This is a genomic window from Pseudovibrio exalbescens, from assembly GCF_028737195.1.
Lineage (GTDB): Bacteria > Pseudomonadota > Alphaproteobacteria > Rhizobiales > Stappiaceae > Pseudovibrio > Pseudovibrio zosterae.
Window position 1 is genome coordinate 112,678 of sequence record NZ_JAQZAJ010000003.1, and the last position, 57,671, is coordinate 170,348.

Sequence of the window (57,671 nt, forward strand, 5' to 3'; positions counted from 1 at the left end):
AAGATAATTCGGTAGCCTTCTTCTCGCAGCGCCTTACAGGCCTGAGTGCCGGAATAGTCGAACTCACAGGCCTGACCAATCACGATGGGGCCTGCCCCGATGATCAGAATAGATTGGATGTCGTTGCGTTTTGGCATGATTACTCACAGTCGTTCGCACGGAGAGCGTCAGGTACAACAGAGGCGTTGAACCATGCGCTATTTTCCTATTGCAGTTATGTCGGCTGAGCGAGCGTTATAAGAAATATTCCGAGGATGTAAAACCCTTAGAGCGCAAGTTAGCCGAAAATGTCGTCTTTATGATTAGAAATCGTCGGATGGGACTGGGTCGTGATCCAAAGGCAGGATGCGTTCGCCGTTGTAGTCGGCCACGCCTTGTGTCAGAGCAAAGCAGGCCAGCCGGACCGATTTAGGGATCTCGACTGGTCGGCCGTCGCGCTTGCCTTTTTCATAGTACTGGATCATTCGCTTTTTCAGCCCAAGATACTCTGCGGCCTCTTTTTGTTTGAGGCCGAGGGATCGTCGCCATGCTTTGAACTGTTCAGGGCGCATTTCCGGCTCTGTAAGGTTTTGCGTGTCCATTCAAGGTCTTCGCTTAGTTGTATGAAAAAAGGCAACACAAGTTTGCCACATGCCTAGCGAAATACAAATGCATAAATTGACAGATTTGCTCCAAAAGACCTCAGTGTTGGCTGGGGTTCCGCGGTGACGGCGTCCCGAGAGTGGGGTGTTCTGCTACAATTTCGTGCTGGCGGCTCCCTGAATCACCTCAGCAGATGAGCATTTCTGTGAGGCATTCTCAACAAATGCGGAGCGCACACAGAGCGTTTAAAGGACGCGAACTGCGGAATGCGCTCTGCAATTTCTGTGAATTATTTGGAATTTGAGGGGTAAGAAATCCGATAGTGGCTTGGAGTGACGTGAGGAAAAATCTATTTTGACGTAAATGTACGTCGCGTAATTTTGACCGTTTGGGAAAATTAGTATCGAGGAAAACGTTTTCTTTTCAGGAGGAATACTTCGAGCGTGGCTCCTCTCATCCTGCGGAAAGGGTTAGAGTTAACATGAACGACTGTCTCTGATTACTTGGTAGGTATCTAGGTTCTGCGGTCGGTTGATTTTTAACTAATTTCTTCTTTGTCGTATTGTGTGACTGCACGCTGCCGTTGTGTATACGTTACGCAGGGGAAGTAAAAAAACTTGACCGTCGGGTGTATTTTTTCGAGCGCATTGTGTAAATTATCAATAATTTCGCGCTCAGAAAATAACGACAGAGCGCGGAAGCGGATTGCAATGCTGTTTTCTGGCGCATCACGAGTGTCTCTGCGGGTACATTCGAGTTCAATCAGAAGTGGCAGCTGGTCTTAGAGCTATTACATAGTAACGAGCTGAAGAGTGGTATTACGGGGGGTAATGACGAGGTCACGCCGACTTAGGTGGGAAGTGGTGCGATCGAGTCTTTATAGCTCTTCAAAAATGGTGAATTAAGAAACCACCGGGCAAAATGGAAATGAACACAATTCCGACCAAGCTTGATGTAGTTCCTGATATTGCAGGGCCAATTCGCGATGATGATGGTGACGGTCAGCTGCTGGCTATCTCCGAAATGTCCGAGTTGTTCGGCGTTACCCTTCGCACACTCCGTTTCTACGAGGAAAAGGGTCTTTTGAACCCAGTGCGTCGTGGTGCTCGTCGTTTCTACCGTGCACGCGACGTGGGTCGCATGCGGGTCATCCTTCAAGCGAAGAAGATTGGCCTTACTTTGGCAGAAGTTCGCCGCATCATTAAGCTGGTTGAAAGCGGAACAGCCCGCGATAAGCAGCTTGGCGAGCTGAAAGAAATTTGCGCTGCACAGGAGCAGCTGCTGCTGGAGCAAGAGCAGGCGCTGAAAGAGCAGATCGCAGAGGTTCGCGGTGTTGTATCCGCTCTGAGCCAGGTTCTGGAGAGTGAACTGGCTTAATCGTCAGTTCCGACAAGTTTTTATGCAAAAGCCGGCCGCTTGCGCGCGCCGGCTTTTGCATTTTTATCTGCCGACTAAGGGGAGCCGCGTCGGGCTCCCGCTAGCCTTTCAGCTTGCCGCTGCTTCCATAAAGCCGGTGAACTTCTGGAAGAGGTATTGGCTGTCCTGTGGTCCAGGTGAGGCCTCTGGATGGTATTGCACGGAAAACACGGGCTTGTCCTTGAGCTTGATGCCGCAATTCGAGCCATCAAACAAAGATGTATGTGTTTGCTCAATACATTCTGGCAGGCTCTCTGCATCCACTGCAAAGCCATGGTTCATGGAGGTGATCTCAACCTTTCCGGTGGTCAGATCTTTCACAGGGTGGTTTGCGCCGTGATGTCCCTGATGCATCTTTTGCGTCTTGCCACCCAAGGCCAACGCGAGCATCTGGTGACCGAGGCAAATCCCGAAGATGGGCTTTCCGCTGTCGATAAGGCTTTTGATGGTTGGTACAGCATAGGCACCAGTGGCAGCCGGGTCGCCCGGACCATTGGACAGGAAGATGCCGTCCGGATTCAGCTCCAATATTTCTTTGGCTGAAGTCTCAGCCGGGACAACCGTGACCTTGCAGCCTGCTTCGGCAAGCAGACGCAGAATGTTGCGCTTTACGCCATAGTCGATGGCAACGACGTGGTGTTTGGGCGTGCTTTGGTTGCTGTAGCCCTCATCCCACTTCCATGTGGTCTCTTGCCAGTCATAGCGCTGCGCGGTTGTAACCTCTGCGGCCAGATCCATACCCTCCAGGCCCGGGAATGCCTTTGCCTGAGTGACGAGCGCTTCTTTATCGAAGTTCCCTTCCGGGTCGAATGCGATCACGGCATTTGGCATGCCAGTCTCGCGGATGAGGGCCGTCAGGGCTCGTGTGTCTACACCCGCGATCGCGACAATCCCTCGAGCCTTGAGCCATGCATCGAAATTCTTGGCTGCTCGGTAATTGGATGGTTCCGTGATGTCTGCTCGCAAGACCGCGCCTCGGACGCCGGTGTTGGCGGCCATGTTTACGGTTTCGATATCCTCGTCGTTGGTGCCGACGTTACCTATATGTGGAAAGGTAAAGGTTATGATCTGGCCCGCGTAGGAAGGATCAGTCAGGATCTCTTCGTAGCCAGTGATGGCGGTGTTAAAGCACACCTCGCCGGTCGCTGAACCCGTCGCGCCAAGGCCAAAACCTTCGATGACGGTGCCGTCAGCGAGGACTAGGAGGGCTGTTGGCAGGGTTGCGGACCAAGCATCTACAGGTTTCATGTCTTGCTTTCTTGATACGGTTGGTGACATCATGCGGCCATCAACAGCTTGCTACAGGGGTTGACTTTAGCTCACTGCAGTCGCATCAAGGCTGGGAATGTAGGAGATGGCTCCGAACTGGTCAATATCACTTATTGTGAATTAAAGCCGCTTGATTTCAGAGAATTACATCAAAATCTAAAATCGAATTAGACTGTCATTATTAGCCAGTGGACGATTTTTAAACTAGGGTTCCATGTAATGCTGCGTGAAAAACTGGCCGATGCCTTGAAGCAGGCTTTGGAGAGCAATGACAAGAGAAGAGCCGCAACCCTAAGGCTGATCAGCGCTGCCATCAAGGATCGTGAAACGGCGGCGCGTGAGCAAGGCCGTGATGGTGTGTCCGAAGAAGAGGTGCTCAACCTGCTGCGGCACATGGTTGACCAACGCATGCATGAGTGCGTCACATGCGAGAAGACCGGCAACACCGTGCTCGCCTTGCAGGAACAGCAGGAAGCTGACCTGATCCGCGAGTTCCTTCCGCCGCAGCTTTCCGAGTATGAAGTGCGCCTGATCTGCAAGACCGTTGTTGACAACCTGGAAGCCAAAGGGCTTCGCGATATGGGGCGCTGCATGTCGGTGCTGAAGGACAAATACCCCGGCCAGATGGACTTTGCCAAAGCAAGCTGCGTCGTCAAAGAGCTTTTGCGGCCAGCGGCGCAATAGTCCTTCTCTGCCTCTGGATTAGTTTTCTTCACATGTGTAATGCCTAGCTTGACGTTGTTTGGCGTCTTTGGCTTAACTCGTCCATCAATGGCCATCATAGTGGCTCCTCAGAGGTACCTTTACTCGCATGCGCTTTGCTCCGCAGTTGCTCGATGATATTCGCAATCGATTGCCCTTGTCAGAGGTGGTTAGTCGCCGTGTAACTTGGGATCGGCGAAAGTCGCAGCCGGGCAAAGGGGACTATTGGGCGTGCTGTCCGTTCCATCAGGAAAACACACCCAGCTTCCACGTTGATGACCGCCGCAATCGATACAAGTGTTTTGGCTGCGGGGCGTCGGGGGACCACTTTCGCTTTTTGACGGATACGGAAGGGTTGAGCTTTCCGGAGGCTGTGGAGCAGCTTGCGGAAATGGCAGGCGTTGCGCTGCCGGCACCAGATCCGCAAGCGGCCAAGAAGCAGCAGCAGCGTACAAGCCTGACGGATGTATGTGAGCTTGCAGCCAAGTATTTTCGATCTGTCTATCTCAGTCCTCAAGGGGAGCACGTGCGCGCCTATGCCGCGCGGCGCAAACTCTCTGCTGAAGTGCAGGAAGAGTTCGTGTTTGGATTTGCCCCTCCGGGACGCGACAATCTGAAGAAAGCGCTGTTGGAACGGGGCGTGGAAGAGGCCATGCTCGTTGAGGCTGGTCTTGTCATCAAGCCGGATGACGGACGCCCGTCCTACGACCGGTTTCGCAACCGTTTGATGATCCCGATCCACGATGAGCGTGGCCGTGTGGTGGCATTTGGCGGCCGAACCATGGATCCCGAGGGGCAGCCAAAGTACCTCAACTCGCCCGAGACGCCGATCTTCTACAAGGGCACGATGTTGTTCAACGCGCACAGAGCGCGGCAACCTGCCTTTGAGAGCAAGCAGGCCATCGTCGTTGAAGGCTATATGGATGCCATTGCTGTGTGGCAAGCAGGCTTTAAAGGCGTTGTGGCCAGTCTGGGTACGGCGTTTACGGAAGAGCAGTGCGTGCGCCTTTGGAAGTTCGCAGACGAGCCGATCATCTGCTTTGATGGGGACGCCGCCGGCATTTCGGCTGCTCATCGTTCCATTGATCGCATTCTTCCTGTGCTTGCAAGCGGCAAGTCGTTTCAGTTTTCGTTGTTGCCGGATGGCAAAGACCCTGATGACCTGATTTCTGAGAAGGGGCCGCAGGGGTTCAATGAGGAACTTGCCAAGGCGCTGCCGCTTTCTCAGGTTGTTTGGGACCGGGAGACAAGTCAGGCGCGCATAGACACGCCAGAGCGCAAGGCGGCTCTCGAAAAGGCATTTGATGATCTTATCGCGACGATCAAGGATGAGCGCGTTCGCAACCGCTATCAACGCGATTTCCGATTGCGGCTCTCCAATCTGTTTTATGAGGAAAGCCGACGTGCCCGTGGCGCCACTGGCAGTGGAGACAGGAAACAAGGCGGCAGCTGGAACCAGGCCTCTGGAAAGCAAGGTCGCTACGAAGTGCGTGGCTTTCAGAGCCGTGTTGCTGCGCCGGAGACCGCCAAGTTTGGCACCGAGCGCACGCTCTGCGCCATGTGCCTGACCTTTCCGGATTTGTTCGATCGGCATTACGAGCGCATATCGCAGCTTCATTTCACCAATGAACTCCACCAGAGGTTCATGGATGAGTATTGCCGGTTCTCTACTGACCTCAAGCGCGAGTCTGTGGCAGCCTATTTCAGTCAACTTGATGATCGCTTCTATCGAATCCTGTCTGAGGTGCGCGGGTCCGAGCTCGAAGCAGCGGAAGCGCCAATTGCAGCGGGTGTACATAAGTGGGATGAGCTGCGTCATCGCTTGCCCATCTTGAAGATGAATCCGCCAGAAGACTTCATTGAGCAAATGTTTGTGCACTTCATGGATGTGATCGAGCTTGAGCAGTTGGAGCGCGAGCTGAATGAAGAGCTTGAAGCTGTCTCTGAAAACCTTGATGAGGATGGCTGGGTTCGTATCCAGGCTTTGACGCAATCGTTGTCGCGTCGGCGGGAAGAATGCGCAAGAGAAGATCAGGAACTTGCAGAACGTGCAAAGCGCATGCGTTCGGCAAAGCCAACTTATGACCAGGAAGGCGGCGCGGCGGCTTTTTAGGTTGAGGCCCCTGTATCTGACCAAAACTTTGCGCAATTTAGCAAAAATTAGATTGCTCAGTGTCGAATCACACTTGCGAATCACGCAAGGCAAGCTAAATACACAAGACAAACAGCAAATAGGAGCGCCGCAGACCATTGCAGAGGTCACTAAGGCGAATTGAGAATCTGGTTTTATGCTGTTGCAATCCATCTTTTGCCGGAGAACGAGCCACGGGTTCGCGCGTCTATCTTTTGAGAAAGGATAGATAACCGCGAAAAACACGTGCACTGTTTCGCGCCCCGAAGATGGACCTGAGGGTTTAATCACGCAGTTGGATGCAGCTGGCCCTTTGGCGTCAACAGTAGATAGTTTGGTCCGCCCGTACGCGGGGCAGGCCAAGAGTAGAAACGCGATAACCGCGAGGCATTGCCCGCGGCTTTGGAGCAAAATATGGCGACGAAGGCGACGCAAGCTGAAGATACACAGGAACAGGCAGCAGGTGGAGAAGGCCAGGACGGCCCTCTTCTTGATCTGTCTGTCGCCGCCGTCAAGAAGATGATCAAGACCGCGAAAAAGCGCGGTTATGTCACTTACGACGAGCTGAATGAGGTTCTTCCGCCTGAACAAGTAAGCTCCGAGCAGATTGAAGACACGATGTCCCTTCTTTCCGAGATGGGAATTAACGTGATCGAAGCTGAGGAAGCTGAAGAGAGCAAGGAAGAAGAGGTAGAGGGCGGAGATCTTGTCGTCGCGGCCAGCACGGCCGTTGCCAAGACAACCACCACCCGCGAACCTTCTGACCGTACCGACGACCCGGTGCGCATGTACCTGCGTGAAATGGGCTCTGTGGAGCTGCTTTCTCGTGAAGGTGAAATCGCAATTGCAAAGCGCATCGAGGCTGGCCGTGAGGCCATGATCGCTGGTCTTTGCGAAAGCCCGCTGACCTTTCAGGCGATTATCATTTGGCGCGACGAACTGAACGAAGGCAAGGTTCTGCTTCGCGACATCATCGACCTTGATGCGACCTATGCGGGCCCTGACGCCAAGGCTGGCCCTTCTGAAGAAGACTTGGAAGAGCAGGAAGAGGCTGGCGAGGGCGAGGTGCCTGAAGCTGTTCGTCAGCGCGAGCTGGAAGAGCGCAAGAAAAAAGCTGAAGAAGCCAAGCGGGCTGACGGCAATGGCGCGGCCGAAGTTCCTGCACCGGCTGAGGGCGAAGAAGGCGAGGGCACCGGCGAGGACGAGGACGATGACGAATACGAAGCGAACGTCTCTTTGTCTGTCATGGAAGCTGAGCTGAAGCCGAAGGTTGTTGAGACCTTCGACCGCATTGCTGAAGACTACGCAAAGCTGCGCAAGCTTCAGGACCAGCTGGTTGAAAACAAGCTGGCCAACAAGACCCTGTCTCCGTCTCAGGAGCGTCGCTACAAGAAGCTCAAGGAAGACATCATCATCGAGGTGAAGAGCCTCTCCTTGAATGCAAATCGTATCGAAGCGCTGGTTCATCAGCTTTACGACATCAACAAGCGTTTGATGGGGTACGAAGGCCGCCTGCTTCGTATTGCAGATGGACACGGCGTGAACCGCGCTGAGTTCGTGAAGTACTATCAGGGCAACGAGCTCGACCCGAACTGGATTCGCAAGGTTGCCAATCTTTCCGGTCGCGGATGGAAGAAGTTCGTCGCCAATGATGGCGACATGATCCGGGAACTGCGACAGGAGATTCAAACTCTTGCCACTGAAACGGGTCTGGAAATCACCGAGTTCCGCAAGATCGTTTCCATGGTGCAAAAGGGTGAGCGCGAGGCGCGCATCGCCAAAAAGGAAATGGTGGAAGCCAACCTGCGTCTGGTTATCTCCATTGCCAAGAAATACACCAACCGCGGACTTCAGTTCCTTGACCTCATTCAGGAAGGCAACATCGGCCTGATGAAGGCGGTCGACAAGTTCGAATACCGCCGTGGTTACAAGTTCTCGACCTATGCCACATGGTGGATCCGTCAGGCGATTACCCGTTCCATCGCGGACCAGGCTCGCACGATCCGTATCCCGGTTCACATGATCGAGACGATCAACAAGATCGTACGCACTTCCCGTCAGATCCTTCACGAGATTGGCCGTGAGCCAACACCGGAAGAACTGGCCGAGAAGCTGCAGATGCCGCTTGAGAAGGTGCGTAAGGTTCTCAAGATCGCGAAGGAGCCGATCTCCCTTGAGACGCCAATTGGCGATGAGGAAGACAGCCATCTGGGTGATTTCATTGAGGACAAGAACGCGATCTTGCCAATCGATGCGGCCATTCAGGCGAACCTGCGTGAAACCACGACCCGCGTTCTGGCCTCTTTGACGCCGCGCGAAGAGCGCGTTCTGCGTATGCGCTTTGGTATCGGCATGAACACCGACCACACTCTGGAAGAGGTTGGTCAGCAGTTCTCCGTTACTCGTGAACGTATCCGCCAGATTGAAGCCAAGGCTCTGCGTAAGCTGAAGCATCCTTCCCGGTCTCGTAAACTGCGTTCGTTCCTCGACAGCTAGACGACAAGCCAGTTCCAGACTTGAAAAGCCCGCCATTTCGGCGGGCTTTTTTGTTGGAACCGCTCTTGGCAAAACGAGAGGGTTGCCACGTTGTCTGCCTGATCTCAGTTTCCCATAACCCACCTTAAGGGGGATAAGGTTCAACGGGTTTTGCCGAAGTCTTGATGGGCTATTGCATGAGATGCTTTTGCAGGCGGAAGGAGAGCAGGGCGGCGATGGCGGAGAGGATGGCCATGATGCCGAAGACGGTTGGGCCTGCAGATGTCGCCGCTTGTGCTGTGACCAGTTCTTCGGTTGTTGTTGATGACATTCCGAAGATTGCGGCCAGCAAGGAGGCAAGGGCTGCGCCGATTGCAATGCCACCATTGGTGAGCGTCGGCAGGATTCCCGAGGCTCTATCCCTGTCTTCTTGACTTGATGAGAACATGACGGAGCGGGTCAGGAACTGGTTTGAAAGGCCGGAGCCCACGCCTGACAAGATGCAGGCAAAGACGAACAGGGGCAATGAGGCAAGGTGCAGGGAAAGTGCCATGGTGGCGAGGGCCAGTGCGATGAAGCTGATGCCAATGCTGATTAGCCGCGCGCGGGCCTTGGCATCCTGCGTGTTTGCGACAAACCAAGCCGCAATGGTCCAAGCGAAAGCAAGTGTTGCCATGGCGTAAGCCGCTTCGGTGACACCCAGTCCCCACAAGCTTTGCAGAATGGCGTTGCCATACACCATGCGCACCGATGCGGAGACGGCAGTGAGCAGCATGATCCACATGACCAAGCCTACGATGCTGTTGAGCTGAAACGCGGTTTTAGGGATGAAGGGACTCGCTGCCACGCGGTCCCATGCGCGGGCCAGAAACAGCAGGACCATGCCGCCGACCAAATAGAGCGCCCCTTCGGCAACGCTGCGCACCTCGCCGACAAAACTGATGATCAAGATTGCAAGCGCGATCAATCCCAGACGGGGCAGCATGTCCAGATCCTTGCGCGAGGTCTTCTGGCTGCTTGCTTCTTCCTTCGGCATTGCGGTGACGGCAAGGACGAGCAGCACCAGCACCAGGGGCAGGTTGACGTAATATGCCGCACGCCACGACCATGTCTCCGTCAGGGCGCCCGCTGCGATGGGTCCGACACCGGCGGCCATGGCCCACACCAACGCTGTCATGGAAAAGACCGTTGCAACCAAACGCTCCGGGAAGAGCTGGGGAATGACGGCGTAAATGACCGCGACGATCATGCCCTCGCCGAAGCCTTGCAGGAAACGCCCGACAAGCAGCAGCTCCAGATTGGAGGCCGCTCCTGCCAGCAACGAGCCCGCGGCGAGAATGAGACTGGCCAGCACAAACAAAGACCGCGCGCCAAGGCGGCCCTTGAAGGTGCCGGTGACAGTGCCAGACATGATCGAAGCCACCTGAAACAAGCTGAAAATCCAGAAGGCGCGGTCTTGCCCGCCAATGTCGCGGATGATGCTGGGGAGCACGGCGTTGGACACGATGCCATTTACCGCATGGGAGCCTACGCCAAGGCAGATCAGTGTGGAGGACAGCAGATACGGGGAGGACACGAGTTCCAGAAAGGGGTGGGGGCGCTTGACGCTTGCGGTGGAGGACGCGTCCTCGGTCAGCTCAGGGGAGGGAGAGTGAGTCATGTGGATGCCTTTTAGAAAGATTTTTATTTTTATATTCCGAGCCAATTAAAAAAGTAAAGTCTTATTATATTCATCGTGTGCAAAAATACGCCGAGGACCTCCGCGCGGCACGCCGCCGAGAGTATGGTGGGGTTTTTCCGCCGTAGCGGGAGTGGCAAGGCGTACAGGCAATGCCTGCGCTTGAAAATTAAACTTGAGTCTTCGGCATTGGCTGGCGCCTTGCCCAGACATTTTGATGAAGCGTTGATTCCTTCACTTATGGACGCGAATAGGCAGTTGCCTGCCACCGCTGTACGCCCACAGCAAAGGCTCTTCCCCCCCGAACCATGCGGCCTCGCTCGGGTTACGCTTCACTGGCTCCTCTGGAAAGATGCGTTACCCCTTTCCATTGGCCCGTCTGGCCCACGACACGTGGCGGACGGCCCACCACGGCCCGGTTTCGTGGGCACAGATTTGATGGTAGCCGAGCGCCGGATAGGGGGACAAGTTTGAGGGTGCCTCACATTTACGCTCTGCTGCGTTTTTGCGGGAAATGGGGGCGTTTTGCCGGTAAGCTCGGCGAAAACAAGAAAAGTGGAGGCTATTTCATGAAAACCACCTCAGCCGCGTACAGCGGGAACACCGGTCTGTTCGGTCCTGCGATGATTGAGAACCCCTATCCACTCTACCAGGGGCTGAGGGCTCGTGACCCTGTACACTGGGATGAGGGAATGGGCGCTTGGGTTTTAACCAGTTATGAGCACTGCAAGACGGCCCTTAAAGATCCTCGGTTTTCGTCGGATCGCGTTTCCAAGATGCGCCATCGTTACGCTGAAGACTATCAGGAACTCTTTGATATCCTGTCTGTTTTGATGGTTCAAGTGGATGAGCCGCTGCATGGGCGGTTGCGGGATTTGGTCCACCATGCCTTTACCAGAACGGCGGTTGAAACCTACGAAGAGCCTATCAGATCGCGGGGGCGTGCGCTGATAGAAGCGATGCTGGAAAAGCCGGAGGCGGATTTCATTGCGGACTTTGCCATTCCTCTGCCTATTCTTGTGATCTCCGATATAGTTGGTATTCCTGAGGAGGACCGGCATCTGGTGAAGAAGTGGTGCGATGACTACACTGTGGTCGCGCTGAACTACTACACGCACCTGACCAAGCAGCAGCTTGAAGATGGGTTGAGTAGCGTACGGGCTTTCAAGCTTTATCTTTTTGAGCGTGTCGCCGAGATTCGCAGGTCGCCCGGTGACAACCTGTTGAGCGAGTTGGTTCTGGCGGAGCGGGACGGCCATGTCCTTTCCGAAGTCGAGCTGCTGGCGAACACCATTTTGCTGCTGAATGCAGGAAATGAAACGACAACGGCACTCTTGGGAAATGGTCTGAAGCTGCTGATGGACAATCCTGCGCAGTTTCAGGTGTTACGCGAACGGCCCGAGCTGATTCCGAACGCCATCGAGGAGTTTTTGCGTCTCGACAGCCCCGTGCAGTATGTGGGCCGGGTTGCCAAGGAAGACGTGCGTTTGGGTGACACGACGATCGCAAGGGGAGAGTTGGTGCTTGTGATGCTTGGTGCGGCGGGACGCGACCCGGCTTTGCTGGATGAACCGAACAAGCTGGATGTGACGCGCACGCACGACCATCATTTGGCGTTTGGCACGGGGCACCACCTTTGCGCGGGTGTTCAACTGGCCCGTATGGAAAGCCGCATCGCCTTTGAAGAACTGTTGAAGATGACCAGCCGCATAGAGAGTTTGCCGGGGGAGTTGCGGCACAGTGAGAACTTCAGTCTGCGCTGCTACAAATCGCTGCCAGTCCGGCTGGTGGCAAGGTGAGGGACGTACAGGCTCTGGCAGTCAAAGCCTGTACGCAATATCAGCGGCCTCAAGCGGCGGCTTTTCCGTCCTTCACAGCGTCCAAGATGAACTTGGGCAGGGCAAAGGCCGCCTGATGAACCTCAGGCGTGTAGTAACGGGTTTCAATACCCGCTTGCGCAAAGCGCTCCTCCAGCGTGCTCAGCGGCACGCGGCGCAGCGTCTCGTCATCTGTGGCCCAGCCAAGGGTCATGTGACCACCGAAATACGTCGGAATGGCCGCTACGTAGGCGTAGGCATCATTATAGATGCGAGCAAAGCGCGAGATGCTGTCCACCAGCTCCTGACGCTGCAGGAACGGCACGCCGTTCTGGGTGACCAGAACACCGCCCGGCTTCAAGGTTGCATGCACATCGCGGTAGAACTCCTCGGTAAAGAGCACTTCGCCGGGGCCATGGGGATCGGTTGAATCAACCATGACCACATCGAAACGCTCTTCTGTTTCCTTGAAGTAGCGCGCACCATCGGTGATGACGAGATTGAAGCGCTCATCATCGACAACGCCAGTGTTGAACGCGGAGAAGTGTTCAACGGAGAAGTCGACGACGGACTGATCGATCTCGATCTGTGTCAGCTTTTCGATGGTCTTGTGCTTGAGTGCTTCCTCAGCCATGCCGCAGTCGCCGCCGCCAACAATGGCGACGTGCTTGGCGTTGCCATGCGCCAGAATGGGCACGTGGCTCATCATCTCGTGATAGATGAACTCGTCTGAGGTGGTTACCTGTGTAACGCCATCGAGCATGAGCACCCGGCCGAACACCGGATTGTCGAAGAGCACCATGTCCTGATGCTCTGTCTTTTGCTCAAAGATGATGTTGTCGGCCCGAAAGGAGACCTGTACGCCCTCGTAAAGCGTCTCCTCAAAGTACTTCCTGGTCACTTAGTTGACCTCCTTGCCGCGCAGGAGTTCGTTGACTTCGGCTCGCTCGGCCGCGAAGGCCTGCTTGAGAATGTCAACGCAGACTTCTGGCTTTGCATCGCCGCACATGAACACGTCAAAGGCGGCGTAACCACATTCCGGCCAGGTGTGCACTGAGATATGGCTCTCAGCCAACACGGCCACCCCACTTACTCCAGTGGGCTCAAAAGGATGAAGATGAATATGCAGCAGCGTTGCGCCTGCAGCATCAATACAGCGCTTCAAGGTTTCCTCTATGTATGCCTGATCGTTGAGACGCTTGGCATCATAAAGGTCGATAATCAAATGCGCACCAGCGCACTGAACACCATCACGTTCAATGAAGTGGTCCAGTCGATTATCATCGTTGCCTGTAACACCGGCAACAAGCTTAGAGTTTTCTTCCTTTTGGGTGGTGCTTCTTGGCTCAATCTTAGAAAGGGGCGTGTCTTTTGCCCAGCGAGCCTCCAAGTCCATCCCCAATTGAAAGAGGGCGTCGTGAGACATGGCGCTCTCCCCAACCAGTAGATGTACCCCGGATCATTCCGGTCCGGCCTCTCTATAGAAAATCACCTATGATTACAATGATGAATATTCTGAGTGCTCGCATTACACGTGCACAGGTGCAAAAACGCGACACAAAGAAAAGGCCCTCAAAGGGAGGGCCTTTTGATGATTATTGTTCCAGCTCAATGGTTAAGACCACATTCGCGGAAAGCTGTTCTTCGCCAGCCGAGATGGGCGCAGCCTTGTCCATTGCTGCCCGCGCCATGTACATAACTTCTGGACGCGGGTAGTTGCCGGAGCCGCTTTCATTGATGGTGAGGATATCACCAAGTTCAACGCCTGCGGCCTCTGCGTAAAGTTTTGCCTTGCGCAGGGCGTCCTTTACGGCCATCTGACGGGCCTCATCCAGCTTCTCCTCAGGTTCGGAAACCACAAAGCTGATCTGACCCACGCTGTTGGCACCTGCATCAACCATGGAGGTGAGCAGAGCTCCCAGTTTGCTGACATCGTCGCTGGCCACTTCCACGCCGTTGCTGACACGGTAAGCCACAATCTGTGGCGCTTCGCCGTTTTCGCGTGACTGCCTTGAGTTGTCGTAGACCGGGTTGATGCCAAAACCGGAGGTCTGGATGTTCTTGTCTTCGATACCTGCGGCCTGAATTTGTTCGATGAGTGCTTTGACCTGCTGTGAGTTCTCAGAGAGGGCCTCTTGAGCGGAGGCTTTCTGGGTGACAACACGGGAGACCACGATGGCACGGTCTGGCACCACACTGACGCTTCCCGAGCCGGAAACCGTGATGGTGTGGGTGTTGCTGTCTTGCGCCATGGCTGGCAGGCTGGTGGATACAACGCTAAGTGCAAGAACTGAAACAAGGCCAAGACCTGCGAGCTTCTTAAAAGACATTTTTAGTCCTCCGTGAAATGCTGGAGTTTGTGGCAGTTGCCGTTGATGCGAGAGAACGGGAGGAATGCGGCAGCACTCAGGCAAGGCCTTGTCAATTCAGCGGTTTTGTCTTGTCCTCTAGCAGTATGGGCTCGCCGACCTCACCGTTTCCGGAGAACAGGATGGCGATGGGTCGCGATGCCGGGAACTGCGCACACACCATGATGATGAATACCATCAGAGGTACACATAGCACCATTCCGATGACGCCCCAAATCGAGCCCCAGAAGCTCAAGGAGATGATTATCACCAGGGGCGAGATGTTCAGACTGGTGCCCATGAGGCGGGGGTCGAGAATGCTGCCAAGGACGAACTGAATGAGGCCCAAACCGATGGCGACGATCAAGAAGTTGCTCAAATTGTCAAAGAACACCAGTGCGAACATGCTGGCGAAGACAACGGCGATCATGGAGCCGATCGTTGGGATGTAGTTCAGCAGGAACGTTATGAAGCCAAACAGCTCGGCGTAGGGCAGTCCGACCGCCTTCAGCAGGAAGTAGGTGAGAAACCCTGTGGCCAGACTGATGGCGGTCTTGATGCCCACATAGTGGCGCATGCGCTGGCCGATCTCACGGCGAATGCCGAGGGCAAGGCGTGCGCGCTCGGGGCGGTCGAAGAAGGCTTCGATCTTGCGGTCAAAGGTGCTTTCTTCGAAGATCATGAACAGCACATAGACGAAAATCAGTGTGCTGGAACCTGCAATTGTCGTCAGTACGCCGGCAGCGGCGGAAATTGTCTGGCCAATGGAGAAGTTGGGCAGCACATCAGAAAGGCCGATGGGGTCATCCAGTTTCAGCTGGGTGGAAATGGTGAGGAACACCTCATCCAGACGGCGCTGGTAGAGCGGAGCGTCGGCGGCCATTTGCTGAAGGCTGGTGGAAACGATGTCGAAGACGAACTTGCCAGCGACCAGCATCAGGCACAACGACACCACAATGCCTAATGGGCGCGGCACAAGGCGGCCCAGATAAGGAACGGAGCGAACGGCTTCTGCCAGAGACGAGATCAGGTACCACAGGACGGAGGCGATGATTAGCGGGATGAGAATGGATCTGCCGATGACCAAGAGCCACCCGATCAGCATGACGAGAATGAGGGCGAGTGTCAGTTTTAGCAGAGTGCTATTCATTTCAGGTACCTGCGCGGGCGGAGCGTTATGGCTTGGAACCTAGGGAGGACCTCCAAGATATGCAACTATTTGAGCATGGAGAGGATGAACGTCCTGCATCCACAATGCAAATGAAGAGCTTGGCTTGCATCTTCTTGCAAACACAGATTTCAACAGAAACCCACGCTTGCGCAAAAACCTGTTGTAACTAGGGTGTTTACTCGGTGAGCCAGGTTGGTATAGGAAAAGCATCTGGTAAGGGCCTGTAGCTCAACTGGTTAGAGCCGTCCGCTCATAACGGACTGGTTGGGGGTTCAAGTCCCTCCGGGCCTACCACCTTCCCATTGCGGCGTTGAAAATGCTGCTTGATGCCCTCACTACTACCCCCGACATACGAGACTTGAAGAGCTGGGAGCTTTGTCGCGGTTCGGATGCTGTTTGTTGTTGCGTCAGCCACAGCGCCATGGTGAGCGGCTGTGCCAAGGAGTGAGCCGTTGCTCGATGCGGTGCGATCTCGCTCCGTCAGCTTGCCAGCCCACAGTGGTACACAGCGGGCTTATCGCAGCCAGGTTTGCCGGACAGATACAGCTGGAAAACAAGGCTTGCTCAGGAGGGACGGGGCGGGCTGGTTTGCCTTTGGAGGCTCTTTCAATAGCAACACGCCCGGATGGGGCGTGTTGTGCTGTGCGTCTGGCAAGAGGGGCTCGTTACTGCGCTTTTTTTCGCTCTATCACGTCAAGCACGGCGACCATGACGATGCCGTAGAGCACATGGCCAACGAGGGCCACCCAAGCGATGCCGGTGAAATTCAGGAAAAACGGCAGGCCTGCGATGAACGTGATGCCTCCGATGGCGAAAAGCCAAAGGCCAAACCCGTAGATTGCAGAGGGCAGGAACCAATGGGTGTTGCCGATGATCTTTTGCCAGATTGGGGCAAAAATGTACATCCAGCCGATTGGGTAGCCGATCAGACCGACCAAGTAGAAGTGAACGAAATAGCCTGCAAACGCGTTGTTTGGTAGGCCCAAGCTGCCAAGCAGGCTTTGCGCCAGTCCGTGTGGGGAAAGATTGGCAAAGCCCAAGCCGGGGCTGACGATCTGGCCCCAGAAGTCGAAGGCAATCGTGGCAACGAAGCCTGAAATGAACATCAATCCCAAGGTGTCGACGTTCATTTTGGGCAGTGTTGCGGTGAGGGGGCGTTCAGAAGTCAAGGCAAGCATGGGCTTTCTCCTGGGGCGTTGAGGGGGAGTTATGGGCGTTGATGGGGCTTCGTGTTGCGACACCGCTTCAGGCGGTGTCCGGGACCACGGCTTTTTTCTGCTGATGGGGTTTTCCGAATTCGCTCCAGTCAATCGATCGGCACAGACGCACGAACAGGTCCACCACGGGTGTGTGGCGTCGTCCTCTCTTGGTTATGACGGAAACGGTGCGTTCGATATCCGGCTCGACAAGCGGCCTTTTTTGCAGTTGAGGATGAGATGCCAGACTTTTCGGCATGACAGCGCAGCCAAGTCCGGCAATGACCATCGCCTGAATCCACGACTCGTGTTCGCTCTTGAAGCGCTCGTCAACAGACCCGTCGTCCTTGAAGCCGGCAGCCTCCAGGAAAGTCAGGTATTCGCAGTTGATGCGTTCCAGATAGCGCTCCCCGTCAAGGGCCTTTAGAGGCACATTGTCCATTTGCGCAAAGCGGTGGCCTTGCGGAAACGTGATGACATACTTCTCGGTGAAAAGCGGTGTGGCTGACAGATCGTCCGCATACGTGGGCAGAGCGGCCAGAGCGATGTCGATCTCGCCGTCCTGAAGCATATCCACCACCTTCTGGCCTGATCCTTCTCGCAGGCAGAGCTTAAGCTCCGGGGCCTCGCGCTGGAAGAAGTCGATCAGGCTCATGAGACTTTCGGGCGCGATCGTGCACATGCAGCCGAGCGTAAGCGTGGAGTTTCGAAGGTTTTGAAAATCCAGCGCATCTTTCTGGGCGAACTCAGTCAATGCCAGTGCCTGCTCCAGCCGGGGGTGGATCGCGCGGCCAAGCTCGGTGAGGTGGGTTCTGCGGCCCTCCCGGCGGAACAAGGGGCCGCCGAACTCATCCTCCAGTTTTCGTATGGCCTTGGTCAGAGACGGCTGAGAAATACCGCATTGCTCTGCAGCCCGCGTGAAGTTGAGCGTTTCTGCAACGGCTACAAAATATCTAAGTTGATGCAACTCCATCGGGCTTTTCCGTTTATTGCTTTCACCAAGATGACTTTAAGTCAGAATGAATACTATGAACCATTTCGAATGTCTCATAGACAGTGTGCATGAAACCTATAGATCCAAAGTACCTTATATTCTCCTTCCGCAAAGGTAATATGCTCTCAGCGGCCATGAAGCGCCGGGATAAATCACTGGACTAGTGGAGACATATAATGAGAAGCCCCGCCCTTGTTCTTGGAATTAGCCTCGGCTTTAGCGCCGCGTTTGCGACCACAACCGCCCATGCCGGGCAGTGTCCGCCCGAGCATGTTCTGACGGAGCCGCGCGATGTTGAACGGATTGGCACGAAGTGGCTGACACGCGAAATCATCGCCAATGTCAAACTGGCTGGCTGGCGCGACATGGGCGACTTCATGTTGCGTCAGCGGCGTCTCGAGCTTGCGCCCGGTGGCACGGTCCCAACGCACAGCCATGCTGACCGTCCGGCGATCGTGTTTCTGGCAAAGGGCACCGTGACCGAACACAACAGCTTTTGTGCCGTCCCCATCGTTCACCATGCAGGAACGCCTTCCGAGGAGTTCGGCGTCGGCTTCACCCATTGGTGGGAAAACACCGGGGATGAAACCGCAACCTTCATCTCCACCGATGTGGTGCCGTTTCCTGCCGACGGTGAGCCCTACTACGGCTGGGAGCGCGGGGTGAGCCCCGAAGAGCAGTACGGCCAGTGATGCAGCTCCCGATCCAAGTATGGCGCTTGCTTCCCGTAACGTAATTGTCAGGCGTCCGCGATCAATCAAGTCTGGTTGATTTTCCGAGCTGCACCTAAGGTCATGCGGTGCATTGCTCCGGTCGACTTGCCAGAGTTCAAAGTCCCAAACGTGTCGACCCACCCCATGGTGGCAACGAAAAACAAGAGGAAATGTACGATGAGGAAGTTCTTTATTGCTGCAGGTTTGTCTGCGGCCCTTCTGGCCGGTTATGTCGCGCTACCGGCATTTGCCTTCGATGAAAACTCCAGTGCGGCTGTGAACGTTGATGAGAGCGGCCTCGGCCTGCGCGGCTTCGACCCGGTTGGTTACTTTGAAGCAGGGAAGCCGACCAAGGGCTCTGCTGATGTGACTGCAGAGCATAACGGCGTGACCTATCACTTCGCCTCTACGGAAAACCGTGATCTGTTCACGGCCAATCCGGCGAAGTACGCCCCGCAGTATGGCGGGTTTTGCCAGATGGGCGCAGCGCTGGGCAAGAAACTGGACGGTGACCCCGCTGTGTGGCGCGTCGATGGCGACATGCTTTTTGTCTACGCCTACCCGGCGGCCAAAGAAGGGTTCGTGAAGGATATCCCGGGCAACACCCAAAAAGCCGATACAAACTGGCCGCAGATCAAAGACAAGGCTCCGAAGGACCTTTGATCTACTCCCTGATTTGCTGCGGAGTGAAACAACACAGGTCTCTCCGCGGCTTTTCCGCCATGAACGTTACGTGTTTCTCTTCGAGACAGATCGACGAGACGTTTTTCCCGCGCGCTTTTGAGCAGACGTAGCTTGGCGGCATTGAGGCCTGTTTTCCCAACAACACACTGAAAAAGGTTTCTCCCATGACCCTTTCTGGAAAAACCGTTCTCGTTACTGGATCCTCCAGCGGTATTGGCCTTGGCATTGCCGAGGGGCTTGCGAAAGCGGGCCTGAATGTGATGATGAACGGCATCGAGCCAGCCGAGGCCGTTGAGGCAGAACGTGCGCGTCTGGAAGCGCTCGGTTCCAAGGTACGGTATACCTCTGCAAACCTGATGGATCCTTCTGAGGTCCGCGGATTGGTGAAAGCAACAGAGGATGCTTTTGGCCGGGTTGATGTTCTGGTCAACAACGCCGGTATCCAGCATGTTGCCCCGATCGAAGAGTTTCCGGAAGACAAATGGGACGCGATCATCGCGCTCAATCTGTCGAGCAGCTTCCATGCCATGAAAGCGGTTGTTCCCGGCATGAAAGCCCAGGGATGGGGACGGGTGGTCAACATCGCGTCCGCCCATGGTCTTGTCGCATCGCCCTTCAAGTCTGCTTATGTGGCTGCAAAACACGGCGTCATTGGGTTGACCAAAACCGTTGCGCTGGAAACCGCCGAAGCGGGAATAACCGTCAATGCCATCTGTCCCGGCTACGTACTCACCCCTCTGGTTGAAAAGCAAATTCAAGACACAGCCAAGGCACGGGGCATTTCCGAGGAAGAGGTTAAACGGGACGTGCTGCTTGCGGCACAGCCAACCAAGCAGTTCGTTTCAGTAGAACAGCTGGCTGGCACAACGCTGTTCCTGTGCTCCGATGATGCCGCCTCCATTACCGGGTCTGCGATACCGGTTGAGGGCGGTTGGGTTGCGCATTGAACTTGCTGCGAAAGGAACAGGGAATGGCGCGACGCCCAACGATCGAAAAAACCGTTAATCTGGCTCTTCAGGGAGGCGGGGCGCATGGCGCCTTCACCTGGGGGGTATTGGACAAGCTGTTTGAGGATGACCGGATCTGGATCCAGTCGATTTCGGGAACTTCTGCCGGTGCAATGAACGCCGTTGTGGCAGCGCAAGGCATGTATAACAACGGTGCCATCGGTGCCCGCAAGGCGTTGAGAGCGTTTTGGAAGGACGTTAGCGATGCCGGTCGCATGAGCCCGTTGAAGCGGACGCCAATTGATCTGATCCTTGGTCAATGGAGCCTTGATTATTCCCCCGGCTATTTGATGATGGATCTTTTGAACCGGGTGGCATCGCCCTACGATACCAACTTGTTCAACTACAATCCGTTGCGAAAACTGGTCGAAAAGCATGTGGACTTTGGCCAGATTGGCGTCGAGGACGACTCGTTCACGTTGTTTATCTCTGCAACCGATGTGGAGACCGGACGGGTGCGCATCTTTCGCCGGTCGGAGTTGTCGGTCGACGTCATTCTGGCCTCCGCCTGCCTGCCCTTCATGTTTCAAGCGGTTGAAATTGACGGACGTCACTATTGGGACGGTGGCTACATGGGCAACCCGGTCCTGTCGCCCTTTGCCGATCACAGTCCTGTCGACGACATTGTCATTGTCCAGATCAACCCGATTGTGCGCGAGGGTATCCCGGTCACGGCCCGTGAAATCCTGAACCGCGTTAACGAGATCAGCTTCAACGCTTCGCTGCTGCGCGATTTGCGGGCGATTTACGAGAAGAACGTTCTGATCGACAGCGGCGAACTTGATGCTTCCCGCCATCGTCGCATGCGCGTGCACATGATTGAGGCACGCAAGCGCATGCGCCCGCTGGGCGCTTCCTCCAAACTCAATACGGAGTGGGCGTTTCTGGAGCATCTGTGCGACATCGGACGGGATGCGGCCGGTACATGGCTCACCAACAACTATGAGCATCTGGAAAAACGCGAAACGCTGAACCTTGGTGAGATGTTCGCCAATATTGGCAGCAAACCGGTTGGCGCTTGCCCAGAAATCTAGGAAACCCGCATGACCAGCAATCTTGGTACCGCAATTCTCATGGGGCCCACACCGGTTCTAGATGACGCGCCCTCTGAGAAACGTCATGAGGTCATGATGAGGGCGCTTGTGATCGCTCTCATTGCGTTTCTCACCTTGATTGACCTTTTTGGCTCACAGGCCTTGTTGCCGACTTTGGTCGCGCACTACCAGGTGTCGCCAGCCACCATGGGGTTCGCGGTCAATGCAAGCACGTTTGGCATGGCAATTGCCGGGCTGTGTGTGGCTCTGTTTTCAAACCGGATCGATCGCAAGCTTGGGATCTGGCTGAGCTTGATCCTGCTGGCCATACCGACCTTTCTGCTCGGGTTGACGGAAGATTTGACTACCTTTGCGCTTTTGAGGGTGGTTCAGGGGTTTTTCATGGCAGCTGCGTTCACGCTGACCCTGACGTATCTTTCGGAAATCTGCACAGTTACGGCGGCAAGCGGTGCCATGGCTGCCTACATCACCGGCAATGTGGCCTCCAATCTGTTCGGCCGCCTTCTTGCTGCCGGTGTTGCTGACAACATTGGCCTTGCCGAGAGCTTTTATGCCTTCGCAGCGTTGAACCTTGCGGGGGCAGGGTTGGCGATCTGGTACTTCGGTCTGCGAGATGGCTCCCGGCCTGAACAGCAGGCGGGCGGCATGTCGGTGTGGCAAGCTTGGGCCGACCATTTCGCGAACCCCAAACTTCGCGCCAGTTTTGCCATCGGCTTTATCATTCTGTTCGCGTTTGTGGGCACCTTCACCTATGTGAACTTCGTGCTGGCGGAAGATCCATTTGAGCTGCCCCAAGCTTACATTGGACTGATCTATTTCGTGTTTCTGCCGTCCATGCTGACCACGCCGATTGCAGGCGGCATTGCCAGAAAGTACGGCGCGCGCGCGGTCTTCTGGGCTTCCATTCTGGTGAGCATGGCGGGACTTTTGATGCTGTTGACGCCGTCTCTCGTGCTGGTGCTGGTTGGGCTTGCGCTCATTGGCGTTGGGCTGTTTTTCGGGCAGGCCGCTGCCACCGGCTATGTTGGACGCACGGCAACCCATAGCCACGCTGCCGCCAATGGCCTTTATCTTACCAGCTATTACGTGGGTGGATTGGCAGGTGCCTTCTTGCTCGGACAGCTGTTTGTTTTCGCGGGCTGGCTGGCGGTTGTGCTGTTTCTGCTAGCAGTTCTGGCGGCCGCGCTTGTTTTGGGGCGCGATCTGAAAGAGGCCACATGACCAAAATCCGAGCCTTCGCTTTCCTTGTCCTCTTTGTCCTTGCGCCGCTGAACTCCGTTTGGGGGGCAAAGGCTCAGTTCGTGGGAGCTGCGACGCCGGAAGCGGCGCAAGCCGTTGAACTGCCGACGACACTGTCACCAGAGGACGTGGACAGCTTGCTGGCGCGCTTAACCGATGCACAGATACGTGAGTTGTTGCGCAGCGAACTGGCGCGCCGGGCTCAGGAAACCAGTGAGGTTGGGCCAGAGGGGCCGGGCGCGCTGGACGCCGCGGCGGTCCGCCTCAATGCAATGTACGCCGAGATTGCGGAGCGCCTGCCGCGCTGGAGCGTGGCCATTGCCAACATAGAGGACAGGCTTCCGCAGGTGCGTGAACGTCTGGAGCTGGCCCAATATGGCGTCGCCGCCATGATTGGTGCGGCTCTTTTGCTGGTTGCCGTTGGCATCGGTGCAGCGATTGTTGTGAGCCGCGCGCTGGCTCCCGCTCGGGCTTTCTTGCACAGGCCGCCAGACTTGATCGGGTATTGGAGCCGTTTGGGGCGCACCGTGGCGCTTGGGGTACTGGAGCTGTTGCCGGTCGGCGCTTTTGTTCTTGCAACCAGAGCTGCGGGGGGATTCCTAGGCGACGCACTGGGTCCGCTGGAAGGTGTGGTCTGGATCTACCATGCTGGCGTTTCCACCGGGTGGGGCTTTTTGATCCTTGTTCGCCGCGTTTTCTCGCCGGATGTGCATGAGATCCGCATTGCACGGCTTTCTGATGATGATGCAACGTCACTCTATCATCTCTTGAAAACCGCAACCTACATTGCCGTTTCCGGCTGGCTTTTGGCCGGGTTCTTTCCAAACCTTGGGTTTGGCTTTCCTCCGGCACTTGTTACCGTGGCGCTGACGGGCACGGTTGTTGCTGTCCTTTTAGCCAAGGCCCTGTTTTCGAACAGAGTTTACATCGCGCAGCGGGTGCAGGAGTTGTTGTCTGGAAAAGTGGGGCCTCCCGGCGCCGTGGCCTATTCTGTGCCCGCCATTGCCGGGCTCTATCTCCTTGTCAGTTGGCTATACTGGCTTGCTCACTGGCTGGAACGCGGCCAGCATGAGTTGGCAGGTCCGATTGGCGGCTTGTTCGCTCTTCTGGCGCTACCGGTTGCGGATCGGGCTGGCATCGAAATGATCGGCGGTGCGGTGCGCAGCGACAGTGATACAGCTGACCGACTACGCCATGTCATGCTGGGGGCCTGGCGGTCGCTCATCACAGTGGTGGCGATTTACGTGATCGTGCGGCTGTGGGGGCTGGATCTATTGGTCTTTGCCAAGGGGCCGGGGGCACCGGTTTGGGCCTCTACGCTTTTCGACATCACCCTTACACTGCTGCTGGGCTATCTGGCTTGGCGGCTCATCCGGGCCGCACTTTATCGCGAAGAACAGGCCGGGGACGGCGGTGAAGATGGTGACCCCATGGCACCGGCGGCCTCGCGCTTGAGCACGTTGACGCCACTGTTTCGGAGCATTCTCCTCGTGATCCTGACGGTTGTCGTCACGATGATCATCTTGTCGTCCATTGGCGTCGACATCGGTCCGTTGCTGGCCTCCGCCGGGATTGTCGGTATTGCCATCGGCTTTGGTGCCCAAACCCTTGTGCGGGACGTGTTTTCGGGGATCGTTTTCCTGATTGATGATGCCTTCCGAATTGGTGAATACATCGAACTTGATCAAGGCGTGAGAGGGGCGGTTGAATGGATTTCCTTCCGCTCGCTGATCCTGCGCCATCACCGCGGGCCCGTCATCACCATTCCTTTTGGTGAGATGAAGATGGTTACCAATCACACTCGAGACTGGGTGATCTACAAGATGTCCTTCCGACTGGAGCCGGACACGGACCCGAAGGTGGTCAAGAAAATCGTCAAAGCCGTTGGGCAGGAGTTTCTTGAAGATCCCGAGCATGGGCCGAAGTTCATCGAACCTTTGAAAAGCCAAGGTGTTCTCAGCATCGACGATGACAGTGCGCTGATCATCCGGGTCAAGTTCAAGTGTTACCCCAAGACGCAGTTCGTGCTGCGGCGGGAAATTTATCATCGGCTCCGCGAGGTGTTCGCGGAAAGCGGCATCAAGTTCGCGCGCAAGAAGGTTGAAGTGATTGGGTCCTCCCCCATCGAGGCGGCGGCCGCTGAGGCCGTTCTGGCTGACCAGACTGCGGCCACAGCCAAGCAAGGGGATATCCGCTGATCCCTTGAGAAGCTTCCGGTGACGGTTGCCTGCCCGCTGGTTGGGCCGGCATATGGGTGGGGTGTCGGCAATCCTTGTCTACGGCCTTGGCGCTGTCTTCAACCATTCAGGGCAGATGCCCTTGCGCACGATCTGTGGGAAATCGATGCTCATTTTGCGCATGGTGTGCGCTTTACTCTGACCTTGCGTTAATTTTTGGTAGGAAAGGGCAAAGGTAACGTTTCCGTCATAATCGTGACATTGCTTATACGTAATTGCCTATAGGCAACCATGGCGCGCGTTACGCAGCGATATGGGGACCGATATTAAATCCAAAAACTGGGTGAGTGGCATGACTGAGCAGAACAGGAAGGACCTGTCCTTCGATGAGTTTGATGAGGTACACAACAACCGCAATGTGACGATTGAGTTTGACGACGTAGTCGATCGCGCTCTCTCACGCCGCGGCTTCCTTGGTGGTGCGCTGGCCATGAGCACCGCAAGCTTTATTCTGGGTGCAGGCGCTTTCGGTTCATCCAAAGCTCAGGCAGCTACCAACCGCTTTGGTTTCACGCCAGTTGAGGCAACCACTGCGGACACCATCACCCTTCCAGAAGGCTACAGCTGGCACCCAGTTGCCACCTGGGGCGAGCCAATGTTCTCCGACGTGCCAGAGTTCGACCACGTCACTCGTGGTACAGCCGCCACTCAGGCCCGTGCGTTCGGTGACAACAACGACGGTATGGCGCTGTTCTCCAAAGACGGACGTCACATTCTGGCGGTGAACAACGAATACACCAACCGCGACATTCTTTGGGAAGGTGGCGTACCTGCCGATGCAGATGCCATTCTGAAGGGCAAGAACGCCCACGGTATCTCTGTTGTCGAGATCGCTCAGAACGACGGCAAGTGGTCCATCGTCAAGGACTCCGAGTTCAACTTCCGCATCACGCCAGACACGGAAATGGAGATCACCGGTCCTGCACGCGGCCATGATCTATTGAAAACCGCTGCTGATCAGACCGGCACCAAGTCTCTTGGCACATGGAACAACTGTGGTAACGGCCGCACTCCATGGGGCACCTACCTGACCTGTGAAGAGAACTTCAACGGTTACTTCTCTTCTTCCGACAAGGAACTTGAGCTGGATCCGGCGCTGAAGCGCTACGGCATCAACCATGATGACTGGGGCTATGGCTGGGCGCAGATCGACGAGCGCTTTGACGTTGCAAAGCATCCGAATGAGCCAAACCGCGCGGGCTACGTTGTCGAAATCGATCCAATGGATCCAACGGCAACACCGAAGAAGCGTTCTGCTCTTGGCCGCTTCAAGCACGAAAACGCTGAGCTGGTTGTTGCAGACAATGGCCACGTGGTTGTCTACCTTGGCGATGACGAGCGCGGCGAGTTCCTATATCGCTTCGTTTCTGAAGGCAAATACGATCCAAACGGTGACAATTCCAACCTTCTGGAAAACGGCAAGCTCTATGTTGCCAAGTTCCATGATGACCTTTCCGGCGAGTGGCTGGAGCTGACCCCAGAGACAACCGGCATGGCGTCTCAGGCGGAAATTTCCATTCACACCCGTCAGGCTGCTTCTGCTGTTGGCGCAACGACCATGGACCGTCCTGAGTGGGTTGCATCCAACCCGAACAAGGCTGAAGTCTACTGCTGTCTGACCAACAACAAGAACCGTGGCGTGAAGCCAAACGCTGGTGGTGACCCAACCCCAGTCAACGGCCCGAACCCACGCGAAGCCAACAAGTACGGTCAGATCGTGCGCTGGGCTCCAGAAGGCGGCGACCACACTGCGACCGGCTTTGGGTGGAACCTGTTCGTTCTGGCTGGTAACCCGACCGTTCACGAGGGGCCAAAGGCTGGTTCTGCAAACGTGAATGCTGGCAACATCTTCAACTCACCAGACGGTCTGTCCTTCGACAGCCGCGGATTCCTCTGGATCCAGACCGACGGTTCCTACTCCAACGCGGACGATTTCGCGGGCATGGGCAACAACCAGATGCTGGTTGGCGACACCGAAACCGGTGACATCTTCCGCTTCATGGTTGGTCCAAAGGAGTGTGAAGTTACCGGCGCGACCTGGTCTGAAGACAAGAAGACCATGTTTGTGGGCATTCAGCACCCGGGCGAAAAGGGCGACAGTGTCTTCCCTGGTGGCGAAGGTACACTGCCACGCTCTTGCGTGATTGCAATCACCAAGGACGACGGCGGCCTGATGGGCTAAGCTGCTTTCCTGATTTGGAAAACGGAAATGGGGAGCGTTGGCTCCCCATTTTTGTTGGTCCCCTGATTGGTTTAAAGGCGGCTTTCAGTCAGTTGATGCGGTTGTGGCTGCGGGTGATGTTTAGCGGCAGCTTGGGACGCAAGCGTGTTCCCAGAGACAAATCCAGACTGCTCGCTTTTGGCGTGGCCGCGCCGAACAGCTCCAAAGGGCGCAGTCTGCGCAAAGCTGCAGTGGCCCGATTGACCAGCCGTTGCTCTGTTGGTGTTTTCGGCAGAACCGCGAGAACTGCCTTGTAGGCCTCCGCTGCTTCATCGCGCAGGCGCAGGGCCACGAGCGTGTCGGCCAGATGAGAGCGGATAGCAATGTTGTTCGGGTCCAGCTCCAATGCTTGCCGGAACGCAACTTCCGCCTCGATGAAATCTTGAAGCGCCAGATGAGACTGACCGAGGCGGGTCCATCCTCTGGGGTTGTCTGGAGCGCAGTGGGTCATGCGCGTGAACACCTTGGCGGCTTCTTCGTAGTTGTTCTCCAGTACGAGAAGCTGGCCGAGCATGTAAAGGGCACTCGATACCTCCGGCTGGGTTTCCAGCACTTGCTCCAGCCCGGCGCGCGCGCGCGTGAGGTTTTTGGCCTTGAAGTCTTCGGTGGCCTTTTTCAAAACGCCTGAGACCGAGCGAGGGTCCAGCTTTCCAGAAAAGTTCTTGCTGTTGGGCGTGTTGAACTGACGGCAGATGAGCAAGCGGTCTTTGGCCCCATAGGAGTACTTGTAGGCCTCGTTGCCGCGCAGGAAATCATAGGTTTTGAGGCCCTTGCTGATGGCCCACTCAATGGACGCGCCATGGAGGATGAGGCCGGGAGGCGGTCCGCTCCATGTCTCGTCGCGGCCTGCAAGATAAAACAGAAGCGATTTGCGGACAGGGTCGATGAAGCTGGCCAACCCGCCAACGGGACGGTCCTGGTGCCAGAGCATTGGCATGAAGAGCTGGCGATATCGGAAGGCAAGAGTGAGCATGTGTCGGTGGTTGCGGACCAATATGTCGACGTTGCGCCCCTTGCGCTCCGCCCATTTGTCCCGCCAAAAACCCATGAGAACGTCGAGATGCTGGTTGAAGGTCTCTTCCGTGGGGATGGTAAACGAGAGGTCCGGATCGTCTTTTGCCTTGCGCATGAAGCGGCGCAATTTCTGCCGGGATTTGCTGCTCATGCATTGGGACAGATAGTCCTCGAAGGTGTCAGGAAGTTCCGTCACAGGGCAGACCAGATTGTTGATGTTGTCGCGGGTGTTGGTTCGGCTAAGGTCAGTAGGATACACCTTTCGCTTCATGATCGGCGCTGTGAGTTGGGCCACCCGCTCTGGCGAACAGGCGAGGTTCTCCAGCTGAAGGCGAGCCCAGTCCATGTTGGCAAGCTTTTGGCCCATAGCGGGGAGGGCCTCATTGTCATGAGCCGGATCGCAGATGAAGCCGGTATAGTCCGCTGCAAAGTTCCCCGCCATGCAGATGTCGTTGTAATAGGCGTTGTTGGCCTTGTTGTAGCGGGTGCGGATGCGCATGGGAAAGAGCGCGACATAGGCAGAAGACGCAGTGGGCCGGGCACCCAGAATGAAGATGTTGCTGCCGGACTTCAGGTGCAGCATGTGCACCCATTGCCAACTCAAGAAGTATTGGGCCTCTATGTCCTTGCTGTAGATCTCGTTCCAGTTTTCTCTCAGGGACTTGAAGGCGTCGAGCCCTTCAATCACATCTACCTGCATCCCACTATCCTATTTTTGTTTTTATTAGTGGCGCCCTGTCAGTTTTAGTTAGGACTTGATTAAACTTATTCTCTACTTTTTACGTTGCGTCAACCCGCTCCATGCGCCCTATGGTTAACGTCGCCCGGCTTTGCCTTGGGGACATCGGAGTGCTTCAAACAGCCTACGGACAAAAAGAAACCCCGCACCGAAGTGCGAGGTTCAAGGGTCGTCAGGGGGGAGAACCCTATTAATTACTGAGGGATGAATTCGAAGAGAATAACTTCGGCATCCTCGCCGTTTGTCAGCTTCACTTCACCTGCGCCATAGATCTGGGCAGCGTCGCCGCCGGTGTAGCTTTCGCCGTTGATCGTGACTGTGCCGCGTACCACATGGATGTAGGCGGAACGGTTGTTCTTGAGCTCATGGCTTACCTGCTGCTCACCGCTCAGCTCTGCGGCGTAAACATCCGTGTGAGAGTTCGCCAGCAGGGACCCTTCACGCCCATCATGGGACAGGAACAGCTTCAGCTTGCCATCACGGTCCCCGGGCGCAAAATCGAAGGTGTCATAGCGCGGCTTGGTGTTTTCCTTGGCAGGCACAAGCCAGATCTGGAGGAACTTGACCGGGTCCTTGTCAGAGGCGTTGAACTCGGAGTGATAGACACCGGTTCCTGCGCTCATGTACTGAACACCGCCACCGTGCACCACGCTGCCATTGCCAATGGAATCCTTGTGTTCCAGGCCACCGGACTGGACATATGAAAAGATTTCGAAGTTCTGGTGCGGGTGGGTTGGGAAGCCCCCGCGAGGGGCAACGTAGTCATCGTTGATGACCCGCAGGTTTTCAAACTGAATGTTGTTCGGATCGAAGTAGCTGCCAAAGCTGAAGCTGTGCGCAGACTTCAGCCAGCCCATGTCTACATAGCCGCGGCTGGAAGCAGGCTTCTTTGTGATTGTCAGAGTATTCATGGCTTTACCTCCTGTGGAGTGGCTCAATTCGTTTTCTGACAGCAAATGTAACTGTTATTCCTGAGGGAACAAGTTGGCCTGAATTGATCATACTGTTCGCAATTATTGAACGATCTTGGTGGGGTGCGGCGCCGGCGTGGCGGTGCAGCTTTGGCGTTTAGAGAAAGCGTGCGCTGCAAGTCCTTGTTGGTAACCCTGTGAAACCTTTGGATAGCTGGCTTGGCATTAAGACAGTACACCGCCTCGCTCTTTAGGCTGGCACTGTTGAGTATCGAGTCGGACACACATCATCCATGACACTAAGAGTGCTTCACACGGCAGACTGGCATATCGGCCAAACGCTGAACGGCTGGTCGCGTACCTTTGAGCATCAAGCGTTTTTCAAGCAGCTTACAGAGCTGGTGAAGGCGCATGATGTGGATGCACTGGTGATGGCCGGGGATGTGTTCGACAATCAGAACCCTTCGGCAGATGCAACACGCCTATTCTATGAGGCGCTGGCGGAGCTGCGGGAGGTGAACCCGCAGTTCATTTCCGTGATTACTGCTGGCAATCATGACCCCGCAGGGCGCATTGAGGCCCCCGGTGTGCTGTTTGAGCGGATCGGGGTTCATGCGCTCGGCATGGTGCACCGGCACGATGAAGCGCTTGATGTGGACCGGCATTTGGTCCCGCTTACCGGAAAGGACGGGCGGGTTGAGGCCTATGTGCTGGCCATTCCGTTTCCACGCGCTTCTGATTTACCTCGGGTTTCTGAGGAGGGGGAAACGGAAGGCTCTGTGGTCGTGCGGGCTGTACGAGCGCTGTATGAGGATGCGGTTGCAAGGGCGCGGGAACGGATTGCTGATGCGCCCCTTATTGTAACGGGCCACCTTCATGTATGGGGAGCGGAAGAGTCGGAAGGCGCGGAAAGGCGCATTCTGGTGGGCGGCGAGCACGCAATCCCCCATAGTGTGTTTGACGAGAGCCTTGCCTACGTGGCGCTGGGCCACCTGCACAAGCCTCAAAAGGTGGGGCGTGAGACGATCCGCTATTCCGGGTCGCCATTCCCGATGTCGGTTACCGAGCAGGCCTACCAGCACGGTGTTGTGCTGCTTGAGGTCGACGGCGACAAGGTGACGTGGGAGCGCTTGCCCTTGGAGCGGCCGGTGCCGTTTTACCGCCTTGGCAAGGGTGAGTGCCTGCAGCTGGACGAAGTTCCCGGGGCTCTGGACGCGCTCGGGTTGGATGAAGACTTGCCGATTGACCAGCGCCCGTTCGTGCATGTTGACCTTAAGCCACAGGTGTCTGGTGCAGGTTTGCGGGCCGAGCTGGACCGCTTGCTGAAAGGCTATCCGGTGCGGGCGGCCGGGCTTTCTGTTGTCAGAAAGGACCGATCTGCCCCTGAAATAACCGAGGCGGAAGCTTTGGTGCGGCTCCACGAGCTGGAGCCGGTTGACCTGTTCAAGACAGCTTTCGAGGCGGCGCATGGTGTTGCGCCAGAGGCCTCACATTTGGAATTGTTTCACCGCGCTGCGGCGGAGATTGAGTAAATGCGTATCCTATCCATTCGCGGTGAGGGGCTTGCGAGCCTTGCTGCGCCCTTTGAAATTGATCTGGAGGCCGAGCCGCTGCGCGGTGCGGGCCTGTTTGCGATCACCGGTGAAACCGGGGCGGGCAAATCCACCATCCTTGATGCCATGTGTCTGGCGCTGTTTGGCAAATGCCCGCGTTTGACCAGTGATGGCAGTGACGAGAGCGTGCCGGATGTGTCGGGTGACACGTTCCGGGAAAAAGATCCCAAATCCGTTTTGACCCGTGGTGCGATCAACGGCCATGCAGAAGTGGATTTCGTTGGCGTTGACGGAGAGACCTACCGCTCACGGTGGATGGTTCGCCGGGCACGCGGCAAGGCCTCTGGCCGGCTGCAGAACGTGGACCGCAGTTTTTTACGCGTGCGCGATGCAAAGACCATGGAAAGCGGCATTAAGAACGTGGATGCCGCCGTGGAGGCTCATCTGGGCCTGAACTATGATCAGTTCCGCCGCACGGTGCTGCTGGCGCAGGGCGACTTTGATGCCTTCTTGCGCGCCAATGACCGGGAGCGGGCAGCGCTTCTGGAGAAGATCACCGGCACCACCATTTATCGGCAGATTTCGGAGAAGGTGCATCAAAAGCACAGCGAGGCCCAAGACGCGGTGCGCGAGCTGGAGGTTCAGGCTGGTACCATTGGCCTGCTGGATGAGGACGATCGAAAGGGGCTGGAAGCGGAAAAGGCGCAGCACGACACCGACCTTGCCGCCCTGCAGGCGGAACTTGCCAAAACAGAGGCTGTGCTTGGCCACTTGACCCGCGTTGAAACCGCTCGTCAGCAGCTTTCCAATGCGCAGGATGCATTCTTGAAGCATCAGGAGGCCTATGCCCAAGCAGCGGATCGTCGGTCGCTCAGGGATCAGTTGGCGCGTATCGGCCGGGTTGAACCTTCTGCTGCCAATGTGGAGAGGGCGCAGGAAGCGCAAGCCAAAGTAACGCAGGATCTGGAGAAAGCTCTTCAGGAACTGAGCGCGAAAGAGGGCGAGGTGGCGACGGCGGTGGCTGCAGAGACCGAAACCGCGGATCAGTTTGCCCAGCTTGAAAAGGAGTTGGAAGCACTCAACCCGCAATGGGTTAAGGCCTATCAACTTGATGAAAAAATCGAGCAGTCGCAGCAAAACGTGACCCAGATGGCTGGCGAGCTTTCGAAGGCGCAGCAACAGTTTGCCGAGGTGCAAAAGGAGCTGGAACGCGCGCAAAAGCAGCGTGAAGAAAAGGCCGCGCTGAAGGCCAAGCTCCAAGAGCAGCTTGCGCGATTGCAGCCGATTGCACCGGTTGCTGCCAACCCTGAGCCCGTGCTGGGGGACTTGGCGCAGTATGGTGAACTCAAACACAAACTGGCGGAACGCACGACACGGGCCGAGAGGGCGCAGGAGAAGCAGCGGGAACTGGCTGCGATTGAAGCGTCGCTTAGTGAAGAACTCACCAAGCTTGGAACGGAGTTGGAGGCGGCGGAAACCAATGCTGCCGAGCTGCGGAAAACAACCAGTGGGTTTGATCCGGCTGCCAATGCAAAGGCACGGGAGGCCTTTCAGGAAGTGGCACGGGCAGTGAAGCGCCTTGGTGATGAACAGGATGCCGTTACCCGTGTCTCGCGCCAAGTGCATGCCGATGAAACACAAATCACGCAACTTGAGGCGCAGGTCAAAGCCTTGACCGCCAAGCGCGAGGCGGAAGGCGTGCGCCTTGAAGAGCGCAAGAGGCAAGCAGAACAGGCCAAGCAGGCTGCGGCTTTGGCCGACCTTGCCCAAGATCAACATGCGGCCCGGCTGAGGGCTGAACTTGCGGCAGATGAAGCGTGTCCTGTGTGCGGCAGTACGGAGCACCCGTTTGCAGACCATGAGGATGGCGACCTTACAGCGCTCTTTAAGGAACTGACCGAGCAACGCGCGGCGACACAGCAGAAGCTGCAGGAAAGCCAGCAAACGCTTGAGACGCTTCGCGGCGATGAACATCGTTCCACGGTTGAGCTGAGGGTGCAGCGGGAAGCGCTCACCACGCGTCTAGAAGAGCGCCGCCGCACGGAGACAGCGCTTGAAACCTCTTGGCAAACTCTTGAAAAAGCAGCGCAAGACGCTTTTGCCGACCGGGAGGACAAGCCGGACTTGGGCCCAACAGCGCAAGAGACCGATCTGAAGGCGCTTGAAAGCAAGGTGGGCACTTGCCTGGGGGAGCTTGAGGCGTCTTCCAGCCATTACTATGCGCAGATGCGCAAGTTGGAAGACGCGAATACTAAGGTCTTGTCCCTTCGCCGTACCCGCGAGCAAAAAAGGGAAGAACATGGGGCAAAAGCGAAGGCGCTTGCTGAGCTCAATTCGGCTGCTGCGGTTGATGAGACGGAAAAGCAAGGCTTGGCAGGCCAGCTTGAGGCGCTTCGTGGGCGTTTGCTCACCGCGCTCTTGCCCTTCAACCTGACAGAAGAAGCGCTTGAAGCGGACGTTTCGGCTGTGGCGCGTGAGGTTGAGCTGAAGTGCCGTCATTTCCGCGATGCCAGTGCCAAGGAAAAGCAGGTGGAGGGCGAGCTGCAGGAACTTGTCGCAAGCCTGAGCCGTTCGGAGGAACGTGAGGCGAGCCTTCAAGCCACTGTAACGGCACTGCAAGACAAACACAGCGCGTTGACCCAGTCGCTCGAAACCTTGCGGGCGGACCGCCTGCAAATTCTGGGGGGCGTGCCGACGGAGCAGCACGAGAAAACGTTTCGGGCCAAACATCAGGCGGCCCGCGATGCAGCTGGCGCGCGCAAGGATGAGCGGTTGAGCTTGGTGCAAGAGCAGGTGGCGCTTCAGTCTACGGTGACTGGATATCGCAGGCAGCAGGTTCAACAGGCTGAGGTGGTGGAAGCCGCAGAAGCAGCATTTGCCGCAGCGCTCGTCGAGCACGAAGTTGAAGCCGATCAATTCGCTCTGCTGCGCGTTAGAGCGCGGGAGGAGCTGGCCGGACTGGAGGACGAACTGCGCGCTCTTGATGAAGCGCTGAAGACGGCGCGTGAGACCGTGTCCTTGCGGGAAAAAGATCTGGCGGCGACCGAGCCGGAAAAGGCCGAAGGGGTGGAACGTCCTGCCCTTGAAGCTGCTGTTGCTGAGCAACGTGAGAATTCGCAGAAGCTGAGCGAGAGCATCGGCATGCTGCGCCAGAAACTGGAAGATGATGACAAGGCGCGCGCCAAAGCCGCGCACATGCAGAAAGCCATTGAAGAGGCGCGCAACCATGCCGACCAGTGGGGCGCTGTTTCAACGGCCATTGGCTCAGCCAATGGCGACAAGTTCCAGCGCATTGCGCAGGGTGTGACCCTTGGCTTGTTGGTGGAACTGGCGAACAAGCAACTCAAGCAGCTCAAGCCGCGCTATCGTCTGGCCCGCGCAGACAAGGGGCTCGGCCTTTTGGTTCTGGATCTGGACATGGGCGATGCGCCGCGCTCAACACGCTCCTTGAGTGGCGGTGAGCGTTTCCTTGTATCGCTTAGTCTGGCGCTGGCGCTTTCCTCCCTTGAAGGGCGTCAATCCTTCGTGGATACGCTCTTCATTGATGAGGGCTTTGGCTCCTTGGATGGCGAGACGCTGGATGTTGCTATTGATGCGCTGGAAATGCTGCAGGGGCAGGGCCGCAAGGTGGGCGTTATCAGCCACGTTGAGGCGATGAAGGACCGTATTCCGGTTCAAGTGCAGGTTCAGCGGCAAGGTGGGGGACGCAGCCGCGTGGCTGTGGTGGCACCTTCGGGCTGGTGATCAACCCGTGGAGGCGAGTTTCTTGCCTTCTTTGCCTCTGTTGTTTGCCTCAGGGCGGTTTTCTTCAAGTCGCTTTGAAACTTCATTGAGCACAACAATGTACTCGTTGAGCTGGCCGCCATCCCGTTCGTGGATGCCTGCCAGCAGATCTTCAGGCGAAAGCGGTGCTGGTCGGCCAATGAGATAGCCCTGAACTTCGTCGCAGGCTTCATTACGTAGCAGCTCCAGCTCGGGCTCTGTCTCAACACCTTCAGCAATGACTTCCATGCCAAGGGCCTGACCCAAGTCGATAACCGCGCGGATGATTGCTGCAAGACCTGGTGTCGCGGTTGCGCCGCTAACAAAGCTGCGGTCGATCTTCAAGCGGTCAAACGGGAAGCGGCGCAGGTAACTCAAAGAAGAATAGCCCGTGCCGAAATCATCAAGGGCAATGCGAACACCGCGCGCCTTCAACGTCTTGAGGGTTTCCAGAGCGCGTCGATCATCATGCAGCAGCACGCTTTCGGTCACCTCAAGCTCAAGCCGTTGAGGGGCAAGGCCACTTTTTTTCAACGATTGTTCAACATGTTGCAGCAGGTATTCGTCTGCAAACTGAACGGCACTGAGATTAACGCCGACGCGGTATTTCGAAGGCCAGCTGGCCGCGTTGCGGCACGCTTCTTCCAGCACCCAGCGGCCGATTGGAATGATCAAGCCGCTTTCCTCTGCCACCGGTATAAAATCCGTCGGGCTCACAAAGCCTTTTGTTGGGTGGTTCCAGCGCAGCAACGCCTCATAGCCCACGATGCTGCGGTCACTGGCCCGCGCCTGCGGCTGGAAGAAGAGCTGAAACTCTTGGTTGCGGATTGCCTTGCGCATGTCCACTTCCAGCACCCGACGTATGCGGAGGGCGGATTCCATCTCGGATTCGAAAAAGCGGAAGGTGTTGCGCCCCTCTTCCTTTGCCTTGTAGAGCGCAATATCGGCATTTGCGAGCAGCATGTCCGGGTCCAGCCCGTTGTCGGGAGAAAGGGCGATGCCAATGCTGGCGCTGGTACGGATCGTGATGTCTTCGGTGACAGAAACCGGCTTTGAGAGCATTTCGAGAATGCGATTGGCGAGGAGGCCGACCTCTGCCTTCGTCTTCAGATTGACCTGGATAATGGCGAACTCATCGCCGCCAAGGCGGGCGCAAGTATCTGCATGACCGATGCAGGCGTTCAGGCGCTTGGACACGGTCTGGATGAACTTGTCACCGGTGGGGTGGCCGTACAGATCGTTGATTTCCTTGAAGCGGTCGAGGTCGATCATCATGATGGCCACAAGGCCTGTTTTCGCTCCGCGGTTCTCTACTGCCGTTTGGAACCGTTCGCGGAACAGGGTCCGGTTTGGCAGGCCGGTGAGGATGTCATGCTGGGCAAGATGCAAGATCTCCGCTTCGGCCTTTTTCTGCTGGCGTATATCGCGAATTGCCGAAAGGCGGAAGACAATACCATTCAGCTCCAGCGGGCGGGCGCGAATTTCAACCGGGATGCGCTCCTCAAGCTTGCTGATGATCATCGTCTGGTAAGGTGCCTGATGGGTGTTTTTCAGGGCACGTTCCGTGATCTTGATGTGGTCTGGTGCAATGAAGTTCAGGATCGGTTTGCTGATCAGCTCGTCTTCGGAGCGGCCAATCAGCTCTTGAAACGCCTTGTTGCACTCAATGATGCGGCCATTCTTGGAGATGACCAAACCTTCGAAGGTACCGTCTGCGAAGACCTTGAGTTTTTGAAAGTCCGCGCTTTCTGTATCCTTGGAGCTTGAAAAGGCCCGGCGATCTTCCGCCGTTTGGAACCTTTCAACGAGTTCGTTAACCTGGCTGGTAATTCTTGCGTGAATGTCTCCGTGAGGGATTTCAAGTTGGCGGACATTGTCCATGTCACCATGAAGGACTTCCTCAAGTGTCTGCTCAATGATCGCCAGTTCGCCCCGGTTGTCTTCTTCGGCTGAACCGTCGTCTTTCTGTAGCCCGAGTTTCACCATGCCGAAGCGATCAAGCGTGGTGAAGAGAATAAACCCTGTGCCAAGCACCCAGGCTGCGTTGGTGAGGACGCCCAAGATCTGAGCGCCCAGCTGGGCATCACGTGTTACAGCTTCGAGGGTGAAGGACGGGATGATGACGGAGATTGCGACCGAGCCCAATGCAGCAACACCGGCGTAAGCCATGTGGCTTGCTGCTAAACGATTGAAGCCATACACCTTGTTGGCGTAGTAGAATATGAGGAAGAAGCAGGCTGCGCCCAGTATGCCCGTCAGCGTTGCGGCGGCGGAGGTGATCAATTCCGGAGCGGCTGACGAGAACGTGAGACCGCCCATGATGCCGAGCAGGATATTGGCAAGAAACGGCAGGTCGCGGCGAAACCGGCCCAACAGCGCGCCTGTCAGGGCGCCAAACAGGGCCGCGTTCAGCGTGTTGTAGACGATCATGGGCACCAGGCCCGAGAACAATTTCACTGACCCGATGTTTAGGCCAGCCCAGCCTATGATGATCAAGAGGATGCCGGCTAGAATGGGTACTGCGTTACGCTCCCAATCCACTTCAAAACCATAGGCTCGCGCAGGGCCGATCTTGGCGCGGCCCGTTGCGATTTGTGCGGCCAAAGCAAACAGCGGTGCGGTCATATGGATGACCGTGATGCCGGAATGGTCGATGAAGCCGATGGAAGACAATGCCCCCTGGCCCAAGCTTGTTGCGGGAATGCCCCACACCCAGTGAGCGTAGACCGGATAAACAATGATCGCGAGCACTGCGGCGGTTATCAAGTGCCCCTTGAAGGTGAGCATGCGTGCAAGCGGTATGTAGGTAAACAGAACCACAATGCCGCAAAGGACAGTCTGAAATGCTTGGGCTGCCAGAGCACGATCAGAAATGCTGTGCATGAACATCAGGGATGGGTCAAACCCAAACCAGCCAGACTTGGTTGGGCCGAACGCGATCATGAAGCCAATGGTGGTAAAACAGGCAACCCCAACGGCGAATACTGCAATGGCGCGTGTGATTACAACATTCAAGTCTCGGCCTGCGCTGGAGGCACCAAAAATGAAGAAGAAACCGAGCGGGGTCATAAAGGCCATGGCTGCGGTTGCCATGGGCCAGAGCTGCTCGAGGCTAGCGAGTGTGCTGAAGGCGGGGGCAACAACGCCAGCATATTCTGAGGCAGAGGGAAAGGTGCTCGCGAGCTCAAACATGGGGTGGGACAGTGCCCCGACAGTCGTCGCCAAACTGCCCACGATAAACGTTAGGCAAGTTTGAATGAGTGCCCGCATTTCAAACCCCCGAAGCGAAACATCTGGTTTCGGCGCAGTAATTATTATTTGCCACTTATATTACAGTGGTAGATAGTACACAGTCTCTTTAAATTTCTTTACTTTTTTATCTGTGACAGTTTTTTGTCGGTGCGATTTTCAGGCGGTTTCCCTACAGGAAAAGCAAAGGGAAACGCCAAGTGTGCTTAATGAACTGATAAAATGCAATTTTATGGGATCTATTCATAACCAGTTGCCCCTACCTGAAAAACTCAGGCGCGAATCCCATTCCTTAAACAAGTTCACAGTCAAAAGCGTTAGACTTGCGACTAGTTCACAAAATCAACCCAGTTTGATGACGAAGCACAGAATTCGTGTCAGGGCCAAGAATAAAAATGAAGTGGGCAGCTTTTTTTGCAACAGGCGCAATAGCCGTTATGCAACCCACAGGGGTGGAGCATACGGAAATACTTGGATCATGGCAGGCCGAGCAGGTCCGTCATCGATTGATCGAGTTCGTGGAGCGCACGACGCGCGCCGGGTCAGCCGATTACCTTGATATCGACATGCGCCTTGCTGTGATTGAGGCAGATGGCTTCTTGTGGGGCCCGCACGTGGGGCCTTCACCCGTTCCGGCCACAACAAAGGGCCTTCAACCAGAGGCGAGAGCCACAGACTTGCTTCAGGAGGTCCGGCTCTCTTCTTACCGTGAAAACGTTCTTCAGCGCTATCTGGAGCAGGAGCACTTCGGCAGCTCTGATGCGGTCTTGGTGCGAAATGAGCGTGCAGCGGAATTGATCGCATTCTTGCGTTCACGAGACTATCAGGTCTTGATCGTTACCAACACTGAAGCAGAGCTTGCCCGCTATCTTGCGAAGTCGCTCTATGAAATGCCACGGTCCACGGTGGTAGGGCCACGTGTCTCTCTGCGGTTCGCAGGGAAAGCGGGCGGTGTCTTGATGACCCGCGAGCTTCGCGGCACTTCGGCGGCTTCCGTGCGCGATGTTGGTCTTGCTCATATTTCCGAGGTTTACAACCGTGCCGGCATGCGGCCGGTGATGGCTGTTGGGCAATCGGGCACGCTGGAGGCCTTTCAACGATGGATGGCAGATCTCAAGAAGCCTGCGTTGACCTTGGCCTTGGAACCTTCAACGGAGGAGGGATTGGTTGATACTTGCGTCGGATTAATGGAGGGCGTTGCGCGTGACGGTTTTGGGGTGGGGGGTGCCTGTACTGTTTCCGAAGGCCTTATTGCGCGCGCTGAAAGCTTGAAGGATGAACTCTAGTTTATTGGCGGCGTGCAGCCCCAGTTTTGTTTTGGTTTAACTCTAGCCTACCTCTGATCTTCAACGCAGCGGCGCAGAATTTCTTGTGCGCGGTGGAATTTTTAAGAAAATTCAATGGAAGCGGCAATAATTCTTGAGATATGTCAATGTGTCAGCATTATGAAGCCGGTATATCTCTAATCAGCTTCGGCTGACACTCGGATGGGGGAGTGTCAACTCCTTGGGCGCACCCGCTTTAGCGGAGTGCGCCCCTTTTTATTTCAGGCTTACCTATTGGAAATATTGGTGTTTTCCGGCTCATGAGGCACTGCTTTGTGCTGCTTCAGGGTGTTTGCGCAAAGCTGCCTGAGTCTTTTGTCCTTCCGAGAGCAGCCAGCCGATGAACTTGTCACAGGCCTCTGCATTCTGGGGCTGATCCGACTTGAGAACTTCATATCCGCCTGAGACTTTCACGAAACCGAGCGGCGCGATCAGGTTGCCCAGCTCCAGATCCTGCGCAACCAAGGCTTGCGAGGCCATGGCAAGGCCAATGCCGGAGACCGCTGCCTGGAGGCAAAGGAAGAAGTGCTCGAAGCGGATTGCCTGATGTTTGGGCAATGGGCCATCCAGTCCCATCCACTCCTGCCAGTCTTCCCAAGCGTTTGGGACTGTATCTGAGTGAATAAGGGTTGTTTGCAAAAGTTCCTGCGGCGCCATGCCCTCGTGGATCCCATGGGTTTGCGCGAACGACCGGTTGCAGACCGGGCCTATGCGGTCATCCATGAGCGGAATGTGGCCCGCGCCGCCCAGCTCGCCCCCGGTTCCGCCCCAGCGAATGGCAACATCCGAGCGGCCTGTCATCTCCTCCACTTGGGTGGAGAGGGAAAGCTGAATCTTGATCTTGGGGTGCTGGTGGTAAAACGTCATCAAGCGCGGCACAAGCCAGCGCACCGCTACGGTTGAGCCGCACGCCACGACTAGAGGCTTGCCTTTTCGCTTCTCCTGCAGGTCTTCCAGTGTGCTTGAAATGTCGTCAAATGCAGCTGACAGGCGCTTTGAGAGTACGCGCCCTTCATCTGTGAGTTCCAGAAGGCGGCCACCGCGGACAAAAAGCGGGTAGCCCAGCTCCTCCTCCAGCTGTTTGATCTGACGGCTCACGGCGCCATGGGTGCGGAACAACTCCTCAGCGGCGCGAGACATATTCAGGTGACGAGACGCGCTTTCAAAGGCCCGCAGGGCTGTCAGAGAGGGGAGAGGCGCAGACATAAGTGAAACCCGTATTGTGAGGTATGCTCACAGTATTGATTGAATATTTCGATTTTATGACAAAAAGTCTGCACGTATATAGGGAAACAGAGAGCACTGAGTACACCAAAGCTTAGCTGTTTCAGAACCCCAGCGGACCGGGGCGGTCCGAAGAAGAGCAGACCAACAAAAACAAGAGGGCAGTAATGTCTATGATCACTTTTGGCGGCACTCGCCTGTTTGAAATGCTTTCCACCTGGAATGGGCGTCATGCCGAACGCGCAGCCATGCGCTCAGAACTTGCCTCCATGGATGAAGCGGTTATCCGCGATCTGGGCTTCACACGCTCGCAGCTGAAGGCACTGGCGAACAAACCATTCTGGCGCGCCTGAAGGCCCTGCACATGTTCCCATTGATTTGAGAGCTCGCTTCAGACAGAAGCGGGCTCTTTTTGATTAAAAGCAAGGCCTGTGAGATTTGTAAAGCATGGGTGCCTTAATGCGCTGCCCGGAAAACCCCCAGAAACCTAACGGGTTTTCCATGGGGTCCACGTTATGCATTGCCCCATGGCGTGCCTTCCGTTATGAGTGCTCTCCAGAGATTTCTAGTTTTTGCGAACAATTCAGGAGATGTAGGCACCCAATGGCGCGCCAATTCATCTATCATATGCACGGGGTTTCCAAAGCCTACGGTGCAAAGAAAGTCCTCGACAACATTCACCTGTCTTTCTACCCAGACGCCAAGATCGGTATCCTCGGTCCTAACGGTGCGGGTAAGTCGACCCTTTTGAAGATCATGGCGGGTCTGGACAAGGAATACACCGGTGAAGCCTGGGCCGCAGATGGGGCCAAGATCGGCTACCTGCCTCAGGAACCGCATCTGAATCCAGACAAGACCGTTATGGAAAATGTCATGGAAGGCGTTGCCCACAAGCAGGCCAAGCTGGACCGTTATAATGAGCTGATGATGAACTACTCGGAGGAAACTGCCGAGGAAGGTGCTCAGCTCCAAGACGAGATCGACGCACAGGACCTGTGGAACCTGGAAAGCCAGGTCGAGATGGCAATGGAAGCACTGCGCTGTCCTCCATCTGATGCGGATGTGACCAACCTTTCTGGTGGTGAGCGCCGCCGTGTTGCTCTGTGTAAGCTTTTGCTTTCCGAGCCAGATCTGCTGCTGCTTGACGAACCGACCAACCACCTGGACGCTGAAACCGTTCACTGGCTTGAACGCCACCTGCGTGAGTTCAAGGGTTCTGTTCTGATCATCACCCACGATCGCTACTTCCTCGACAATGTGACAGGCTGGATTCTTGAGCTCGACCGTGGTCAGGGCATTCCATACGAAGGCAACTACTCCGTTTATCTGGAGAAGAAAGAAAAGCGTATGGAACAGGAAGGCCGCGAGAACATGGCTCGCTCCCGCGCGATCAAGCGCGAGAAGGAGTGGATGGGCATGTCTCCGAAGGGCCGCCAGACCAAGTCAAAGGCACGTATCAAGGCCTATGACGATCTGCTGGCCGCACAGGAAGAGCGTATGCCGTCCATTGAGCAGATCATGATCCCGGTTGGAGAGCGCCTCGGTGCGAACGTGATCGATGTTGAGAACGTGTCCAAGGGCTTTGGCGACCGCCTGCTCATCGAAGACCTGTCTTTCAAGCTGCCTCGCGGTGGTATTGTTGGTGTGATCGGTCCGAACGGTGCGGGTAAGTCTACCCTCTTCAAGCTGCTGACCGGCCAGGAAAAGCCAGACAGTGGCAGCGTAACGCTTGGTGACCGCGTGCACCTTGGCTACGTTGATCAGTCTCGTGACAAGCTGGATGACAGCAAGACCGTATGGGAAGAAATTTCCGAAGGCGCTGAGGTGATCTACCTCGACGGCAAGGAAATCAACTCCCGTGCCTACTGCTCTTCCTTCAACTTCAAGGGGCCTCAACAGCAGGCGAAGGTTGGCGACCTTTCAGGTGGTCAGCGTAACCGCGTCCATTTGGCGAAGGTTCTGAAGTCTGGCGCAAACGTTCTGCTGCTCGACGAACCGACTAACGACCTTGACACTGAAACGCTTGCGGCTTTGGAAGATGCCCTTGAAAACTACGCCGGTTGCGCTGTGGTTATTTCGCACGATCGTATGTTCCTTGACCGTCTTGCAACACACATGCTGGCCTTTGAAGGTGACTCCCACGTTGAGTGGTTTGAAGGTAACTTTGAAGACTACGAAAAGGACAAGGTGCGCCGTCTGGGTGCTCATGCAGCAGACCCAACCCGCATCAAGTACAAGCCGCTTACCCGCTAAGCGACTTATATTCCTGACTGAAAGGCCCGCTCTTGCAGCGGGCCTTTTTTGCTGTATCCAATTGTCTCGACATCTCGCGGAGATATTTGATTTTAATTAAATAAATTCACTTTTAGTTACTTCGATTGTGTGTAAGCATATATCATGAGATCAAAATTCATAATTCAATCCAAGATAAAACATATATTTATTATAGATTTATATTATCTGAAGATGAGACTTTAGTCTTTTATGCCAGCAAGTGTTCAAGCGTTTTCCCTAGTTTTACTTATATTCCCGGGTGTTCTTTCCTACGCTTCAATGTGCTTTTTCTTGAACTCGAAGATTAGGCCCAGTAAATTCGAGGCAATATCTCTAATTGGTATTTTTCTCGTATTGATAATATATTTATGTAATGTTATTTCAACGTTTTTACCTTATTTTGAAGGCGCTTTTTTTCTTAAAAATAATGAAACTTTGGATAAATATATAAACGATTTTTCCATTTGGCCATTTGTGATTGCCGTTCTTGTTGGTTACGTGGCTTCTGTTTTTCCCAACTCTGGTTATTTTTACGATGCTCGAAAGAAGATTGCCCCTCGCATTCCTCAGTGCGTAAGGGGTTTATTCGCTTCCATTTTTGGTTTCAAAAGTAGAAAATCTTTGCAGTTCCCATGGGAGGTCGTGTTTAACGAGAACAAAAATCGATTGTGGTTGACCGTGAGATTCCAAGATGGCACAGCGCTGACGGGTTCCCCTAAATATTTTTCTGATGACTGGAGAAGTGAAATACATCAGCTGTATTTAGAAGAATGTGTTTGGTATGTCCCGAAAAAACAAATGCACTCTTTTGTCAATTCAACTGAAGATGAATACATTAAGAAGCCCGCTTCTTTCGTTTTATTGAGAGAATTAAGTGCTGTTGTTGCGATTGATATGTTCGTAGACGGAGTTTCTTCCGAAGATTTGAGAGAGTAAAATGATGGTGAATGATAGAGACAATACCCGTGGCCAGTCCAGCCAGAACCAAGAGAACGACAACAACAGGAAACAGGAACAGCTTAATGAAGAAGCTGGGGTTAGTAATTCTAATATAGATAGAGTTATTAAACGTTCAACCAGCGAGAGCAAGATTCCGAGCGGTGGGCGTCCTAAGCCGTAGCTCATTTGGCGTATTGGAGGCCTCCATCGCGCTAACAACTTCCCTAAGAGTAGCGCGATGGAAATAGTAGCCCGCTCTTACAGCGGGCCTTTTTGCGTGGTGACGTCATGGATGGGGTGGGGGTTTTGCGCCACTCTGCCATTTCAGGTTCGCGCCCCAGGTTAGATTGGTGTAGCCCTTGGGTGCCTTGTCCGAGGATTTAGGCGGCTTGGAGCCATCAACCCAGATGTGATGACCCGTCAGGCATTCGCCTTCAACGACGTCGCCATTCTTGATCCAGATGTAGTGATTTTGGTGCTCGCTTTTTCCAGTGAACTCCATTTTCGTCCATTCAGTCAGGTAAGGCAGGAAGCCGCCGTAAGCACCTTGTTCACTTGGCTCGTAGGTGAAGCCGTTGATCTTTATTGACCCGAGGTGATCGCTGCCTGTGCCAATGCCAAACTGATAGAGGCCTGCAATGGGTTGTACCGGGTACTCCTCATAGTAGCCCGTCTGTGTATCCTGCAAAACATGCAGTGTGACTGGCTTTGTCGCATCCGCCCGTATCAATGTCTTCAGGTTGCCATCCGCATAGGAGAAGCCGTAGGAGTTGGTGTATTGATGAATTACTTCAGCATACTGATTGCCGCCATACTCGAAAGGCTTCATTCCTGTGAAGTATTCACTGTCGTTGGGGCCGTTCTCACTGAAGTAACCCTCATTGAAACCTACGAGGATGTTTCGGATGACGGAGTTCAAGATCTTCTTTAGACCTGCATGTGGGTCGTTATTATTTACGGGTATGTTGAAAGGCTCGGGCTTGCCATTGTAGAGATAAGTGCCGCCCGCACATTGGTATAGGGTCTTTGTAGTAAGGTTCTTGTCGTCAATGGTGATCGTGTTGCCATTGCCGTCCTTCAACTCCATCACGTTGTTGTTTTTGTTCTTGGCAGGATCGGTGAACTGCCCTTTGAAGGTCACGGCGCTCTTCCCTTTGGGTGCGTCGGAGGTGATGGACACTGGCGCGTTGGCCTCGCATAAACGCTTGATGTATGGTGCGAAGGATGCGTAACTTTCTGGCGCGTGTATGGGCGACAAGACCTTAATGTATCCGTTTTTGCAATGCACCTTAGCCTTAACGGGCCGTTCCTTGGTGAAGATCTTCTCTAGCGCGTCAATCAGTGAGTGCTCCTGAGGGTCTTTCTTTGGGGCCTTCATGGGCAACAGGGTTCCGAGGCTAAATGGCTTGCCATTTTCGCTGCCAGTCAGGGCAAGTGGCAGGCCTGTAATGTCCACATTGGTAAGATTGATCCAAAGGGTGCCGTCCTTTTCGGTTTTGGTGAACTCAATCCAACCAAAATAATGATCGTCATCCAGATTTGGCGCGGGGGAAACGGGCCCAACGCTGACATAAAGGCGTGCAGCTGTGATCGTCTCAAAGCTCACTACGGTGTCCTTGGACAGCTTTGTGGGTTTGTTGAGCTGTATGGCGTGTTTTGGCTGTTTCCCTTTCTCCATGTTCTTTGCCGTCAGCAGGACATAGATTTCATCATCGGTTCTGTTGTTCTGAATGGTGATGGTGGTTTGGGTCATGGCTTTTTCCTCTTTGGCGCATAAAGACAAAGGCGGAGCTTGGCTCCGCCTTGAGAGGTTTTGGTCTATTCCGCGGCTTGGGTTGAGGTGCTGGAAGAGCCGGCCTCGATGGCTGAGTTCATGGCTTCGATCCAGCTCAGAACATTGTCTGAAGACGATGCGCTGGTCGCAAATTGCCAGCCCATGACGCCGCCGAAGTCGGATCCCAGCTCCTTGGCGAGCGGCGTGACCACATAGCTTGCCAGATCATCGTCATCGAGGTAGCCACTGCTCGCATTGTCTGAAGTGGTTGGCTTGCCAACGAGCATTTTGCTGACATCGAGGCCTTGAGCCTTGATGCCCATGATGCTGGAGGGGAACACTGAGCTGCCGGTCAGTCCGGCTACCTTTTCTTCCTCATCGGAGCCAGAGCTGCCGACGTACCAATCGTTGTTGTAGTACTGGATGTTGAAGAGATCGATATTGTCGCCCGCGTTCTTGGCGATTGTGCTGTAAATATCTAGATCGCTGCCCGTGTAGAAATAGGGGCATTGTGGAGCGTGGGTGATGAAGTTCTGAGAACTTGGCAAGGCGGACTTCAGAGCGCTTGAAAGGTCTAGAAGGAAGGTGGTCGGGTCGTAGCTGCCATCTGAAATTGCGCCTGTGTCTTCCCAATCGATGTCGACGCCGTCGAAATTGTACTTTTCAACGAAGGCGGCAATCTGTGAAGCGAAGCTGCTGACATCGGATGCCGCCGCTTTCCAAGCGCTGGACGCAAAAACTTCGCCGCCCACAGAAACCAGAACCTTGCGCTTTCCATTCTCCTTGGTGCTGGAGATGATGGAGGGATCCTGCACGGCCGCTTGAAGCGGATAATCCATCTGCAAAGTTGAGCCGTCTTCGGAGTATAGGAAGGCCTGAATGGCAATGGTGCAGGAACTGCCGATCAACCCGGTGATGGGAACGTTGGTGTTGTCTGCATAGATGACGATCTGAGATGAGGACATCGTTCTTCTCCTTTTTGGGTCGTAATGACCTAAACGGAGTGACGATTCTTAATGCAGGTCGTGAGGGGAGAGCGAGGCGATTTAGGCGGCATTGTCACCCCTCGGTAAATGGCCCCACGATACTTTGACTACAAAAAACTGCGTATAAGGTTCAATTCTGCGGGGTGCCTCTACGTAGATGTGCGCAATTGCCGCATTGCTTGAGAGCGTTCTTTGATAAATATCAAATTCAAATAATTCTAATTAGCAGGTTCCCCATGAGTGTAGTCGAAGAAAGCGCGCTTGAGCGCGACCCATTATTTATGCGCCTCCTGTTCCTTGTGCCGGTCATCGGTTGGCTTTTCCGCGATGCCGTTCATGGCAAGAGCGACGCGAAGTACTATTTTTGCGCCAATTTCTTTGTGATTTGGGGGCTTGCGATCATCTTCTTCGGTTATCCGGCCATTATTGTCCCCGCGCTTTGCCTGGTTTTCCTGGCCTTTACGTGGATCGTGGCCGTTTGCCGCTAACAAGATTTGTTCGGGGCGAGGGGCTCCTGCCCCTTGTCTGTCATAAGCTCATCTTCCGTGATGAGCATGCCCCATTGATCCAGCACGTCGAGCATCTCCGGCAGGACACAGTAGCGGGCCGCATCGCGATCCATCCCTTCATCCATTAGCGTGTCGTAGTCGGTGTAGTTGTGCCGAACGTGGGTAAGCGCACAAAGCTTGAGCGATATCGCAGGGGGCAGGTGGCGCAAATGGTGGGCATTGGCCATTTCCTTGATGTCTTGGGCGTCAGCATATGGCACGTGCGGTAGCAAGGTTGCCAGCGCGGTCGCCATGTCTCGCTGCCGTTTGGTTGCCATTTCCGTCCTTCATGCCCGTGCTCTGCGCCAATGGGCGTGTCGTCAGTGCGTGCCAGTTCCTTGCGCGATCGAAGGTGCAGCCGCCCCATTAATATTCCATTGGGGGCACAGGTTCAGCAAGTGCCCCAATGATACCGCATGAGCACTTCCACCGCGCTGGCCGAGCATGCCGCCTAGTTGGTCAAATGTCCATTCCTGAACGTCGCTGCGCAGGTTCGTTGCGACAATGGACAGATTCAGGTTTCGGGCAACGCCAAAGCCAGAGGCAAGTAGCAACCGGCCATTGCGCTGGCTGGAAAGCTGCTCGATGACTTGGGCATCCATCTTCAAGAACCGCAGGTTAAGCTTGCTAAGATAGGACAGGGAGGCGATGCCGGAGCCAAAATGGCTGAGGCAAATGCCAAAGCCCATTTGACTGACGTCTTGAAGGCGCTGAACCACACCCATGTGGTTGCGCGGCGTGATCTTGCTTTCGTTGATCTCAATGGTGATGCGCTCGCGGGCAATACCTGCATGGTCTGTCAGTTCAACGAGTGTGCTAAGAAAACTGGACCGGAAAAGAGCCTGAAGTGGTGTGGTGACAGTGACGTTCTCGAACGGGAATTGATCGGAATCCAGACGCTTGATGTCCGTGATGGTTTGCTCCAACGCCAATGCATGAAGGTCTGCAATCAGACCGTAGTCACTCAGGCTGTCGTAAAGTCCCCCTTCGCGGCTTTGTCGTCCGCCCAGCTTGGGAAGGCAGGGCTGAGCGGCCAGATGCCTGATCTCATTGGTCTGCAGGTCAATGATGGGGCTGTAAGCCAGTTCGATGCGACGCGTTTCCACGGCACCTCGGGCCCGCTCCGCGATGGTGGCCGAGCGGTCGAGCCTTTGTTGCATGCCCTCTGAGAACAGCTTGGTGCAATTGCGCCCCTTGTTCTTGGCGGAATAGAGGGCAACATCGGCGAAACGGATCAGATCCTTGGCGTTATCTGCATGGCGCGGATAACAAGCGGCACCAATGCTGACGCTTGGGTGAATGAGCTGGTCTCCCAGCTTGACGGGCGCTTTAATGAGTTCCGGCAGGTCCTTGATGGTCTGCTGCAGTTCGGCGCAAGTGATGGGCTCCAGTAGCACTGCGAACTCATCCCCGCCGAGGCGGGCCACCAGATGGCCGTTGTCTTCGAGTCTTTTCAAGCGGTTTGCGACTTCCTTCAAGAGTGCATCGCCAAACTCGTGACCCATGGTGTCGTTGACCAGCTTGAGGTGGTCCATATCTACCATCAGCAGGCCTATCTCATGAGACTGTTCAGCTGCTCGCGTAAAAGCGCGCTCTACGCGTTTGTCAAACGCGAGGCGGTTGTGCAATCCGGTCAGCTTGTCGGTGACGGCCAATTGCCGAACCTCTGCTTGCTGTTGCAGCTGCGAGGTCACGTCCATGATTGAGATCAGCCACGCGTCCTCCGAGCCATTGCGCGTGCGAGATACGCGCAGCTCATGCTCCGCGGTGGACGGGCCGCGCACCTTCAAGGTCGCCCCTAGCTGGCAGGTGCAGTGGCTTGTGAGTTCGTCGAACTTGTCACTCAGCTGGTCACCGCTTTCGATTTCGTAGATCTGGGCGAGGGTCTCGCCGCGTGCGCTAATGCCTTCTTCCTTGAAAAGGCGGCGGGCAGCCCGGTTGATCTGAGAAATCTGCAACTCATCCGTCCACACCAAAAGGGTGGGGCAGGGGTGGTCCTCAAAAGGGAATTGCTGGCGGTCTCGATCGCATGGAGCGGTTGTTTTTGCACTGCCGAGCGATGCAGGCATCACCCCCTTGCGTGGGGTGCCGAGTGTGAAACTCGGCTGCGGCTTTCGGGGCTCAATCTGGTTAGTTGAGCCGAGGCCGGACAGGTTGGCGGATATGGCCTCTGCGAGCCTGCCCAAATAGGCCAAGGGCTTGTCGTCAAGGGCGAGGCCGTCTTCTGCCGGCAGCATGACAAGGGCGCCGATAATTTCATCATCAAAGCTAATCGCGGCTGCCGCCTCAATGCGATCATTCGGCAGGCTTGCACGGGAGAGTTTGACGGCTCCCTGCCTGGTGTCGAGCGTATCTCGTAGCCAGACCAGCGGGGCCCTTGCGGTGATCATGGACTGATCTGGTGCCAGAATCCGCCAGGTAGAAAAGCAGATAAAGCGCACAGGCTTTTCATAGAACAACTCGAGAGTCTGCAAAGCGGTGGCCATGAACTCCCAGTCATGCAGCCACGGCAGTTGCTGCGCCACGCTATAAACGCTGCGGGACCTTTCGGCGACTCTTGTCATTTCTGCTCTCTGATAATTTAGTAAAACTTGCTTGGGTTTGCATTATAGTAATTTGTTGTTTGTTGACCTCTTGATTGTGTGTCTACCCTAAAGATTTGAAGGGCTACTGGTCGCCGTATTCAGTAAGTTTTACATGGTTATAAAAAGCAGTCTGGGGATAATCACAGGAAATTACCCTTCGGAATGCAGTGAGATCATCAGGAGGGTGTTGTTTTAGTCGGCGCTTTTTTGGCAATGCATGAGATGAGTGGATTTTTGTGATTGCTGCAGGTGATATTTTGAAAAGTATTATATTTCCAAATTGACGTTTTGCATTATATATAAGGAGCTATGAATGAACGCACGAAAAGCCGCCTCCTATATGCGCTGAAGTCTCGTGGTCCGCAAACCTCTGCGGAGCTCGCGAAGGGTCTTGGTGTGACCACAGTTGCCATCCGACAGCACCTTGACGGGCTTTCGGAGGATGGGCTGGTGGCCTTTGAGGATATCAAAGGATCTGTAGGGCGGCCCAAGCGGGTGTGGTCCTTGTCAGATAAAGGCAATAGCCAGTTTCCAGACAATCACAGCAACCTGATGGTCGAAATGCTGGATGGCATTCGTGAAATTTATGGCGACAGCGGTATTGAGAAGCTGATTGAGCGCCGGGAAAATACGGCCCGCGCCCAGTATTCTCAGGCACTTGATGGTGTGGAGGGGTTGCCCGACCGCCTTAATGTGTTGGCAGATCAGCGCAGCCGCGAAGGCTACATGGCTGAAGTGGCGCCGGTGGGGGATGGGAGCTACCTGCTCATAGAGAACCATTGTTCCATCTGTGCGGCGGCGGCCAAATGTCAGGAGTTCTGTCGCTCAGAGCTGGACATTTTTCGTGAGATGCTAGGTCCGGAATGCTCTGTTGTGCGAGAAGAGCACATTGTCTCGGGGGCACGACGGTGTACTTACCGGGTGCGGCCGATCCGTGGATCAGGTGAGGCGGGATAACAGGATCGCCAGTTCTAGGCGGCTGTTCACGTTCAACTTCGCGTAGATGTTCTTGCGGTGGGTGCGCAGTGTGTTGTGTGTGATGCTCAGCGTTTCGGCAATCTGCTGTTCTGTTTCCGTGCCTGACAAATGCTCCAACACGGAAGCCTCTCGCTCGGTCAGATAGAAGATCCGCGCGGCCCTCAGGATCTTGACTGACCAATCGGCCTCCAAATCGGTGATGAACATAAGGATGCGGCCTGCGCTTTCATCACGCTGGCGTGCGCCGACAACCTCAATATGAAGCGGGCGTAGAAACTCAGTTTCGCGGCGAATGACAAATTCGCTGGCTTCGTTGCTGCCCTCTTGTTCAGTTGCCTTGGCCAGTGCGGCCAGAAGCTGTTTTTGTGCAGCTTGTTCGACCAGCTCCACTTTGCCCAAGAACAGCCGAAAGTAGTTGGCGTTTGTCAGCAGATTCGTTGCCGTTGCGTTGACTGCCGTAATGGTGGCGTCGGCTTCCAGCAACACCACGCCGCGATTCAGCCGGTCCATCGTGTCAAACAACACTTCCATTTCCCGCGGAGGTGCGTTTAGCGCAGAAGAACTAAGCTTTTCGGTGGTGTTTGAAGGCAACATCTAAACTAGAGCTTTCAGGTCCGCTCCGCTGCGGGCCGAGTGTTTAATTGGCTTTTCAATTTAAAGATGGCGAGAATTGGTACAACACTTTCGCCCGATCAGCAAAATCCCATAGCCGCTATTTCAAGTGTAAATTAATTTTCGTCAAGAATTTTTTCGTCGTACTTGCTGCGAATGATCCGTTGAAGCTGTTCGAAAAGGGCTGCGCGGGGAGACGACTTTCGCCAGATCAGGCCAACTTGCCGAGAGGGTTGTGGCTCCTCAAACCGCAACAGAGCGACTCGCTCATCATTGACTTCGGCTGGGATGCAAATCTCCGGCAAAATGGTGACTCCGTATCCATTGGCAACCATTTGCATGATGGTTGCGAGGCTGGTGGCGCCCAGGCCATCGCCAAATTTTGGAGACCAGTTCCCGCAGAAGTCTAGGGTTTGAGCGCGAAGGCAATGTCCTTCCTCCAACAACAGCATCCTGTCGAAATCGAGCGCGATCGGTTTGATGCGCCGCCGCTCGTCGAGATCCGGCGCGTTCTGAGTGGCGAGTAGGAACCGGTCAATGAACAACGGCCTTTGTTCAAGCTCCGGATCATCGATGGGTAGCGCAAGAATGACAGCGTCCAGCTCTGAGTTCTTGAGTTCCTCAACCAGAGTGTCGGTCATGGTTTCGCGAAGCCGCAACTCAAGGTCGGGAAGCTCGTCTGCGATTGCAGGCAGAATGGAGGGGAGCATGTAGGGCGCAAGCGAAGGAATGATGCCCAGATGAATGGCACCGCCATAGGCGTTTTGAGCCTGTTGTGCGTAGTCCTCCAGGTCTTTGATCTGACTGAGTATCTCTGCTGCGCGCCGAGCGACAACCTTACCCTCGGGTGTGAGAGCGCAGGTTTTTGAGGAGCGTTCTACCAGCGTGAGGCCCAGCGTGGTTTCCATGTCGCGGATTTGCATGGACAGAGCGGGTTGGGAGATGGCGGCGGCCTCAGCTGCTTGCCCAAAGTGCTGAGTCTGTGACAGATGCCAAAAGTAACGGAGTTGTTTGAGTGTAATCATTTAATCAGTATAGCTTATGAAGATATCGATGAAAGGATGCTCTTTCTTATCGAGAAGATTTTGGATCGGCAATGGCCAGAGTTGAGACCTCTCGCCCTCATGGAAAAGTGTGCCACTAGTTGAGGCGGTCCAATGCCGGCTAAAAGTTGTCTGCTAAGCAGAGTACACCGTTCCTATCATGGTGGAACGCAAGGGAAATCCTCGTCTGGCGCTAAGTGCGCGGGATGGTTGGTGTGCTGATGGGGAGCTGGTAAGCCTCTCATATTAAGAGCTTTTTAACACTAACAAAAAGCTTTGGTTCAAAACTGCAATTTATTCAAAACATAATCCGCTGAGATATTTTTTCTTCAGGCGCGCGTGATAATTTTAAGAAAATTTGTGAGAGATGGTGCTTCGTACATGTCAGTCATGACTAAATCGAACTTAGTTGATTTCGACGCCCTGGCGGCTGAGAAGGATGAAAAGCGTCGCAGCGAGCTTGCACGGCACGTGGCGTTTTTGTTCTCACGAACATCAGAGCGGTGCTCTGATGAGCAGATTGCTATCTATGACGATGTGATGGTGCGGCTCTCTTCGATGATTGAGCAGCAAGCCCGCGCTTATTTGTCAGAGTGTCTGGCGGAGTTGCGCCGTGCGCCAGAACAAACAATTCGGTTGCTGGCAGAGGACCATATTGAGGTCGCTGCCCCAATCCTGAAGTCTTCAACGGTTCTTCGAGATCTTGATCTGCAAAACATTGCGAACAAGGCCACCAATGATCACCGATTGGCGATTGCGCAGCGGTCCATTCTGCCCGAAAGCGTGACCAGCATTCTTGTTTCCAAGGGCGACACTCCGGTCAAACGCACAGTCGCTGCCAATGCGGGAGCCCAGCTCAGTCATGACAGTGTGGACGATCTCATTGGGGACGCGGAGAGTGACGAGCTTTTGCAGCAAGCCTTGGGAAATCGGGAGGATCTTGTCGAAAGCCAGATCCAGCAGTTGATCGAAGTTGCCAGTGAAGAGGTGAAGATCCAGCTTCTGCAAAAAGGCCGCATGGAAGAAGCAGGGCGGTTGTCGCAGGCCGCTAACGTGGCAGCAAGCAAGCTCAGCAACGAGTTCTGGCTGGGGCGGTATGACTTCGAAACTGCAGAAGGTAAGGTCTATGCCATCGCCCGGGAGGGGCGTCTGGGAGAGCAGCAGCTACGCCAGTTCGCAGAGGAAGACCGTTTTCCTGAAGCTGTGGCAGCGTTTTCAGTTCTTGCCCGTTTGGGCGCGGAAGAAGCCCGGCATTGGATGGTTCGCCCGGATACTGAACCCTTCATCATTGCCTCCAAATCAATTGGATTGTCACTCATGACAGTTCGTGCGCTTCTTGCCATTGGCCCTTGGCGCTACCGCCTCTCCAAGGTCAAGCGCGAACATGCGCTGGAGTTGTTCCAGCAGTTGTCCTTGAAAGAGGCAACACGCATGTTCAGTATTTGGGGAGAACGAAAACTGGATTAAAGACGCGCTTTATCTTTCTGGTTCTGAGCAGCATCAATACGCTTAATGCGGTTTCTTATTTTAGTAGTAAAGAAACTGCATAGGTGTATTTTGGTATTTCTAGTTGCCTGAGTTGTTACCGGGAGGAAGTCGTGTCCTTATTCTGTTTGCGTTCTGGGAGAGATGGTTTCGCCCTGCGCAATGAGCGTTGTTCATTTTCGCGCTCTGTTGTTCTCGCTTTTGCTTTCTTGTTCGCACTCTTGTTTCTGGCGGTCTCCCCGAGTTCAGCGCAGCTCAACCTATTGCTCAACAAACAGCAGGAACAAACAGAGGCCAGCACATCAGCGCCAGCCACAGCGGCCTCGGAAAGTCAATCTGTGAGCTCTTCCATGCAGCATGCGGAGGAGCTTTCGATGGAAGCCGCCTACGCCTTTGAAGAAGAGTTTCGGGGCCTTTTGCTTGAGCTGAGAGACGCTCCGCAGCAAGTCGCAAGCGCAATCATGCGGGTGAACCCCGATGGTCGGACCGGTTGGATCTACTGGGCGATCGGCATTGCGTTGGCGGCCATCATTGTCGGGTACTTTGTTGGCAATTCCCTGCAGCGGTGGGGCAAGCTGAACTTTCTAGACCTTTATTCCAAAAGCCCAGACGCGCGAACGGAGAAGATCGGCTTTCTTCTGACACGGGCAATAATGATGTCGCTCGCCGTGCTGACAAACGCTGTTGTCTCTGGCGTCATCATTCTTGCTCTGTCCAATGGTCACCCGGCGACGCGTATGACAGCCATGACCATTTTGCTGGGTTATCTGTTGTTCCGGGGCATTAACATCGTTGCGTACAGCGTGCTCGCGCCCCGTTATTCGGGCTATCGTATGGTGCCCATTGAAGATCATGTGGCCAAAGGGCTTTATCGATCCTTCATGGCTGCGGTGCTGGTTACGGCGGTTGCATTGAGCGTTTGCATGTGGTTGGGCCAGATTGGTGTTGCCACAGCCGCGCACAAGGCAGCCCTCATACTGACCGCCTTGCTGGCCGCTGTTCTTTTGAGTGTCGTCGCGTTGATGTTCCGACAAGCGATTGGGCGTGCAATCAGCGGAGAGGCTTCCGGGCACGAGAACCCGGCTAAATGGCGCATGATGCTTGGCCGTTTCTGGCACATTCCGGCTTTGGTCTATTTTGCTTTTGCGTTTTTAAGTTCCATGCACCGGGTTGTTCTGGAGTTGCCGTCGCAGCTCGGACTGGTGATTGCGCCTATTGAGGCAGCACTCGTTGCGATGCTGGCCTATGGATTGCTGATCCTGTTGAATGACCGGGTCTTGTTGCCCCGACGCGACAGACCAGAGGCGGTCGACAGACTGGTCGTTGCCATGGAGGAGGAGGCTGCGGCCAAGGGCGAGCAAGTGGATGCCGATGAGTTGAGGGCACAGGCGCGAGCTACAGCCATGGAACAAGAACACGCCCGCGAGCCTTATCGTGATTTGGTCGACCACGGTGCCCTGATTCTGATCGTGCTTATTGGCTTTGGTTGGCTGTTTGCACGCTGGGGCGTCTCCATTGTTCAAGATGATACGTTTATCGGCAGTTTCTTTGAAATCTTTATGGTCATGTTTCTTGGCTACATGTCCTATCGGGCAGTGGCCTTGCTCATCGACACGCAGATGGAAAAAGAGGGCGGTGGCAACGGCAATGAGCCGGGCGAGAGTGAAGTGGGGGGCGCGGGTGAAAGCCGAATTGCAACCCTGTTGCCGATCTTCCGCAACTTCCTGCTGATTACCATCGTGGTGATTTCTGTGATGGTGGTTCTGTCGGAGCTGGGTGTCAACATTGCTCCACTGTTCGCCGGTGCTGGTGTGGTTGGTCTGGCCGTTGGTTTTGGTGCTCAAACGTTGATCCGAGACATCTTCTCAGGCGCCTTCTTCCTCATTGATGATGCGTTCCGTAAGGGGGAGTACATTGACATTGGCGAAGTGAAGGGCACCGTCGAGAAGATATCGATCCGGTCCATGCAGCTGCGTCACCACAACGGGCCGCTTAACACCGTGCCGTTTGGAGAGATTCAGTTTGTAAAGAACTTCTCCCGCGATTGGGCCATGATGAAACTGGCGTTCCGTGTGACCTACGATACGGACGTTGAAAAAGTGCGCAAGCTGATCAAGAAGTTTGGTCAGAGCCTGCTGGAGCACCCGGACTATGGGCCGAAGTTCCTGCAACCGGTAAAGTCACAGGGCGTAACGGCGCTGGAAGATTCAGCCATGATTGTGCGCGTGAAGTTCATGACCAAGCCGGGTGACCAGTTCGAGTTGCGCAAGGTGGTCTATGCCGGAATTCGCGACATCTTCGCCCAAGAGGGCATTCATTTTGCCCACCGGGAGGTGAAAGTTCGTTTGTCCGATGAAGATCAGACACGGGAGCTCACCGAAGAGCAGAAGCGGGCGATCGCCGGCGCGGTTTTGCCTGCGGTTGAAGAGCAGCAGTTGAAACAAGCTGCCGGTGGAGATGACCGCTGACATCAATCTCATGCGTGAATAATGGCGCGGGGCCGTTGGTCCCGCGCTTTTTTTCGCTGTAGCCGGAGCGGGTGCAACACAGAAACGATTTTTTACAGCGGTAGCGCACTTGGAGTAACTTTTTCCTTGCACGTATAAAGATATCTTTATATCAACTTATCCAGTGAGTGTAAGGGACAGGTTGAAGCGGTGATTGAGAGCGTACGCCCCAACAACAATCGTAGAGCTGGAGTGGATGAGCTGGTGGCTTGCCTGCGGGCTTCCGGTGAGACCACCCGTATACGGCTGCTTGCCCTGCTCAAGGAAGGGGAGCTGACGGTTAAGGATGTGACCAGCATTCTCGGCCAAAGTCAGCCTCGCATCTCTCGGCACCTCAAACTTCTTTCGGAGGCGGGCATTATCCAGCGTTATCCAGAGGGCGCGTGGGTATACTACCGTCTGGGAGATAGCGGCAGTGCAGCGGTTGCTCGCACGATCCTCTCCCATGCCGATCCTGATGATCCGGTCCTCGCGGCTGATCGAGAGCGCCTTGAGGCGCTGCGCCGGGCCAAGGCTGAGGAGGCTGCGGCCTACTTCGCATCACGCGCTGACAGCTGGGATCAGGAGCGCAATCTTCATGTGCCTGACGCTGCTGTTGAAGCTGCGATGCGCAAGGCGGTTGGTTCGAAGCCTTTCGACAGTTTTCTAGATCTGGGCACAGGGACTGGCCGCCTGCTGGACCTTTTTCAGGATCAGTACAGCCGTGGTATTGGCATCGATGCCAGCCAGAGCATGCTTTCTGTTGCCCGCGCCAACCTTGCCAAGGCTGGCGTCAACAACGCTCAGGTGCGGCAGGGGGACATCTATGCGCTGCCAATCCCGCCACGTTCAACCGATGTGGCTGTGATCCATCAGGTTTTGCATTATCTGGAAGAGCCGTCCCGGGCAATCACAGAGGCTGCTCGCACGTTGCGCCCCGGTGGGCGCTTGCTCCTCGTGGACTTTGCGCCGCACGATCTTGAGTTTCTTCGCGAAAAACACGCGCACCGCCGTCTCGGTTTTTCCCATGAGCAGGTGGCGCGCTGGTTGGATGATGCCAACCTCGACCTTGTGAAACAGCAGGACCTTTGCCCCGAAGAAGGCAAGTCCGAACAACTGACAGTAACCCTTTGGCTGGCGCAGGACCGACGCATTGCAACGGACCTTCCCGTAGCCGACCCTACCCAGGAGCTTGCGTAACAATGGCTGATCTTGATCCGGGCCGCCGCTATAGATTGAATGGCGCCTC

General features: G+C 55.2%; 44 protein-coding genes and 1 tRNA gene (2 of these 45 only partly in view). 25 read left to right on the forward strand and 20 right to left on the reverse strand.

The features are described from left to right. Window positions 1-137 carry the 5' end (the start) of a carbamoyl-phosphate synthase large subunit gene (gene carB / locus PUV47_RS09985; protein WP_274218413.1) on the reverse strand. It extends 3,163 nt beyond the left edge of the window, so 137 of the gene's 3,300 nt are visible here — the first part of the coding sequence; its start codon is at window positions 135-137; the stop codon falls past the left edge of the window. A 165-nt stretch (window positions 138-302) separates the two neighbouring features. Next, window positions 303-581 (reverse strand): helix-turn-helix domain-containing protein, encoded by a 279-nt coding sequence (locus tag PUV47_RS09990; RefSeq protein ID WP_274218414.1) that lies wholly within the window; start codon window positions 579-581, stop codon window positions 303-305. A gap of 922 nt (window positions 582-1,503) precedes the next feature. Here PUV47_RS09990 and PUV47_RS09995 point away from each other — a divergent pair. Further along, window positions 1,504-1,959 carry a MerR family transcriptional regulator gene (locus tag PUV47_RS09995; protein WP_274218415.1) on the forward strand — a complete coding sequence of 152 codons (456 nt, stop codon included), beginning with the start codon at window positions 1,504-1,506 and terminating at the stop codon, window positions 1,957-1,959. 108 nt (window positions 1,960-2,067) lie between these two features. Here the strand turns inward: PUV47_RS09995 and carA are convergent, their stop codons facing one another. After that, the gene (gene carA, locus PUV47_RS10000; RefSeq protein ID WP_274218416.1) at window positions 2,068-3,246 is read right to left on the reverse strand and encodes a glutamine-hydrolyzing carbamoyl-phosphate synthase small subunit; all 1,179 of its coding nucleotides are present in this window, start codon (window positions 3,244-3,246) and stop codon (window positions 2,068-2,070) included. A gap of 240 nt (window positions 3,247-3,486) precedes the next feature. Between carA and PUV47_RS10005 the strand changes: the two genes are divergently transcribed. The 3 genes from PUV47_RS10005 (at window position 3,487) to rpoD (ending at window position 8,596) form a co-directional block, all read left to right on the forward strand. Further along, entirely contained in the window at window positions 3,487-3,951 is a 465-nt protein-coding gene (locus PUV47_RS10005) for a GatB/YqeY domain-containing protein (RefSeq protein WP_274218417.1), read from the forward strand. Window positions 3,952-4,078: 127 nt separating this feature from the next. Continuing rightward, window positions 4,079-6,082, forward strand: coding sequence for a DNA primase (gene dnaG / locus PUV47_RS10010; RefSeq protein WP_274218418.1), 2,004 nt, complete (start codon window positions 4,079-4,081; stop codon window positions 6,080-6,082). Between the two features lie 432 nt (window positions 6,083-6,514). Beyond that, complete coding sequence (gene rpoD / locus PUV47_RS10015) at window positions 6,515-8,596, forward strand: RNA polymerase sigma factor RpoD (RefSeq protein ID WP_274218419.1); 2,082 nt, start codon at window positions 6,515-6,517, stop codon at window positions 8,594-8,596. Window positions 8,597-8,765: 169 nt separating this feature from the next. Here the strand turns inward: rpoD and PUV47_RS10020 are convergent, their stop codons facing one another. Next, on the reverse strand, window positions 8,766-10,235 hold the full coding sequence (locus PUV47_RS10020) for an MFS transporter (protein ID WP_274218420.1): 1,470 nt from the start codon (window positions 10,233-10,235) through the stop codon (window positions 8,766-8,768). 587 nt (window positions 10,236-10,822) lie between these two features. Here PUV47_RS10020 and PUV47_RS10025 point away from each other — a divergent pair. Further along, on the forward strand, window positions 10,823-12,052 hold the full coding sequence (locus PUV47_RS10025) for a cytochrome P450 (protein WP_274218421.1): 1,230 nt from the start codon (window positions 10,823-10,825) through the stop codon (window positions 12,050-12,052). Window positions 12,053-12,101: 49 nt separating this feature from the next. Here PUV47_RS10025 and speE read toward each other — a convergent pair whose 3' ends face one another. The 4 genes from speE to PUV47_RS10045 form a co-directional block, all read right to left on the reverse strand. Beyond that, a complete protein-coding gene (gene speE, locus PUV47_RS10030) occupies window positions 12,102-12,971 on the reverse strand; it encodes a polyamine aminopropyltransferase (RefSeq protein ID WP_274218422.1) in 870 nt (289 codons plus the stop codon). Beyond that, window positions 12,972-13,496 carry an adenosylmethionine decarboxylase gene (speD, locus tag PUV47_RS10035; RefSeq protein ID WP_274218423.1) on the reverse strand — a complete coding sequence of 175 codons (525 nt, stop codon included), beginning with the start codon at window positions 13,494-13,496 and terminating at the stop codon, window positions 12,972-12,974. A 169-nt stretch (window positions 13,497-13,665) separates the two neighbouring features. Next, complete coding sequence (locus tag PUV47_RS10040) at window positions 13,666-14,400, reverse strand: SIMPL domain-containing protein (protein WP_274218424.1); 735 nt, start codon at window positions 14,398-14,400, stop codon at window positions 13,666-13,668. Window positions 14,401-14,491: 91 nt separating this feature from the next. Then, a complete protein-coding gene (locus tag PUV47_RS10045; protein WP_274218425.1) occupies window positions 14,492-15,568 on the reverse strand; it encodes an AI-2E family transporter in 1,077 nt (358 codons plus the stop codon). 238 nt (window positions 15,569-15,806) lie between these two features. Here PUV47_RS10045 and PUV47_RS10050 point away from each other — a divergent pair. Continuing rightward, window positions 15,807-15,883, forward strand: a tRNA-Ile gene (locus PUV47_RS10050). 371 nt (window positions 15,884-16,254) lie between these two features. Here the strand turns inward: PUV47_RS10050 and PUV47_RS10055 are convergent. Together PUV47_RS10055 and PUV47_RS10060 are read right to left on the reverse strand one after the other, a co-directional pair. Then, window positions 16,255-16,767: a hypothetical protein gene (locus PUV47_RS10055; protein ID WP_274218426.1), complete on the reverse strand. Its 513-nt coding sequence runs from the start codon at window positions 16,765-16,767 to the stop codon at window positions 16,255-16,257. Between the two features lie 67 nt (window positions 16,768-16,834). Beyond that, on the reverse strand, window positions 16,835-17,758 hold the full coding sequence (locus tag PUV47_RS10060) for a LysR family transcriptional regulator (protein ID WP_274218427.1): 924 nt from the start codon (window positions 17,756-17,758) through the stop codon (window positions 16,835-16,837). A 197-nt stretch (window positions 17,759-17,955) separates the two neighbouring features. Here PUV47_RS10060 and PUV47_RS10065 point away from each other — a divergent pair, with 197 nt between their 5' ends. The 7 genes from PUV47_RS10065 to PUV47_RS10095 all read left to right on the forward strand — a co-directional run bounded on the left by PUV47_RS10065 (window position 17,956) and on the right by PUV47_RS10095 (window position 26,896). Further along, window positions 17,956-18,471: a cupin gene (locus PUV47_RS10065; protein WP_274218428.1), complete on the forward strand. Its 516-nt coding sequence runs from the start codon at window positions 17,956-17,958 to the stop codon at window positions 18,469-18,471. 198 nt (window positions 18,472-18,669) lie between these two features. After that, entirely contained in the window at window positions 18,670-19,155 is a 486-nt protein-coding gene (locus tag PUV47_RS10070) for a YHS domain-containing (seleno)protein (protein ID WP_274218429.1), read from the forward strand. Between the two features lie 185 nt (window positions 19,156-19,340). Next, entirely contained in the window at window positions 19,341-20,123 is a 783-nt protein-coding gene (locus PUV47_RS10075; RefSeq protein ID WP_274218430.1) for a 3-hydroxybutyrate dehydrogenase, read from the forward strand. A 23-nt stretch (window positions 20,124-20,146) separates the two neighbouring features. Continuing rightward, complete coding sequence (locus PUV47_RS10080) at window positions 20,147-21,217, forward strand: patatin-like phospholipase family protein (RefSeq protein WP_274218431.1); 1,071 nt, start codon at window positions 20,147-20,149, stop codon at window positions 21,215-21,217. Between the two features lie 9 nt (window positions 21,218-21,226). Then, a complete protein-coding gene (locus PUV47_RS10085; RefSeq protein ID WP_274218432.1) occupies window positions 21,227-22,459 on the forward strand; it encodes an MFS transporter in 1,233 nt (410 codons plus the stop codon). Beyond that, window positions 22,456-24,675: a mechanosensitive ion channel family protein gene (locus PUV47_RS10090; protein WP_274218433.1), complete on the forward strand. Its 2,220-nt coding sequence runs from the start codon at window positions 22,456-22,458 to the stop codon at window positions 24,673-24,675. Before PUV47_RS10085 ends, PUV47_RS10090 begins: the two co-directional genes overlap by 4 nt. A 331-nt stretch (window positions 24,676-25,006) precedes the next feature. After that, entirely contained in the window at window positions 25,007-26,896 is a 1,890-nt protein-coding gene (locus PUV47_RS10095) for a PhoX family protein (RefSeq protein WP_274218434.1), read from the forward strand. A gap of 88 nt (window positions 26,897-26,984) precedes the next feature. Here PUV47_RS10095 and PUV47_RS10100 read toward each other — a convergent pair whose 3' ends face one another. Together PUV47_RS10100 and PUV47_RS10105 are read right to left on the reverse strand one after the other, a co-directional pair. After that, a complete protein-coding gene (locus PUV47_RS10100) occupies window positions 26,985-28,649 on the reverse strand; it encodes a GNAT family N-acetyltransferase (protein ID WP_274218435.1) in 1,665 nt (554 codons plus the stop codon). Window positions 28,650-28,882: 233 nt separating this feature from the next. Further along, complete coding sequence (locus PUV47_RS10105; protein ID WP_274218436.1) at window positions 28,883-29,599, reverse strand: pirin family protein; 717 nt, start codon at window positions 29,597-29,599, stop codon at window positions 28,883-28,885. A 293-nt stretch (window positions 29,600-29,892) separates the two neighbouring features. Here PUV47_RS10105 and PUV47_RS10110 point away from each other — a divergent pair, with 293 nt between their 5' ends. After that, a complete protein-coding gene (locus tag PUV47_RS10110; RefSeq protein WP_274218437.1) occupies window positions 29,893-31,131 on the forward strand; it encodes an exonuclease SbcCD subunit D in 1,239 nt (412 codons plus the stop codon). Beyond that, window positions 31,132-34,896, forward strand: coding sequence for an AAA family ATPase (locus PUV47_RS10115; RefSeq protein WP_274218438.1), 3,765 nt, complete (start codon window positions 31,132-31,134; stop codon window positions 34,894-34,896). Here PUV47_RS10115 and PUV47_RS10120 read toward each other — a convergent pair whose 3' ends face one another. Beyond that, window positions 34,897-38,184, reverse strand: coding sequence for an EAL domain-containing protein (locus PUV47_RS10120; protein WP_274218439.1), 3,288 nt, complete (start codon window positions 38,182-38,184; stop codon window positions 34,897-34,899). Window positions 38,185-38,600: 416 nt separating this feature from the next. Here PUV47_RS10120 and PUV47_RS10125 point away from each other — a divergent pair, with 416 nt between their 5' ends. Then, window positions 38,601-39,449, forward strand: coding sequence for a hypothetical protein (locus tag PUV47_RS10125; protein ID WP_274218440.1), 849 nt, complete (start codon window positions 38,601-38,603; stop codon window positions 39,447-39,449). 297 nt (window positions 39,450-39,746) lie between these two features. Here the strand turns inward: PUV47_RS10125 and PUV47_RS10130 are convergent, their stop codons facing one another. Beyond that, complete coding sequence (locus tag PUV47_RS10130) at window positions 39,747-40,694, reverse strand: LysR substrate-binding domain-containing protein (RefSeq protein WP_274218441.1); 948 nt, start codon at window positions 40,692-40,694, stop codon at window positions 39,747-39,749. A gap of 185 nt (window positions 40,695-40,879) precedes the next feature. Here PUV47_RS10130 and PUV47_RS10135 point away from each other — a divergent pair, with 185 nt between their 5' ends. The 3 genes from PUV47_RS10135 (at window position 40,880) to PUV47_RS10145 (ending at window position 43,922) form a co-directional block, all read left to right on the forward strand. Next, a complete protein-coding gene (locus PUV47_RS10135) occupies window positions 40,880-41,065 on the forward strand; it encodes a DUF1127 domain-containing protein (protein WP_274218442.1) in 186 nt (61 codons plus the stop codon). Between the two features lie 250 nt (window positions 41,066-41,315). After that, window positions 41,316-42,965, forward strand: coding sequence for an energy-dependent translational throttle protein EttA (gene ettA / locus PUV47_RS10140; RefSeq protein ID WP_274218443.1), 1,650 nt, complete (start codon window positions 41,316-41,318; stop codon window positions 42,963-42,965). A gap of 231 nt (window positions 42,966-43,196) precedes the next feature. Then, entirely contained in the window at window positions 43,197-43,922 is a 726-nt protein-coding gene (locus tag PUV47_RS10145; RefSeq protein ID WP_274218444.1) for a hypothetical protein, read from the forward strand. A 289-nt stretch (window positions 43,923-44,211) separates the two neighbouring features. On the opposite strand, the gene PUV47_RS10150 is transcribed toward PUV47_RS10145, so the two are convergent. After that, window positions 44,212-45,678 carry a beta-1,3-glucanase family protein gene (locus PUV47_RS10150; RefSeq protein WP_274218445.1) on the reverse strand — a complete coding sequence of 489 codons (1,467 nt, stop codon included), beginning with the start codon at window positions 45,676-45,678 and terminating at the stop codon, window positions 44,212-44,214. A gap of 65 nt (window positions 45,679-45,743) precedes the next feature. Beyond that, complete coding sequence (locus tag PUV47_RS10155; protein WP_274218446.1) at window positions 45,744-46,664, reverse strand: glycoside hydrolase family 18 protein; 921 nt, start codon at window positions 46,662-46,664, stop codon at window positions 45,744-45,746. Between the two features lie 257 nt (window positions 46,665-46,921). Between PUV47_RS10155 and PUV47_RS10160 the strand changes: the two genes are divergently transcribed. Beyond that, window positions 46,922-47,173 (forward strand): hypothetical protein, encoded by a 252-nt coding sequence (locus PUV47_RS10160; protein WP_274218447.1) that lies wholly within the window; start codon window positions 46,922-46,924, stop codon window positions 47,171-47,173. Here the strand turns inward: PUV47_RS10160 and PUV47_RS10165 are convergent. Continuing rightward, the gene (locus PUV47_RS10165) at window positions 47,170-47,511 is read right to left on the reverse strand and encodes a DUF2293 domain-containing protein (protein WP_274218448.1); all 342 of its coding nucleotides are present in this window, start codon (window positions 47,509-47,511) and stop codon (window positions 47,170-47,172) included. The two genes, PUV47_RS10160 and PUV47_RS10165, sit on opposite strands and share 4 nt — an antisense overlap. Before the next feature lie 42 nt (window positions 47,512-47,553). Beyond that, entirely contained in the window at window positions 47,554-49,797 is a 2,244-nt protein-coding gene (locus tag PUV47_RS10170) for a diguanylate cyclase domain-containing protein (protein WP_274218449.1), read from the reverse strand. Window positions 49,798-50,127: 330 nt separating this feature from the next. Between PUV47_RS10170 and PUV47_RS10175 the strand changes: the two genes are divergently transcribed. Then, entirely contained in the window at window positions 50,128-50,775 is a 648-nt protein-coding gene (locus PUV47_RS10175; RefSeq protein WP_274218450.1) for a helix-turn-helix transcriptional regulator, read from the forward strand. On the opposite strand, the gene PUV47_RS10180 is transcribed toward PUV47_RS10175, so the two are convergent. Continuing rightward, complete coding sequence (locus tag PUV47_RS10180; RefSeq protein WP_274218451.1) at window positions 50,758-51,321, reverse strand: response regulator transcription factor; 564 nt, start codon at window positions 51,319-51,321, stop codon at window positions 50,758-50,760. The two genes, PUV47_RS10175 and PUV47_RS10180, sit on opposite strands and share 18 nt — an antisense overlap. A 203-nt stretch (window positions 51,322-51,524) precedes the next feature. Further along, complete coding sequence (locus PUV47_RS10185; protein ID WP_274218452.1) at window positions 51,525-52,433, reverse strand: hydrogen peroxide-inducible genes activator; 909 nt, start codon at window positions 52,431-52,433, stop codon at window positions 51,525-51,527. A gap of 399 nt (window positions 52,434-52,832) precedes the next feature. Here PUV47_RS10185 and PUV47_RS10190 point away from each other — a divergent pair, with 399 nt between their 5' ends. From PUV47_RS10190 to metF, 4 genes are all read left to right on the forward strand, one after another. Next, window positions 52,833-53,918 (forward strand): DUF2336 domain-containing protein, encoded by a 1,086-nt coding sequence (locus PUV47_RS10190; RefSeq protein WP_274218453.1) that lies wholly within the window; start codon window positions 52,833-52,835, stop codon window positions 53,916-53,918. A 368-nt stretch (window positions 53,919-54,286) separates the two neighbouring features. Further along, window positions 54,287-56,404, forward strand: coding sequence for a mechanosensitive ion channel family protein (locus tag PUV47_RS10195; RefSeq protein WP_274218454.1), 2,118 nt, complete (start codon window positions 54,287-54,289; stop codon window positions 56,402-56,404). Between the two features lie 189 nt (window positions 56,405-56,593). Continuing rightward, window positions 56,594-57,622 (forward strand): ArsR/SmtB family transcription factor, encoded by a 1,029-nt coding sequence (locus PUV47_RS10200; RefSeq protein ID WP_425313750.1) that lies wholly within the window; start codon window positions 56,594-56,596, stop codon window positions 57,620-57,622. Between the two features lie 2 nt (window positions 57,623-57,624). Further along, a protein-coding gene (gene metF / locus PUV47_RS10205) for a methylenetetrahydrofolate reductase [NAD(P)H] (RefSeq protein ID WP_274218455.1) crosses the window boundary here: on the forward strand, window positions 57,625-57,671 show its 5' end (the start). The gene runs 883 nt beyond the window's last position; the window shows 47 of its 930 coding nt (coding positions 1-47); its start codon is at window positions 57,625-57,627; the stop codon falls past the right edge of the window.

What these genes read in the sequence shown, in the direction of transcription:
- PUV47_RS09990 (WP_274218414.1), bottom strand. Translation starts at nt 581, where the DNA reads ATGGACACGCAAAACCTTACAGAGCCGGAAATGCGCCCTGAACAGTTC.
- PUV47_RS09995 (WP_274218415.1), top strand. Translation starts at nt 1,504, where the DNA reads ATGGAAATGAACACAATTCCGACCAAGCTTGATGTAGTTCCTGATATT.
- carA (WP_274218416.1), bottom strand. Translation starts at nt 3,246, where the DNA reads ATGAAACCTGTAGATGCTTGGTCCGCAACCCTGCCAACAGCCCTCCTA.
- PUV47_RS10005 (WP_274218417.1), top strand. Translation starts at nt 3,487, where the DNA reads ATGCTGCGTGAAAAACTGGCCGATGCCTTGAAGCAGGCTTTGGAGAGC.
- dnaG (WP_274218418.1), top strand. Translation starts at nt 4,079, where the DNA reads ATGCGCTTTGCTCCGCAGTTGCTCGATGATATTCGCAATCGATTGCCC.
- rpoD (WP_274218419.1), top strand. Translation starts at nt 6,515, where the DNA reads ATGGCGACGAAGGCGACGCAAGCTGAAGATACACAGGAACAGGCAGCA.
- PUV47_RS10020 (WP_274218420.1), bottom strand. Translation starts at nt 10,235, where the DNA reads ATGACTCACTCTCCCTCCCCTGAGCTGACCGAGGACGCGTCCTCCACC.
- PUV47_RS10025 (WP_274218421.1), top strand. Translation starts at nt 10,823, where the DNA reads ATGAAAACCACCTCAGCCGCGTACAGCGGGAACACCGGTCTGTTCGGT.
- speD (WP_274218423.1), bottom strand. Translation starts at nt 13,496, where the DNA reads ATGTCTCACGACGCCCTCTTTCAATTGGGGATGGACTTGGAGGCTCGC.
- PUV47_RS10040 (WP_274218424.1), bottom strand. Translation starts at nt 14,400, where the DNA reads ATGTCTTTTAAGAAGCTCGCAGGTCTTGGCCTTGTTTCAGTTCTTGCA.
- PUV47_RS10045 (WP_274218425.1), bottom strand. Translation starts at nt 15,568, where the DNA reads ATGAATAGCACTCTGCTAAAACTGACACTCGCCCTCATTCTCGTCATG.
- PUV47_RS10055 (WP_274218426.1), bottom strand. Translation starts at nt 16,767, where the DNA reads ATGCTTGCCTTGACTTCTGAACGCCCCCTCACCGCAACACTGCCCAAA.
- PUV47_RS10060 (WP_274218427.1), bottom strand. Translation starts at nt 17,758, where the DNA reads ATGGAGTTGCATCAACTTAGATATTTTGTAGCCGTTGCAGAAACGCTC.
- PUV47_RS10065 (WP_274218428.1), top strand. Translation starts at nt 17,956, where the DNA reads ATGAGAAGCCCCGCCCTTGTTCTTGGAATTAGCCTCGGCTTTAGCGCC.
- PUV47_RS10070 (WP_274218429.1), top strand. Translation starts at nt 18,670, where the DNA reads ATGAGGAAGTTCTTTATTGCTGCAGGTTTGTCTGCGGCCCTTCTGGCC.
- PUV47_RS10075 (WP_274218430.1), top strand. Translation starts at nt 19,341, where the DNA reads ATGACCCTTTCTGGAAAAACCGTTCTCGTTACTGGATCCTCCAGCGGT.
- PUV47_RS10080 (WP_274218431.1), top strand. Translation starts at nt 20,147, where the DNA reads ATGGCGCGACGCCCAACGATCGAAAAAACCGTTAATCTGGCTCTTCAG.
- PUV47_RS10085 (WP_274218432.1), top strand. Translation starts at nt 21,227, where the DNA reads ATGACCAGCAATCTTGGTACCGCAATTCTCATGGGGCCCACACCGGTT.
- PUV47_RS10090 (WP_274218433.1), top strand. Translation starts at nt 22,456, where the DNA reads ATGACCAAAATCCGAGCCTTCGCTTTCCTTGTCCTCTTTGTCCTTGCG.
- PUV47_RS10095 (WP_274218434.1), top strand. Translation starts at nt 25,007, where the DNA reads ATGACTGAGCAGAACAGGAAGGACCTGTCCTTCGATGAGTTTGATGAG.
- PUV47_RS10100 (WP_274218435.1), bottom strand. Translation starts at nt 28,649, where the DNA reads ATGCAGGTAGATGTGATTGAAGGGCTCGACGCCTTCAAGTCCCTGAGA.
- PUV47_RS10105 (WP_274218436.1), bottom strand. Translation starts at nt 29,599, where the DNA reads ATGAATACTCTGACAATCACAAAGAAGCCTGCTTCCAGCCGCGGCTAT.
- PUV47_RS10110 (WP_274218437.1), top strand. Translation starts at nt 29,893, where the DNA reads ATGACACTAAGAGTGCTTCACACGGCAGACTGGCATATCGGCCAAACG.
- PUV47_RS10115 (WP_274218438.1), top strand. Translation starts at nt 31,132, where the DNA reads ATGCGTATCCTATCCATTCGCGGTGAGGGGCTTGCGAGCCTTGCTGCG.
- PUV47_RS10120 (WP_274218439.1), bottom strand. Translation starts at nt 38,184, where the DNA reads ATGCGGGCACTCATTCAAACTTGCCTAACGTTTATCGTGGGCAGTTTG.
- PUV47_RS10125 (WP_274218440.1), top strand. Translation starts at nt 38,601, where the DNA reads ATGCAACCCACAGGGGTGGAGCATACGGAAATACTTGGATCATGGCAG.
- PUV47_RS10130 (WP_274218441.1), bottom strand. Translation starts at nt 40,694, where the DNA reads ATGTCTGCGCCTCTCCCCTCTCTGACAGCCCTGCGGGCCTTTGAAAGC.
- PUV47_RS10135 (WP_274218442.1), top strand. Translation starts at nt 40,880, where the DNA reads ATGTCTATGATCACTTTTGGCGGCACTCGCCTGTTTGAAATGCTTTCC.
- ettA (WP_274218443.1), top strand. Translation starts at nt 41,316, where the DNA reads ATGGCGCGCCAATTCATCTATCATATGCACGGGGTTTCCAAAGCCTAC.
- PUV47_RS10145 (WP_274218444.1), top strand. Translation starts at nt 43,197, where the DNA reads ATGCCAGCAAGTGTTCAAGCGTTTTCCCTAGTTTTACTTATATTCCCG.
- PUV47_RS10150 (WP_274218445.1), bottom strand. Translation starts at nt 45,678, where the DNA reads ATGACCCAAACCACCATCACCATTCAGAACAACAGAACCGATGATGAA.
- PUV47_RS10155 (WP_274218446.1), bottom strand. Translation starts at nt 46,664, where the DNA reads ATGTCCTCATCTCAGATCGTCATCTATGCAGACAACACCAACGTTCCC.
- PUV47_RS10160 (WP_274218447.1), top strand. Translation starts at nt 46,922, where the DNA reads ATGAGTGTAGTCGAAGAAAGCGCGCTTGAGCGCGACCCATTATTTATG.
- PUV47_RS10165 (WP_274218448.1), bottom strand. Translation starts at nt 47,511, where the DNA reads ATGGCAACCAAACGGCAGCGAGACATGGCGACCGCGCTGGCAACCTTG.
- PUV47_RS10170 (WP_274218449.1), bottom strand. Translation starts at nt 49,797, where the DNA reads ATGACAAGAGTCGCCGAAAGGTCCCGCAGCGTTTATAGCGTGGCGCAG.
- PUV47_RS10175 (WP_274218450.1), top strand. Translation starts at nt 50,128, where the DNA reads ATGAATGAACGCACGAAAAGCCGCCTCCTATATGCGCTGAAGTCTCGT.
- PUV47_RS10185 (WP_274218452.1), bottom strand. Translation starts at nt 52,433, where the DNA reads ATGATTACACTCAAACAACTCCGTTACTTTTGGCATCTGTCACAGACT.
- PUV47_RS10190 (WP_274218453.1), top strand. Translation starts at nt 52,833, where the DNA reads ATGTCAGTCATGACTAAATCGAACTTAGTTGATTTCGACGCCCTGGCG.
- PUV47_RS10195 (WP_274218454.1), top strand. Translation starts at nt 54,287, where the DNA reads ATGCAGCATGCGGAGGAGCTTTCGATGGAAGCCGCCTACGCCTTTGAA.